The following is a 56,574-nucleotide window of genomic DNA, read 5'->3' as shown; positions in this document are numbered from 1 at the left end:
CGGCCCGCGGCGCAGGCCAAGGTCAAGGCGCTTTGTGCCGAAGTCGTGCAGTCTGGCGTGCCTTTGGCCGATCTGATGGCGCGGGATTTCCCGGGCTTGCAGGCCGATCTGGGGCTGGGCGAGGCCCCCGCCGAGGCGCGCGCCTTTGCGGATGAGGCGCACGGCTGATGGCGCCGCGCGTCATCGATCAACGCATCAAGCTGCGGCATCTGACCTGCTTTTGGGAGGTGGCGCGGCTGCGATCTGTCGGCAAGGCTGCCGATTTTCTGAACATCAGCCAGCCCGCCGTCTCCAAAACGATCAAAGAGTTAGAGGATATCCTGAGCCAGGCGCTGTTCGATCGGACAAGGCGCAGGCTGACCCTCAGCCCGTTTGGCGAGGTGTTCTATGGCTATGCCGCGACCAGTATCGCGGCGCTGCGCCAAGGGATCGCGGCGGCGCAGCACGAGGTGCAGCGCCCGATCCTGCGCATTGGCGCGCTGCCGACTGTTTCGGCGCAGATCCTGCCCGAGACGGTCAAGGCGCTGGGGGCGGCGCATCCGGGCCTTCGGATGCGAATCCTGACCGGCCCGAATGATTACCTGCTGGGGCTGCTCCGCACGGGGGATGCGGATCTGATGATCGGACGCATGGCGCGGCCCGCGCAGATGCTGGGCCTGTCATTCGAACATCTCTATTTCGAACAGGTCGTGATGGCGGTGCGCCCCGGTCATCCGCTGCTGGCAGAGCAGGGGTTCGAGATCGCGATGATCGAGCCCTATCAGCTGATGCTGCCAACGCCGGATTCGCTGATCCGGCGCTTGGTCGATCAGATGCTGATGGCGAATGGCGTGACCGAACCGCGCGACGAGATCGAGACGATTTCAAATGCCTTTGGCCGCGCCTATGTGATGCAATCGGATGCGATCTGGTTGATCTCGGAAGGGGTGGTGAAACGCGATCTGGCCGCCGGAACGCTGGCGGCGCTGCCTGCCGATATGGTCGATACGATGGGGCCGGTCGGCTTTACAACACGCACCGATGCGCTGCCCAATTTCGAGGCGCAATTGTTCATGCAGGCGGTGCGGGCGGCGGCGGCGCAGTTGCGCGGATGACGGAATTCGCGCGATAGGCGCGCGCCGATTGCCCCAAAAGCCGCGCAGCCACGCGCGAGAAATAGGCAGGGTCGTCATAGCCCAGATCGGCTGCAATTTGTTTCATACTGCGGTTGGTGAACAGCAAATTACGCTTGATTTCCAGCGCGATACGCTGCTCGATCATCTCAAGCGGTGATTGGCCAGTGCCCGCACGCGTCAGGCGCGCAAGGTGGGTTTGGCTGATCCCCAGCGCGCTGGCATAGGTTTTGATCGGACGGGGCGTGCGAAAATGCTGCTCGATCAGGACGCGAAAAGCACTCAGATGCGTGCCCGGCGCAGGCGGCGTTTGCGTCGCGCGGTTGATCGCGATGAGCAGCAGCGTCGCGCGGGCCTGCTGGGCATAGGGGTCGGCGGGTTCATGCATCAAATCATGCGCGGCGGCGATAACGGCGGCATCGCGCAGCACCGCCGCCGCGGGCAGGATATCGCGGGGCAAGGCGCTGGTCAGCAGGCTGAGGACATGGCCATCGACGTCGCGGCTGAACGTATAGCCGTGCACGGATAGCGCAGGCAGCACGGCCACAGCGGGCGCATGTAGCTGATGCGTCTCGCCATCCAGCACCATATCTGCGCGACCCGCTGTCAGGATAAGCACCTGAAATAAATGGCTATGCCGATGCGGCGCGATGGTGAACCCATGCCTGCGCGAACGGGCGGGGATCGTCTCGGCATGGAACCATTCGGGGCGCTGGGTCGCCTCGCCATACAGCGCATAGGAGGGAATCTGATCCATGGTCGGATTATCCAATATTATGCGCGCTCCGTCCATTCCCTGCACGCGCGCGGCCGCGCAAAATCGCGGCGGGAGAGAGGAGGGCATCATGCGACATCAGGTGGTGATTATTGGCGCGGGGCCGGCGGGATTGATGCTGGGGCGGCTGCTGGAGATTGCGGGCGTCGATGCGGTGATTTTGGAACAGCGCAGCCCCGAATACGTGTTGGGCCGCATTCGCGCAGGCGTGCTCGAGCAGGGGTCGGTGGACCTTTTGCGCCGTGTCGGCGCGGGCGGGCGGATGGATGCCGAGGGGCATCTGCACGCGGGCGCAAGTTTTGAATTCGACGGCGATGCGCTGCGGATTGATTTTGCCGAACTGGTCGGGCGGCAGGTCATGGTCTATGGCCAGACCGAGGTGACGCGCGATCTGATGGCGCTGCGCCAGGCCCCGACGATTTACGGCGCCGAAGATGTGGCGCTGCATGATTTTGGCGGCGCGGCCCCCTATGTAACCTATCGCAAGGACGGCGTGGAACAGCGGATCGACTGCGATTTCATTGCGGGCTGCGACGGGTTTCATGGGGTTAGCCGCGCCTCGGTTCCCGCAGGGGCGATCACGGAATTCCAGCGGGTCTATCCCTTTGGCTGGCTTGGGGTTTTGGTCGATCAGCCGCCCGCTGCGGATGAGTTGGTCTATGCCCATCATGCACGCGGCTTTGCCCTGTGTTCGCAGCGCTCGCCCAGCCGAAGCCGCTATTATGTGCAGGTCGGCGCGGATGAAAAGCTGGCGGATTGGTCTGATGATCGCTTTTGGGACGAGCTGCGCGCGCGCCTGAGCCCCAAGGTCGCAGCAGCGGTGCAGACCGGCGCGGCGATTGAAAAATCCATCGCGCCGCTGCGCAGTTTCGTGGCCGAGCCCTTGCGGTTCGGGCGATTGTTTCTGGCGGGGGATGCGGCGCATATCGTGCCGCCAACCGGGGCGAAGGGCTTGAACCTTGCCATGAGCGATGTCGAAATGCTGGGCGATGCGCTGATCGAGGCGCTGGTAGAGCGGTCGGATGCGGGGATCGACGCCTATTCTTCGCGCGTGCTGCGGCGGATATGGAAGGCCGAGCGGTTCAGTTGGTGGATGACCAATCTGCTGCATGTCTTTCCAGATGGCGGCGATTTCGGGCGGCGCATCCAACGGGCGGAATTCGATTATCTGGCCGGATCGCGGGCGGCGCAGCAAAGTCTGGCGGAAAACTACACCGGCGCGTTTTGATGCGGGGTGGGGCTAATGCCCCACACCCAGCAGGCGCTCGACCGTGGCGGGGTCGGATTGCAACGCATCCGATGTGCCCTGCCATGCGACCTGACCACGTTCCAAAATGACAATATGATCCGCAAAATCAAAGGCGGCTTTCAGGCGCTGTTCGACCAGCAGGATGGTCATCTGGCCGCTGGCGGCAAGCTGGGTGAACGCCTCCATCAGCGCGTCGCAGATGACGGGGGCCAGCCCTTCGAGCGGCTCGTCCAGCATCAGCAGCCGCGGCTGGCCAAGGATGGTGCGGGCGGTGGTCAGCATTTGCTGCTCGCCGCCAGAAAGCTGCCCGCCCATATTGCGGCGACGCTCGGCGAGGCGCGGGAACAGGGCATAGGCCTCGTCAATCGCGCTGCGGGGGCGATCTTTCAGACCGGTGGCCAGATTTTCCTCGACGGTCAGCGACCGGAAAATGGCGCGGTTCTGCGGCACAAGGCCAAGGCCCGCGCGCGCACGCGCCGCGCCATCCAGCGCGGTCAGATCCGTGTCGTCCATCATGATCTGACCTGCGTGCCGGCGCGTCTGTCCCGCGATTGTGGCGAAAAGCGTGGTCTTACCCATGCCGTTGCGCCCCAAAATCGCGATCTTTCCGCCCGCTGGCACCGACAGGTCGATCCCTTCCAGAATGCGGGTCTGGCTGTAACCGGCGGTGAGGCCGGTGATATTCAGGCTTGCGGCGCTCATTCTGCGTAGCTTCCTAGGTAGGCTTCGCGCACCTGCGGGTCGGCGGCGACCTCGGCCGGGGTGCCGTCAAAGATCAGGCGGCCAGCGGCCAAGACCACAACGCGGCGGGCAAAGCGAAAGACGAAATCCATGTCATGCTCGATCATCAGCACCGCAAGCGCGGGCGGTAACTGATCAAGCGCCTTTTCAATCAGCACGGTATCCGAGGCGGGAACGCCGGCGGCAGGCTCGTCCAGCAGCAGCACGCGGGGGCGCAGCGCCATGGCGAGGGCAATTTCCAGCAGGCGCTGTTGGCCGTAAGCGATGTCGCGCACCGCTGTGCGGGCCAGCGGCGATAGCTGCAAAAGCTGCAGGATATCAAACACCTCGTCCATCACATCGGGCATGGCGCGGTAATCGGCAAAGATGCGTTCGGCGCGGCCCATGCGTTGCAGGATCGCAAGGGCGACATGTTCCTCGGGCGTCATATCGGGAAAGAGGCGCGTGACCTGAAAGCTGCGCACGAGGCCCGCATGGACGCGGGCGGTGGGGCTGGCGCGCGTCATATCCTGCCCGTCGATCAGCACTTGGCCCGCGTTCGGTTTCAGATGCCCGGTGACCAGATTGACGAAAGTGGTCTTACCCGCCCCATTCGGCCCGATCAGCGCGACGCGATCACCGGGGTTCAGGGTCAGCGAGACATCATCTGTCACCTGCAGTCCGCCAAAGGCCTTGGACAGGTTGCGAACCTCGAGAATGCTCATTTGAAGGCCCCTTTCATCAGGCGCGCCCACAGGCTTTCGGCAAGGCCGGTCAGGCCGCGCGGCGCGAACAGGACGATGGCGACCAGTAATGCGCCGACAATCGTTAGCCAGTGATAGGGATTGATGGTCGACATCGTATGTTCGAACCACATGAACACGGCCGAGCCGATCAGCGCGCCATACAGATTGGCGGTGCCGCCCAGCACCAGCATGACGACAGCCTCGGCCGAGAGTTCAAACGACAGGCTGTCGAGGCCGACGACCTTGGTCGCAACCGCCGAAAGCGCGCCGCCAAGGCCCGCGACCGCGCCCGAGATGACATACATTTTTACTTGCGTCAGATAGACGGGGGCGCCCATGGCGCGCACCCGCACCGGGTCTTGGCGGATGGCTTGGCACAGCTTGCCAAAGGGCGAGCGGATGATCTGGCGCAGAGTAATGAACGTGACGATCAGCAGCGCGACGGCCAGCCAATAGGATGTGCGACCCCACAGATCGAACCGCCACATCCCGAACAGCGGCGCGGGGGAAATACCGGCAAGGCCGTCACTGCCGCCTGTCCAAGTGGAAAAGCGGTTCGCCGCCTCGCGCGCGAGTTGCACCACAGCGATCGACAGCACCAATTGGCTGAGGCCATGACCGCGCAAGATGACAAGGCTGGACAAGAGGCCCATCAGCGCGCCCGCCACAATACCGACCAGCAGCATCAGGACGGGATCATTGATACCGAATTTTGCAGCGGCAATCCCGGCGGCATAGGCGCCCGCGCCATAAAGCGCGGCATGGCCCAGCGTTGCGATGCCGGTAAAGCCGGTGACCAGATCAATCGCCAGCACCAGCAGCATGATGGCGATGATGCGGGTAAAGAACGACAGGTTCGAGGGCATGAAGTGAAAGCAGATCACGGCCAGCGTCACCATCACCGCGATGGTGATCAGATCGCCCTTAAAGCCGCGCCGCCACAGGGAAATTGTGTTCATTTCGCGCGCCCCATCAGACCGTTCGGCAGCATCGACACGATGGCGATGACCGCGAGGTAGAAAAAGAAATTGCCAAATTCCGGCCAGAGATAAGCCCCGGTGGTTTTCACCATGCCAAGGATCAGGCAGGCCGCCAGCGCCCCGCCAATAGACCCCGCGCCGCCCACGCAGACGACGACAAGAAAGGTGACCATATGGTGCAGGGCATATTGCGGCTCGATCGGCAGCAGTTGCGCACCGACCACACCGCCCATGGCGGCAAGGCCGATGGCAAGGGCAAAGCTGATCGCATAGACGGCCTTGGTGCGGATGCCGAGCGCCTCGGCCATTTTGGCGTCATCGACGGCGGCGCGCAGTTTCACGCCAAAAAACGTACGCTCGATCAGCAGCCACAGGCCAAGCGCGGTGATCAGCCCCACGGCGGCGGCGAAAATCTTATGCGCGGGAAAGCTGCGAAAGCCGATATCGACCGGGCCTTGCAGGCTGGGGGGCAGGGCGATTGTTTTCAGCGTCGGCCCCATCAGCCAGTTGGCGATGCCGATCATCATGAACGTCAGGCCAATGGTCATCAGCACCTGACGCAGTTCGGACGCGCCGTAAAAGCGGCGATAGAGAAAACGCTCGAGCGGCACGGCGAGGATCATGCACAGCGCGACCGCCGCCAGCAGGGCAAAGCCGAAATGCCACCCCAACGATTGCGTCGCATAAGAGGCGATATAGCCGCCCAGCATCGCAAAAGCGCCATGCGCGAGGTTCACGAATTTCATCAGCCCCATGGTGACTGATAGGCCGATAGAGATGACGAACAGCACCATACCATAGGCCAGCGCATCGGCGCCGATGGAAAAAATCGTCTGCATCAGGGCTACTTTAGCTAGAAGCGGGAGGGGCGGCGGGACGCGTGCCCGCCGCAATGGGTCGTAGGATTAGGGTGCGACCCAACCGGGATCGCCTTGGTTCTCGAACACCTGGATTTCGTGGTTGATATATTGGCCTTCAACCTCGGCCACTTCGCGCAGGTAGATGTTCTGCGTGATATGGCGGTTGTCGGGGTTGATCGAAACGGGGCCGCGCGGGCTGATCCATTCGAGGCCCTTGACCGAGTCCACCGCCGCGGCCGCATCCTGTTGGCCATTGGTTGCCGCGATCATATGGGCGATGACATGCATCCCGTCAAAGGCACCGACGGCGGGAAAGCTCAGCTCGGCGGGGTTGCCAAGCCATGCGGTTGCGGCTTCGGTAAAGGCGATGTTTTCGGGCGAGTTGTGGCTGACGGCATAGTGGAAGGTGGTCAGCATACCGGCGGCATTCGGGCCCAGCACCGGCAGGTCGCTTTCTTGGGTCAGATCGCCCGGCGCCAGCAGTTGGACGCCGTCGGCTTTCAGGCCGTTTTCAACGAAAGCGGTCATGAAACCAAAGGTTTGCGGGCCAGCGGGCAAGAAGGCAAAGACAGCCTCGGCCCCGCTGTCGCGGATGCGCTGCATGATCGGGCTGAAATCGACGGTGGACATCGGCATCCGGACGGATTCGACCACCGTGCCACCCGCTGCGCCAAAGGCGCGGACAAAGGCGGTTTCGGAATCGACGCCGGGGCCGTAATCGCTGACCACGGTGATGACGCGTTCAATGCCGCGCTCGCGCGCGACCGTCGCCATCGGCGTCGAGGTCTGGAAGGTGGTGAACGAGGTGCGCACGACCAGCGGGCTTGCATTCACGATGGCCGAGGTTGCCGCGTTGAACACGACCATCGGGACGTTTGCTTCCTCGAGGATCGGGGCGGCGGCCATGGCGTCGGGGGTGTAATAATAACCAGCCAGATATTGCACGCCTTCGCCGACGATCAGCTCTTGCGTCAGGGCGGCGGATTGGCCGGGGTCGGCGGCGGGCAGATCGCGATAGATGATTTCAATCTCGTGATCGCCGACGGTGCGGCCGTTCAGGGCGAAATAGGCCTCGATCCCGGCTTGAAAGTTGCGGCCCTGCAAGGCTGCGCCGCCCGAAAAGGGGCCGATGACGCCGACTTTGATCGTATCCGCAAAGGCACCGCCCGCGCAAAGCGCCAGGATTGCCGTTGTCTGACATAGGAATTTCATTGCTCTCTCCCTCGCTGAAGGCGGTCTCTCCCTCCGCCCATGACCTGTCGATCACGGGGGAATTATGGCAGAGGCGGGGGCATGCAGGAAATGAAATCGCCCGCGCCGTATATATCCTATAGGTTATATATGGCGCGGGGCAGGGGTTAGTTCACATCAGGCAGGGCGAAAACCAACAGGCCGTTGCCGGTCGAGGGACGGCGGATTTCCGGCAGCAGCGTGATCGGCAGGCTGGTCGACCACGACGCGCCGCCAACGCCGATGGGTACAGCGATATATTGGCGGCCATTCACCGCGTAGGCAGCCAGATAGCCTTGGGCGGCTTGCGGCAGGCGGGTTTGCCACAGCACCTCGCCCGTGGCCTGATCAAAGGCATAGAGGTTGCGATCCCAGTCGCCTGCGAACATGACACCGCCTGCGGTGGTCAGGGTTGATGTATTGGCGGGCGCGCGCATGTCATGCTGCCACAGCACATCGCCGGTATCGACATTCATCGCCACAAAGCGCCCCATGTTTTCGGGGCTGTCGGGGTGCATGGTGCGGGTGCTGCCGGCCTGCCCATTACCGCCGCCGCCTTCGACCATCTCGACCTCGCGGTAGATCATGGCGGCGTCGCAATTCATGCTGATCGGCACATAGACGGCGCGGGTTTCGGGGCTGAAGGCCATGGCGCGCCAACTGCGGAAACCGGCGGTGCTGGGGCACATGGCGATGGGCACATTCACATCGGGCACCATGCCGTCGCGATAATCGGCAAAGGCGGCACCTTGCAGATCAATCTGGTTTTGCCAGCCAAGGTCATAGGCGGCGGTTGCGGCGCCATCGGCCGGATCGCCCTGCCACAAAATGCCGAGCTTGCCCATATTCACATAGCGGTCGCTGCCCTCGATCTCGATCAGCATATGTTCGAAGGCTTCGTCCATATCATTGCTGTCGCCGGGGATATATTGGCGATACCACGCCACTTCGCCGGTCGCAGGTTCAATGGCCAGAACGGCATTGGTATAAAGCGTCGCGCCATCATGGCCGCGGCTGGCGCGCGCCCAGGGTTTCGCCTGCGAGACGCCGATCAGCACGAGGCCGTTTTCGGCATCATAGGTGCCCGATGTCCAGATATCGCCGCCGCCGCGCAACAGATGCGGCGTGCCGCCCCAGCTATCGCCCTCGGATTCCGGCTCGATCGTATCGACACGCCACATTTCTTCGCCCGAGGCGGCATCGATGCCGACGATGGCGCATTTATCCTCGCGAAAGCGGTTGCAGCCTTGGTAACCGGCGACGACCATGCCTTCGGCGACAATGGGGGCGGCGGTAAAGTAATGGCCGACCTGCGTGTCGGCGACCACGGTTTCCCATGCGATCTGGCCGGTACGCGCATCCAGCGCCACCATCACCGCATCCGGGGCAGCGTAATAGATGTGATCGCCAAAGACGGCGAGGCCGCGTGTGATGGCGCCGGGGCGGACGGTATCGCCAAATTCGCGCTTGTATTCCCACAAAAGATCGCCGGTTTCGGCATTCAGCGCCTGAATAAGCCCGCCGGGGTTCGCAAGGAACATGGTGCCGTTATAGATCAGCGGGCCGGTTTCTTGCTGGCCCGGCTCCATCGCCCAGCCCCAGACCATGCGCAGCGCGCCCACATTGTCAGGCGTGATTTGGTCAAGCGCGGAATAGCCCCAGCCGTTATCGGTATTGCGCCATTGCAGCCAGTCGCCGGGGCTGGGATTGCGTAGGGTTTGTTCATCAAGCGGGGTGTAATCAGCGATTTGCGCGCTGGCCGGCAGCGCCAAAAGCGCGGCAAGGCCAAGGGCCTGGGCCAAAAGGGATCGTTGCATGGCTAGTCTCCTGTTGGGGTAAAGGTGGGCAGCAGCCCGTCATCGGCGAGCGAGGCGATGGCACTGTCGATCATCCCCATCAGCGCGCGATCGCGGCTGCGCATAACGATGCCAAGGCTGCGGGTGGTGGTATGCAGCGGGGCGAGGGTGGTGCCGATATGCAGCCCATCGGGCGGCAGGGCGCGGGTATAGGGGCCCCAGATGATCGCCGCCGCCATGGTGCCATCGGCAAGAAAACGGTGGACTTGGTCGATATCGTCATAGGGCAGGCGATTGAGCGGCGCCGCGCCTGCGCCGATCAGGCGGGCGAGTTCGGTGTCGAGCGGTGTATAGATCGGGCTGCCGATAAAGCTGCCCTCTGGCAGGTCGGCAAGGCTGCGGATCGCGGGATCGAGGCTGACCAGCAGATAGGGCGCGCTGTAATAGGGGCGGCTGATGATCAACCAATCGGGATAGGGCGCGCCGGTGATCAGCTGCGCCCCCAGCATGCCGACGCAGACTTCGGTCAGATGCACGAACAGATCGGGCCAGATGCCGTCCTCGTCCATCGCGCCCATATTGACCTGCATCGGCACAGTTGCAGGCTGCAGCAACAGGCGGTCGGCGATCAGTCTTGCCATTTCGTCGTCAATAGCGGCCGTCACGCTATCGGGCAGCAGGCACAGCGGCAGGCTTTGGCCGAAATCGGGGCGGCGGGCGTCATAGAATTCGGGCGGGATATAGGGTTGCTGGGCTTGCGCCGCTGTGGCCAGCAGCGCAAGCATCATCCCATAGGCGATCTGGCGGGCCATCTAGCCGCCTTGACAGAAAGGTTTGCGGCCCATGGTGCTTTCAATCCCGCCCAGCAGATGGGCGCGGAAATTCGCATCGTCAAAGATGTCCTCGGTATGGCCAAGCGTGGTCAAAAAGGCGCGCCCGCCGTCGTAGTAATGGCACCAACTAAGGGGGTGCAGCCCGTCATAGAGGCCGGGGTGGCCGTTATAGCCGCCGGTTCCTGCGATGCGGGTGCTGTCGTCGACCGCCAACAGCACGTTGATATCTGCAACGGCCTGCGGATCGGGGAAGACGTTGTAGAATTCGTCAGTGACCGTAAAGCTTGCAGGCAGGCCTTCGGTTGCGGCATCGGCGGCGTTGACCACAGTCACCGTCGCGGGCTGGTTCGGGCCGTGGTCGAACAACTGGGTGCCGCCCAGCAAGCCGCGATACCATTCCCAATTATACTGCGTGCCAAAGGCGTTATGGATGCCGACAAAACCACCGCCGCTTTCGACATAGATCCGCAGCGCCATTTGGGCGGCGGAATCCAGCGTGTCGCGCTGCGTGTTAAAGAAGATGACCGTATCATAGGCGCGCAGCTGGCGTGGCCCCTGCACATCGGCAAGGTCGCTCGAGGTGGTGACTTTGATATCCGCGCCCTCGAGCAATTCGGTCAGGCGCTGGACGCCATAGGCGATATTCGCGTGGGGGTTGGTGACGGTTTCGCCCACGCGGCTATAGATCAGCACGCTATAGCCATTCGCCGCCGGATCGCGGCCGCCCCAGTCATTATAGCAAGTGGGATCAAGGCCTTGGCAGACGCCGTTCGCGATGGCGGTGATCGACTGGGCATTGGCCGGCGCCGTGATGGTGCAGGTCAATGCGATCGCCCCCGCAGCGGCGAGGCGTGGTAAGGTGCGGAATGTCATTTTTCTCTCCCTCGCGGCGATCCCCCTCCCCGAGGGCGGCCGGTGGGGTGACGTTAGGTCAGGGATGGGTTGAGAAAAAATGATATTTCGGGGCGGTGATATAACCCAAAGATTAACAAGGTGGCGGGGTTATAGCGGTGGGGTCGTGCCGCGCGGCACCAGGCTGACCGGCAGGATCTGCTGCCTCTGGGGCGGAGCGCCTGTCAATTGCGCGGTCAATGTGGCGACGGCGGCACTGGCGAGGTCGCGCATCGAATGGCGGATCGTGGTCAGGTTATAGGCGCGCCATGCGCCTTCGGCGATATCATCGCAACCGATCACGGCGAGATCACCCGGCACGCTGATATGGCCCCGCAGCGCGTCCAAAAAACCCAGCGCTGAAAAGTCATTGCCGCAATGCACCCCGTCGAACCGCGCGGCCGTGGGTAAAAACGCAAGGCCCGCCGCGCGTCCGCCGTCATAGTCATGGCGGGTGCCGGCGATCAGCTCATCAACATCCAGCCCAAGCGCGCTGGCGCGGGCGGCAAAGGCGCGTGCGCGCCATGTGATGGTGAACGAGGGCCGCGATTGGCGCACCGCAATGACCCGTTTGCAGCCCGCGCGGGCCAGCGTTTCGGCAGCCAGCGCGCCCGCCGCCTCGGCGTCATGGCGGATGGCGGCATAGGTTGCGCCAGCGCTGTCTCGGTTCAGCACCACAAGCGGCAGGTTATGGCCGGCGCATTCGGCGGCGATGCTGGCGGGCGGCGCATCCGAGGTCAGGATCGCGCCCGCGACATTGTAATCCAGCATCATATGCAGCGCATGGGCCATGCCGTCCTCGCCCTCGACAGGCAGCAGCATCGGGCGATAGCCTGCCTGCATCAACTGGCGCGCCAAGGCATCGACCAGCTGCGCGCGCAAACTGTGATGCATGTCCGACACCACCAGCCCGACGATGCTTGTGCGCTGATCTTTCAGCCCTTTGGCCAGCAGGTTCACGCGATAACCAAGGGTTTCGGCCGCCGCCAGCACGCGGGCGCGCACCTGCGGCGAGACCGAGGCCCCTTCGGTGAATGTGCGTGATACGGCCGAGCGGGAGACCCCGGCAAGCTGGGCGACATCAAGGGCGGTGATACGGGATCTATATGACATTCCGGCCTGATCGCGCGCGGAAGTGACTGTTTTGTGGCAATTGTGCGAAGAATTGTCGTGCCGCGCGCTGTGGGCTGTCGCAAAACCGCCATTGCACACGTTGTCAAAAATCTTTCGTGTTTGTTTTAAGTCGCTGTCGCAAAGCGGCGGCAAAAGGCGGCCATCAGATCAAAACCGAAAGATCATTTTGATGAACCGTCGCTCTTTCCTTCTTCGCTCGGCTGCTGTTGGTGCCGCCGCTACGCTGCCGCGCATGGCCTTTGCGCAAGACGGCACGCTTTATGTCTATTCCAGCTCGGATTCGAACGTCGTCGACTTTTGGACCAATGTGATCGTGCCGCGTTTTGCCGCGACCAATCCGGGTGTGCAGGTGCGTGTGGTTGATGCGGGCGATAATGCCGGTCTGCGCGCCATTGGCGAGCGGGCGCTGGCGGCGCTGTCTTCGGGCGCAGATCCGCAGGCCGAGGTTTTCGAAAGCTTCCGCCCCGAAGAGCTGACCGGCACCATCGAGGCAGGTCTTTGGGTCGATATGACGGATGCGGGTCTGACCAACTGGTCGCGCGTCAACCCCGCCGCGATGGAGGGCAATTACGCCGCTCCGTGGCGCGGCAGCCAAGTGCTGCTGGCCTATGATGCGACCCGCCTGAACCCCGAAGACGCGCCCAAGACCTGGGACGCGCTTGCCACCTGGATCAAGGCGAACCCCGGCCAATTCATCTATAACCGTCCCGACAAAGGCGGCGCGGGCGGCAATTTTGTCCGCCGCGCGGTGCATGAGGCCAATGGCCGTGACCCTTCGGCCTTTACCGTTGCGAATTATACCGACGCCTATGCCGCTGATGCGCTGGCCAAGGCTTGGGATGTGCTGCTGGATATCGCGCCGAGCCTGTATGACGGCGGCAGCTATTCGGCGGGGAACACCCAGTCGATCCAGATGCTGGCGCAGGGCGTTGTGACCATGACGCCGGTCTGGTCGGACCAAGTGCTGTCGGCCATCGCGCAGGGCGTTCTGCCCGAGACGACCGGTCTTGTGCAACTGCAGGATCTGGCTTTGTGCGGCGGCTTCTCGCGCGCGACGGTGCTGGCGAATGGCGCACAAAAGGAAGCGGCGCTGAAGCTGGTTGATTTCCTGCTGTCCGAGGACATCCAATCCGCCGTTCTGACCGAGCTGGGCGGCTTTCCGGGCGTGTCGTGGGATTATGTCGATCCGGCGCTGCGCGCGCAGTTCGCGGATGTGATCCCGACCTCGATCCCGACGTTCCCGGGCGGCGCGTGGGAAGTGGCGATCAACGACGGCTGGTATCGCACCGTCGCACCGAACGTGGCCCGCGACTGATGAGCAAGGCGGACACGAGCGCCGCCAAAATGCCCAAAACGGCAGGGGGAAGGGGGCTGATCGGCCTCCTTCTTGTTGCCGTTCCGGTGGGGCTTTTGGCGTGGCTGATTATTTTCCCGATCTTCAATGCGCTGTGGCGCACGATGGTCGTCGACGGCGGGGTCTCGGTCGAGACCTATGCCTTTTTCTTTACCGATGCCTATTCGCTGCGGAACCTGTGGCTGACCATCTGGGTGACGGCGGTGTGCGCCGCGCTGCTGATGGCGATCTGTCTGCCGATCGCGCTGTATTTGCGGTTCGCAAAAAGCCGTGTGGCGGCGGTGGTGCAGGGGCTGGCGCTGTTTCCGCTGTTCGTGCCGTCGGTCATTCTGGCCTATGCGCTGATCCGCACCATCGGGCCGAACGGCGCGGTGGATATTCTGCTGGTGAATATGGGGCTGCCCAAGATCGTCTCGCCCTATCTGACGCCATGGGGGCCGGTGATCGGTCTTGTGTGGGATAATATCCCGCTGACGGTGCTGCTGCTGGTCGCCGGCCTGGGCGGCGTATCCGACAATGCGGTCGAGGCGGCGCGCGATGCGGGTGCGGGTAAAATCGCCGTTTTCCGCCATGTGATCATTCCGCAGATCGGCAATTCCGTGCTGGTGGTGCTGTCCTTCACCGTGCTGGGCATCTTTTCTGCCTTTACCTTCCCCTATGTGCTGGGCGGCGCCAGCCCCGAGATGATGGGCCCGTTCATGCAGCGCACCTTTGGGCAATTGTTCGACACGCGGATGGCGATGACGCAGGCCGTCATTACCTTTGCGATCTGTGCGGTGTTCGGCGCGTTTTATGTGCGCTCGATCGCGCGCGGCCAAAAGGAGCGCCGCTGATGCAAAAAAGATTTGATTGGCTGGGTGCGCTGATTGCCACCGCGCTTGCCGTTGTGATCGTGGTGCCGCTGCTGGTGGTGGCGATCTGGGCCTTTACCGAAGTGTGGCGCTATCCCTCGCTGCTGCCGCAGCAATGGGGATTGCGGTTCTGGAACCAGACGCTGGCGCGCGCCGATGTGTGGGAGGCGATCTGGCTGTCGGTGCGGCTGTCGCTGACGGTCACCTTCCTGTCCGCCGTCATCTGTCTGCCTGCCGCCTATGCCTTTGCGCGGATGGATTTTCCGGGCAAGAACATCTTTTTCCTGTCGTTTCTGGCCAGTCACGCCTTTCCGAAATTCGGGCTGCTGGTGGCGATTGCGGGGATTTTCCTGGGGCTTGGGCTGATTTCCAACTTTTGGGGCGTGGTGCTGATCCAATTGGTCGGCACGCTGATGATGATGATCTGGATTCCGGTCGCTGCGTTCCAGAACATCGACCGCCGGATGGAAGAAGCCGCCCGCGATGCAGGGGCGGGGCCGATCCGTGTGTTCTTGCAAGTCAGCCTGCCGCAGGCCGCGCCGACAATCTCGGCCGCTGTGCTGCTGACATTTGTGGGCACATTCTATGAAACCGAAGGGGCGTGGCTGATTGGCGCGCCGCAGATCCGCACCATGCCGGTGCTGATGATCACCTTTATCAACAACCAGATTGTCGTCCAATACGGGGCCGTTTTGTCGGTGCTGCTATGGATTCCCAGCTTTGTCGCGCTGATGTTTGCGCGCAAATTGGTGGGGTCCTCCAGCTTTGCCCGTGGTTTTGGCGTATAGGGGGAAACCATGTCCAGTTTGACATTGCAGGGGCTGCGTAAGGGATTTGGCGGGCAAGATGTCGTGAAATCCGTCTCGCTCGAGGTGGCGGATGGCGAGCTTGTGTGCCTGCTAGGCCCGTCGGGGTCCGGCAAATCCACCATCTTGCGCATGATCGGCGGGTTCGAGGCGCCCGATGGCGGCGCGGTGCTGATCGACGGGGCCGATATGACCCGCGTCCCGCCGGAAAAGCGCCCGACAGGAATGGTGTTCCAAAGCCACGCCCTGTGGTCGCATATGGATGTGGCCGGAAATATCGCCTTTGGCCTGCGTCTGCGCGGTATGACCCGCGCCGATATCGCGCAAAAGGTCGATGAGGTGCTGGTGCTGGTCGGCCTTGAGGGCTACGGCAAGCGCCGCGTCTGGCAGTTGTCGGGCGGGCAGCAGCAGCGGGTGGCGCTGGCGCGCTCATTGGCGCTTGAGCCAAAGATCCTGCTGCTGGACGAGCCGTTTGCCTCGCTGGATCAGCATTTGCGCGAACGCCTGCGCGAGGAGCTGCGCGATATTCAGCAGCGTTTGGGGATCACCACTGTGTTCGTGACGCACGGTCAGGACGAGGCGCTGGCGCTGGCCGACCGGATTGTGGTGCTAAAAGACGGCGCGATCGAGCAGGCGGATACGCCCGCGCGCATCTATCGCCAGCCCGCGACGCGGTTTGTCGCCGGTTTCATCGGCACGATGAACTTTGTGCCGACGCATTTTGCGGCCAATGCCTCGACCCACCCGCTGTTCCAGCACTGCGCGGAATTGCCCGATGGCCCCGCAATGCTGGCGATCCGGCCCGAGGCGATGCAACTGCATCCGGGCGCAGGCGGGCGCGTCCATCGCGTGACGGATTTTGGCACGCACCTGCTGGCCGAGGTCGGGCTGGACGATGGCCCGCGCGTCAAGGTGATCTGCCCGCCGGATGCGCCGTGGCAGGCAGGGGATGTCGTGCGCCCCGCCGCCGCCGAGATTGCGGTGTTCCATGGCTGAGCCGCTGTTCATTGATCACGCCAAGGGTCGTACCTGGCTGAAATGGCACCGCGGCCGTCGGCAGGCGGGGGATATGGAATTCGCCCCCGCCCGTATCCTGCAAGGCATGCGCGCCGGCGCGCGGGTCGAGGTGGATCTGGTGCGCCATGCGGGCGGCGGTTTTGCCGTGCTGCATGACGAGACGCTGGATCGCGGCACTGATGGCACGGGGCGGGTCGATCAGGCCAGCGCGGATCAGATCCGTGCGCTGCGCCGCCGCGACGATGCGGGCGGCGTGACGGATGTGGGTGTAGCGCTGCTGGGGGACCTATGTGCCGCCTTGGCGGGTTCACTGCCTGATACGGCGCTGTTGCAGCTGGATATGAAGGAAAACGCGGATCAGATCGGGGATGATGATGTGGCGGCCTTTGCCGCAGCCGTCCAGCCCGTGGCGCGGCATATCATCGTTTCGGGCGGGGATGCGGCAATGGTCGCGCGGCTGCAGGCGGCTGCGCCCGCTGTGATGACCGGTTATGATCCGTGCCATTTCGGCGCGCTGACGCGCCTGCGCGAAAGCCGTGATTATGCGGGATTTGTCGCACAGGCGCTGGCAGATGCGGGGCAGGCGCAGATGATCTATCTGGATTATCACGCGGTGTTGCAGGCGGATTATGATCGGTTCGATCTGATTGCCGCATTCGGCGCGGCAGGGCGCCGCGTCGATGCCTATACGCTGCAGGCGGTGACGCCGCAGACCGTGGCGATTGCGCGTCATCTGATGGCGCTGGGGGTCGATCAGATCACGACCGACGACCCCCTTGGCCTATGGGCGGCCTGCCAAGCTTAGGCTTTAAAGCCCTCCAGCAGCCAATCATGCAGCCCCGGCCGACCCGCAAGGATCGCGCCGGGGTTTTTGATGTCGCCGCCGGCAAAGTCGGTGACGATGCCGCCCGCTTCGCGCAGGATCAGCACCGATGCGCCGTAATCATGCAGCGACAGGCCATCTTCGAAAAACCCGTCGAGCCGGCCCGCCGCAACCCAAGCAATCGACAGCGCCGAGGAGCCAAGGCGGCGCACGCCCGCAGATGTATCCATCAGGCGGCGCAGGGCGGCATGATAGCGTGCCTCGGTCACGGATTTCACCTGACCGGGGATCGGCAGGCCCGCGCCAAAGACGGCATTGATCGCGTCAAGGCTGTGGCTGAGTTGCAGGCGCTGGCCGTTGAGATAGGCCCCCGCGCCACGTTCTGCGGCAAAGGTCTCGTCCATCATCGGGTCATAGGTGACGCCCGCGACGGTCTCGCCGCCTTCGACCAGCGTGATCACGACGCCAAAATGCGGCATGCCCCACATGAAATTGGTGGTGCCGTCGATCGGGTCGATGACGATGCGGCCAGCGGAACCCGCGCGGTCATCGGCGCCCTCTTCGCCCGCGATGGCGTGATCGGGGAAATGGGGCGCCAGATGGGCGACAATGGCACGTTCGACCGCGACATCCGCCTCGGTCTGGTAATCGCGGACGGCTTTGTGGACAACCTCGGAGGCGTCGCGGCGGCGCAGTGCGGCGCGGGCGATGGCGCCGCCCGCATGAGCGGCGGCAATCAGTTGGGCAAGGCGGGCGGAGGGGATAAAAGGATCTGTCATCATCTTGGGTCTATGGTGGGAGAATCCCTGTCCATAGCCCGCGATGATGACAGTTTGATGTTACGCTTGCAGCACGAAATGACCGGGCGAAACCTCGCGCAGTTCGCCCGAAAGCGCAGCCTCGTCAGGGGTATAGCTGAGGGCGCGACGGGCGCGTTCGCGGGCCGGATCAGGGATCGGAATGGCCGAGATCAGCGCCTGCGTATAAGGGTGTTGCGCGTTTTGGAACAGGCTTTCGGTCGGCGCGATTTCCACGATCCGGCCGCGCAGCATGACGGCGACGCGGTGGCACAGGAACCGCACCATCGCCAGATCATGCGCGACGAACAAATATGCAAGGCCAAGCTGCTCTTGCAGATCGGAAAACAGGTTCACGATCTGCGCCTGAATGGACACGTCCAGCGCGGTGATCGGCTCGTCCGCGACGATCAGCTTTGGGCTGATACTGATGGCGCGGGCGATGTTGATGCGCTGACGCTGGCCGCCGGAAAATTCATGCGGGTAGCGATCCATAAAGCTGGGGTCGAGGCCGACCTGCTTGAACAGATCGGCGACGCGGTCGCGGGTCTCGGTCCGGCCCGCGGTGATCTTGTGGATCTCCATCGGCTCGGACACGAATTTGCCGACGGTCATGCGCGGGTTCAGCGCGGCATAGGGGTCCTGAAACACGACCTGCATTTCGCGGCGCACCGGGCGCAGGGCGCGCTGGGGCAATGTGTCGATGCGCTGGCCGTTAAAGGTGATCTCGCCGGTGGTTGCATCCTCGAGCCGCAGGACGAGGCGGCCGGTGGTGCTTTTGCCAGAGCCGCTTTCGCCTACCAGCCCGAGGATCTCGCGCGGGGCGAGGTCAAAGCTGACGCCGCGCACGGCCAGAACGTCTTTGCCGCCCGGGCCGCGATAGGTTTTCGACAGGTTCTTGACCGATAAAAGGGGGGTGGTCATTCGGCCTCCTTTGCCGCGATCAGCGCGGGCAGGTCATACCATGCGGCAACAAGGTGGTTCGGATCGCTGCCCACGGCGGGCAGCAGTGGCGGCATCTCGCGCGCGCAGCGGGGGGTTGCGAATTCATTGCGCGGCGCAAACGGGTCACCCGCAGGCGGTTTGGTCAGATCAGGCGGGCTGCCGGGGATCTGGTAAAGACGGGTCTTTTGGGCGCCGCCCTCGGTCGGCAGCGAGCGCAGCAGACCCCAAGTATAGGCGTTGCGCGGGCTGGCAAAGACGGCATCCACCGGCCCCCGTTCCAAAATGCGGCCGCCGTACATTACCTGAACGGTGTCGGCGAGGCCCGCGACCACGCCCATGTCATGGGTGATCCAGATCAGGGTCGTGTCATGTTCGCGGCGCAGATCCTTCATCAGATCAAGGATTTGCGCCTGTACAGTCACATCAAGCGCGGTGGTCGCCTCGTCCGCGATGACCAGTTCCGGGCCGCAGGCGATCCCCATCGCGATCATCACGCGCTGACGCATCCCGCCCGAGAATTGGTGCGGATAGGATTTGATGCGGCGTTCGGCATCGGGGATGCGCACCATCTTGAGCAGCTCGACCGCGCGGGTGCGGGCCTGTGCGCCCGTCAGGCCAAGGTGGCGGGTCAGGGTCTCGATCAACTGCCGCTCGACCGTCAGGACGGGGTTCAGCGAGGTCATAGGATCTTGGAAGATGAACCCGATCTCGCGGCCACGGATATCGCGCAGCTCGGCTTCGGAGAGTTTCAGCAGGTCGCGGCCGCGAAACAGCACCTCGCCGCTGGTGATACGGCCCGGCGGGCGGGCGATCAGGCCGATCATCGACATGGCATGGACGGATTTGCCCGAGCCGCTTTCGCCCACAACGCCAAGGGTTTCGCCCTTGTGCAGCGTATAGGAGACGTCATTCACCGCATGGACCGTACCCGCGGGCGTGTCAAAGGCCACCGATAGGTTGCGGACTTCCAAAAGGGGGGTGCGATTTGTCATTGGCGGGCCTTTGGATCGAAATAGTCGCGCAGCCAGTCACCCAGCAGATTCACGCTGAGGACGGTCAGGGCGATGGCAAGGCCGGGGAAGGTGACGACCCACCAAGCCGAGGTGATATAGACGCGGCCATCCGCCAGCATCCGGCCCCAGCTGGGGGTGGGCGGCTGCACGCCAAGGCCAAGGAACGACAGCGCCGCATCCATGACGATAATCCGCGCCAGCTCCAGCGTGCCGACGACCAGCACGGGGGTCATCACATTGGGCAGGATATGGCGGGCCATGATGCGCAAAGATCCGGCCCCGGCCGCGCGGGCCGACAGCACGAATTCACGCTCGCGCAGGGCAAGGACCTGGCCGCGCACGATGCGGGCATATTGCGTCCAACTGGTGATCCCAAGGACGATGATCAGGTTCGTCAGGCTCGGCCCCAGGGCGGCGACGACCAGCAGCGCGAACAGCACCAGCGGGAAGGCCAGTTGCATATCGACAAGGCGCATCAGGATCGCATCGACCCAGCCGCCGGTGAAACCCGCAACAATGCCCAGTGTGACGCCGATCAGCGCGCCCAGCAGCACCGCCGCCAGTGCAATCGACAGCGAGATCCGCGCGCCATAGATCACGCGCGCCAAGATATCGCGGCCGTTGGGATCGGTGCCAAAGGGATGGGCGCCGGGGGCGAACAGCCCCTCCCATGTCGGTCCGACAAGGCGGGCGCGCAGATCACCGCGGATCGGGTTCGACAGATCCAACAGCGGCGCGCCGATGGCCACCGCCACCAGAACCAACAGGATGATCGCGCCGATCAGCCCGCCTTTGCTGCGCAAAAGCGCGCGCAGGAACGACATCATGCCCGGCCCTCCTTGATGCGGGGGTCAAGCACGGCATAAAGCAGGTCGACCAGAAAATTAGCGACGACAAAGATGGTGGCGACAAGGACGACGCCAGCCTGAATGACGGGAAAGTCTTTTTGGTCAATCGCTTGGAAAATCAGGCGACCGACGCCGGGCCATGCGAAAACGGTCTCGGTCACGACAGCACCGCCCAAGAGTTCGCCGACCAGAATGCCGATCATCGTAATGACGGGGATCAGCGCGTTGCGAAGCGTGTGCCACATCAGAATCGTGCGGGGCATCAGCCCCTTGGCACGGGCGGTGCGGACGTAATCCTCGCGCAACGTGTCCAGCATCGAGGAGCGCAAAAGGCGCGCGATCGAGGCCGAGATAAAGATCGCGACGGTAAAGGCGGGCAGCAGCAGGTGTTGCCATGTGCCATAGCCGCCGGTCGGCACCCATCCCAGTTGCACGGCAAAGAACAAGATCGCCATGATACCCAGCCAGAATGTCGGTGTCGCCTGGCCGATCATGGCAAAGCCCAGCACCAGCGTCTCGGGCCAGCGGCCTTTGTTCAGCGCGGCAATGATCCCCGCCGTGCCGCCGATCAGCACGCCGATGGCCAGCGCCGCACCGGCAAGTTGCGCGGTGGCGGGCATCCGTTCCAGCACCACCTGCATCGCGGGTTGGTTAAAGACGAAAGAGGTGCCGAAATCGCCCTGCAGCACCTGACCCATATAGGTCAGATATTGCTGCCACAGCGGCAGGTCGAGGCCGAGGCCTGCGCGCAGGCGTTCCATATCCGCAACCGAGGCGCCAATCGGCACCAGCAGCGAAACCGGATCGCCGAGCAGCCGCCCGACGAAAAAGACGATTGTCAAAACACCCCAGACCGAGATGACCGCCTCGATCAGGCGGCGCAGCAGATAGCGGCTCATGGCGCCTCCTTTGTATCAGCGTCTTGCCACTCATCGCCGAGCAGCTCGGGGGTGGCATAGGTCTCAAGCAAGGTCCAATGCTGTTCGATATCGGCGGTGAACAGCGCGGATGTGATGCCGCGCACAAGGCGGTCGGCGCCTTCGGACACGGCGGGGATATCGCCCGACAGCTTGCCATGGGTCAGCGTCGAAGGGAAGTTGAAGCTGTAGATCGAATTCAGGATCGGGCAGGCGCCCGGCGTCTTTTCCCGCAGCTCGAACGCGGGGCCGAGGTCGGGCGCCGAGGCCAGCGCGTTGTCTTTCAGATCGGCGGGCAGCGTGTCCGGAAAGCCGGTGTCGGACCACAGTTTGATATGCGGTGTGACCGCGACAAGTTCGGGGCGCTGCGTATAATCGACGCCAAAGCCGGTGGCGAAGATCATGAAATCAAGGTCGAAATGGCCTTTGGGCGTGTCCAGCGACAGGCGGCCAGCGTCCTCGCGCAGGCTGGTCAGCGGCGCGCCGAGGTGGAAATAGGCGTTCGCGTGGCGCGAGACCCGCAGCGTCGAGGGGCGCGGCGGCGGCGTCTGGCTGGTGTTCAAATGGTGCTGGATGCGCCATTTCCACATATCGTCAAGGTCGAGATAGCCATGCGTCATGCCGGGGCTGCCGATGCCCATGCCCTTGTTCAGGCGGGGAATATCTGTGCGGCGGATGAACATATGCACGGCTTTCGCGCCGTGTTCCAGCGCGGTGGCGGCATTGTCCATCGCGGATGCGCCCGCGCCGACAACGCCGACGACCTTGCCACGCAGGGCGTCAAAGTCGATGATGTCGGCGGAATGGGCGCGTAAGGACGCGGGCAGATCGCGCGCGACCTGCGGCAGGAACGGCCCGCCGAGGCCATCGCGGCCGGTGGCCAGCACCAGTTTGCGCGTCAGCACCTGCGTTTGCACGCCGTCAATCACCATGTCGAGGGCGATGAGGCCATCGGGGCCAGCCGAGACTCCCGTCATTTCCGCGCCGTTCACCACCGGCACATGCATGACGCGGCGATACCAGACGAGGTAGGCCATCCAGTCCTCGAGGCTGATGCGGAACAGCGCGTCCCACGCCTCGGTGCCGTAACTTGCCTCATACCAGGCGCGGAAGGTCAGCGAGGGCAGGCCGTAAGCGGGGCCGGTCAGTTGTTTGGGGGAACGCAGCGTCTCCATCCGCGCGATGGTCAGCCATGGCCCCTCAAGTCCGGCGGGGGCCTTGTCATAGACGACATGGTTCAAGATGCCGTGCTTTTGCAGTGCGACCGAGGTTACCAGCCCGCACATGCCTGCGCCAATCACCACGACATCGCGCACGCGCGCCCCGTCGATGACGGTCGGTGGCACCCAATCCTTGCCGGTGAAATTCAACCGGTCGAGGTCTTGGGCGAGGCGCGCTTCCAGCGCGGCGAGGGAGATATCACGCATCATGGTTCCCAGAATGGACTGCCCGAAATTTGGGTCAGGCTTACAGGTCTATTCGGCCTAATCAATGTGAAAAGCGAATTCAACTGCCATACAAATCGCAAATGCGAATTTAATAAGCACAGAGTATAGGCATTCTACAGCAACATTCGAGAACGGAATGAATCCTCCCCTCTTATGTGAAAATTGGCTTTGCAAAGGATTCAAATTCACTTCACGATTGTAACAAGCAGAAGGAGTCGCGTTATGCCGCAGGTCACACTGGATGGTTGCACCTTTAATTACGAGGTTGCAGGGCCCGAAGGGGCGCCGGTCATTTTCACCCTTCACGGCGGTCGCGGTGCGGGCGAGCTGGGGAATGATTTCCGCACTTGGGGTGCGGCTTTGTCGGACAAGTTCCGCGTCATCAGCTATGACCAGCGCGGCCATGGCAAGACCACCGACACGCTGCCCTTTACCTTTAACCAGCTGGCCGATGATATCGAGACGCTGCGCAAGCATTTTTGCGGCGACGCACAATGTATCGTCATCGGCGGATCGTTTGGCGGTTTCATCGCGCTGACCTATGCCCTTCGCCACCCCGGCAGCTATTCCAAGCTGATCCTGCGCGGCACCGCGCCCAGCTATCACATGGAAGCCGAGGCGATCGAGATCATGAAGGCACGCGCCCATCTGGTGCCCAGCCTGACGCCTGCGATGATCGAAAAGCTGTTTTCAAACCGCGTCGAAAGCGATCTGGAATTCCGCCTGCTGTGGCTGGCGATGCAGCCGCTGTATGCCGATGATCCCGCGACTTTCGATGCGCAAAAGGCGTTCGAGCGCACCCGCGATATGCCGGTGCATTTGCAGGCGCATAATGACCTCTATGACGACGACCAGTGGTTGGCCTATGATGTGCGCGAACGCCTGCACGAAATTACGGCCCCGACCTTTATCTGCGTCGGCGAAGATGACTGGATCTGCCCCGTCAGCCAGTCGCGCCTGATGGCCGAAAAAATCCCCAATGCGACCTTGTTGGTCGTCGAAGGGGCAAACCATTCCGTCCACGCGCAGGCCCCCGATGTGGTGATGCCCGCCGTGCGTGAATTTCTGTCTGCATAAACTTTAACGCCAAGTTCTAACGCTAGGAGTTCCCTATGACCCGTCTTTGGGCCTCGGCCCTGTCCTCGCTGGCCCTTGCGGCCGCATTTGCCGCCCCCGCCGCCGCCCAAGACCGCACCTTGGTCATGGCGCTGTCGGGTGATGTCTCCACGCTTGACCCGCATATGACCGCATCGATCGGCTCGGATCTGAGCGTCGCCAGCCACATCTATCCCTCGCTGGTGCTGCGTGGCCCCGATATGGCGCTGCAAGCGAATGCGGCGACATCCTGGGAGGCGACCGACGACTATACTTGGGTGTTCCATCTGAACCCCGAGGCGAAATTCATCAACGGCGAGGTGCTGGACGCCGCGGCCGTCAAGGCGAATATCGAACGGGTCACCAACCCCGAGCTGAACTCGCGCATTGCAAGCTGGTTCACCAATATTTCGGAAGTGAATGTGATCGACGCGCAGACCGTCGAGATGAAGACCGCGATTCCCTATCCCGCGCTGGCCGATCAGCTGTCGATGTTCTTCCTGCTGCCGCCGCAGTGGATGAATGATGTGAACCCTGCGCTGGAAACCACCTCGGGTGGGCCCTATGTGATGACGAATCGCGTGCCGGGCAGCAGCATCACGCTGGAGGCGAATGCCGATTACTGGGGGGCTGCGCCTGCGTTTGATCGCGTTGAAATCCGCATCATCCCCGAAGATGCCGCCCGCGTCGCCGCGCTGCGCGCCGGCGAGATCGACTTTGCCGACAAGATCCCCGTATCCGAGGTCGAAGGTCTGGATGCCGATGCCAATCTGACCGCAGGTTCTGTGCCCGCAACGCGCACGACCTTCCTCAAGATCAACACCGAAAAAGAGCCGATGGAGAGCCTCGCGCTGCGCCAGGCGCTGAACTATGCGGTGGATAAAGAGGTGATCACCGAGGCTTTGTTCAACGGCATGGCGAGCGTTGCGAATTGCCAGCTGCTGACGGATCAGTATTTCGGATATAACCCTGATCTTGAACCCTATCCCTATGACCCCGAGCGCGCGATTGCGCTGCTGGAGGAATCGGGCATCGACACCTCGCAGACGATCGAGCTGGAAGTGCCGGTCGGCACCTATCTGCAGGGCGATGAGGTCGCGCAAGCGGTGCAGATGATGTTCACGGACATTGGTCTGAACATCGAGATCGTCGAAATGTCGTTCGGCGCCTATCAGGACAAACATATCAAGGCGCATGACGTCGGCCGTCTGTCGCTGCTGTCCTATGCCTGGCCGACGATTGACGCCGATGGCCTGCTGGGTCTGGCCGAGGGCGGCAACCCCTATGCCTTCTGGCACAATGACGAGTTCGACGGCTATCTGGCCGCTGGCCGCGCCAGCACCGATCCCGCTGTTCGCCAAGAGGCCTATAACCAAGCCACCGCGCTGATGTGCGAGCAGGCGCCCTTCGTGTTCCTGTACGAGCAGCCCGTGACCTATGCGACCAGCGATGAGGTCACATGGCAAGCGCGCGGCGACGACTGGAAGCGCGCCATGGACTTTGTACCGAACTAAGCAAGACGCCCCGGCCTTGCGCCGGGGCATCCGTTATTCTGGTGCCGTAAAGATATTTTTCAGGATGCTTTCCGTCTCGCGCACGTCGCGGATGCGAAAGCCGGGCATATCCATCTGGGATGCGGTGATCAGCGCTTCGACAAGCGGTTGGATGATCGGGGATTCGGGCAGACCCACCGGGGTCACGATGCCCCAGTAATAGGGGATCGACACCGACAGCGGCCGCACCACGGTATTGGCAAACCGTTGCCCGATGGGCGAGACGGGCTCTAAGATCGCAACGCCCAGCCCCGCGCTGACCATATTCAGCGCCGTGGTCGAGGAATTGGTGCGGATGACGCTTTCGGGTTCGATATCATGCAGCGCGGCGGAAATCCGGCCCAGCACGCGGTAAGGGTTCAGCAGCGTGATGATCGGGCGTCCGGCGAGGGCGGAAAGGTCGATGACATCAAGCGCCGCCAGCGGGTCATCCTCGTGCAAGACGCAGACGCATGAGGCCTCGGCGATCCATTGCACCTCGAGGGCGGGGTGGTCGAGGGGCAGGCTGGCGATGCCGATATCAGCCTGTCGGGCGGCGACGGATTGGATGACCTCTTCCGAGGTCTGGCTGCGCAGCACGATTTCTTTGGGCGCATAGCCCTGATCGCGCAGGCCCTTTAGCGCGCGCGGCACAATGGACGCCGCCATCGTGGCCGTCGCGGCCAGTGCGACCGAGCCGATTTGCCGGTGTGACAGGTCGGCGGCACGCTGGCGGGTGCGATGCGCATCGGCCAGCAGACGCTCGACCTCGCGATAGAACAGGCTGCCGTTTTGCGTGGGCGTGATGCGGCGACCGTGGCGGGCGAACAGGGGAAAGCCGACGTCGGCCTCGAGGTCCTGGATCAGGCGGGTGACGACGGGTTGCGATTTGCCGATCACTTTGGCAGCGCCGGTGACCGATCCGGTCGAAATGACGGCGGCATAGGCCTCGAGTTGCCGAAGATCGAAAAGGGAGTTGCCTGCCATCATATGTCCTGCGTGCCTGAATCTGATTGTTACTGAATCTGATTGTTACATCTGTCTGCCCATTCGTTCAGCGAAAGCGCGGCTACACAAGCGGAATGTTTCATCCTATATTGACATTCAACAGCGTAACAAATTCGATATCCGAATAAGTAAAGTAAAAGGACGTCGCAGTATCATGGCCGATCTTGCCTTTCCCGAGGTGCCCCAGCGCGCCAGTTTCCGCGACAGTACCGATGCATGCCGCGCCTCGGTCATTCAGCCGCGCGATGATCTGGGGCTGGCGCCGCAGTTGCGCGCGGGGCTGGCTGCGCGGATGTGCGTGCTGATTGGTCAGGCCGAGATGGCGGCGGCCTATCGCGCCGGTCTGGACGGGCTGGCGCTGCAAATCGCGCAGGGCGCGCTGCCCAGTGATCTGGGGGATGCTGGGGCCGCCGCGATGGCGCGCCACTGCGACCACATCACCAGCCATCCCGCCGATGCGACGCGCGGCGATATCGACGCGCTGGTCGCCGCCGGTCTTTCGGTGCCGCAGATCATCGCATTGTCGGAGCTGGTGGCCTTTATCAATTACGAGACCCGCATCCGTCAGGGTCATGCGCTGCTGGAGGGGTTCTGAAATGGCCGCTTTTACCGTTAAAGCCCTTGCGTGGCAGCCCTATCTTGAGCCGCTGGCGATGGAGGATGCGACCCCCGCGCAGCTAGAGGCGATGCAGGTCACGCCCTCGGGTGGCAAGGTCTCGCCCTATGTGCGTACGCTGGCGCATGATCCCGAAAGCTATGCGGCGCGGACTGTCCTCTATAACCAGATCATGTATGATGAGGGAGGGCTATCGAATGAATGGCGCGAGCTGGGGGCGCTGGTGGCGTCTGCCGTGAATAAATGCGTTTACTGCGCATCCGTCCACGCGCGGCGCTATGACCGTCTGTCGGGGCGCAATGATGTGGTGAAAGAGCTTTATACCCGCGGCATGGACGGTACGTTCGAGCCGAAAATCCGCGCGGTGATCGACTTTTCCCGCGCGCTGACCCAAACGCCCGCAGGCGCGACGCGCGCGCAGGTGCAGGCCCTGCTGGATCACGGATTTTCGACATCGGATGTGTCGGACCTGATCCATGCCGTTTCAATTTTTGGCTGGGCGAACCGGCTGATGCATGTTCTTGGCCACGCCGTTCCGGCTGGCACCGCAACGAAGTAAGATGATGGCAGATAAAATCCCCAGCCTGCGCGTCGGCGCCGATACCGGCGGCACATTCACCGATATTTCAATTTACGACCCCGCAACGGGCAAGCTCTCGGTGTGGAAAGTCTCCAGCACCAATGCCGACCCGTCCGAGGCGATTGCCACCGGCATCGCCGAGGGGTTGGCCGCCTATGGGCGCACGCCTGACGAGGTGGCCTATGTCGGCCATGGCACCACGGTTGCGACCAATGCGCTGATCACCGGCAAATTCGCGAAAACCGCGATGCTGACGACGCAAGGCTTTCGCGATGTGATCGAGATCCGCCGCCAGATGCGGCCGGATCTTTATGATCTGCAGCAGGTGAAAACGCCGCCGCTGGCCCCTCGCGATCTGCGGTTGGAACTCTCTGAGCGGGTGAATTTCGACGGCTCGGTCCGCATCCTGCTGGACGAGGCCGAGGTGCGCGCCCGCGCCGCCACCTTGCGCGCCGAGGGTGTGGAATCTGTCGCCATCGGATTCCTCTTCGCCTATCTTTACCCCGATCACGAAGAAACCGTTGCCCGCATTCTGGCCGAGGAATTGCCGGGCGTGTTCATCGCCTCCTCTGCCGATGTCGCGCCCGAGTATCGCGAGTTTGAACGGTTCTCGACCACCGTGGTGAACGCTGCGCTGGGGCCGGTGATGAAGCGTTACCTTGACCGGCTGCGGCCGCGTTTGCAGGCGATTGGCGTTCAGCCCGAGCCGCGCCTGACCCAAAGCAATGGCGGCGTGATTTCCGCCGCCGAGGCCGCGATGTATCCGGTACGCACCGTACTGTCTGGCCCTGCGGCGGGCGTCATGGGCGCGCTAGAGATTGCGGGCGCGGCAGGTTTCCCCGATGTCATCACGTTTGATATGGGCGGCACGTCGTCCGATGTGGCGCTGATCGACAAGGGGCGGCCGCAATTGGTGACGGATGCGGTGGTGCACGGCCATCCGATCAAAGTGCCGATGCTGGATATTCACGCGGTTGGTGCAGGCGGCGGCTCGATCGCCTGGATCGACGCGGGCGGCCACCTGAAGGTCGGGCCGCAAAGCGCAGGCGCGGTGCCCGGCCCGGTCTGTTATGGCAAGGGCAATACCGAGCCGACCGTGACCGACGCCAATGTGGTGCTGGGTGTGCTGCATCCGACGCATCTGCTGGATGGGCGTTTGCCGATTGATCGTCAGGCTGCGGTGGATGCGATCCAAGCGCTGGCAGACCGCCTTGGCATGGGTCTGATGGAGACGGCGCAGGGCATTATCGCGGTCGCGACGGCGAATATGGCCAAGGCGATCCGCGTCGTGTCGGTCGAGCGCGGCTATGATCCGCGTGATTATGCGCTGATGGCCTTTGGCGGCGCAGGCCCCTTGCACGCGGCGCGCCTTGCACGTGAGTTGGACATGCCGCGCCTGCTGGTGCCGCGCAATCCGGGCATCATGTGTTCGATGGGTCTGCTGCTGACCGATCTAAAGACGCATTTCGCACTGGGGCGGCGCATCCGGCTGGATGCCGAGGGGCTGGGCGCTGTGGCCGAAAGCTTTGCCACGCTGGAGGCCCGCGCCGAGGGCTGGTTTGCGCAGCAGGGCATTGCGGATGCCGACCGCGCCACCCAGCGCAGCCTAGACATGCGCTATCGCGGCCAAGGCTTTGAACTGCCGGTCGATTGTCCCGCAGGTCCGATCACAGATGCGACTGTCGCTGCACTGCGCGAGGGCTTTGCCGAGGCGCATCGCCAAGTCTATGGCTATGCCTTCCCCGATGAGCCAATCGATATCATCGCGCTGCGCCTTGCCGCGACCGGCCATGTGCCGCGCGCGCGCCTGTCGGCCGAGGAGCCAGCAACCGGCCCCGCCAGCGCCGCCATCACCGGCACGCGCGATGTCTGGTTGCCAGAGCGTGGCACTTTCGCGGCGCTGCCCCTCTATGATCGGGCGCAGTTGCAGCCCGGCCATGTGGTGAAAGGCCCGGCGATCCTGAACCAGATGGATAGCACCACGCTGGTGCTGGACGGCCAGACCGTCACCATCGACCCCTATCTGAACCTTGTGATTGCCGAGGATGCCGATGAAGCTTGATCCGATTACCGTCGAAGTCATCGGCAATGCGCTGTCCACTGTGGTCGAGGAGATGGGCCGCGCGCTGATGCGGGCCTCTTATTCCGCCAATATCAAAGAGCGCGGCGATTGTTCGGCGGCGGTGTTTGACACGCGCGGCCGCCTGATCGCGCAGGCGCAGCAGATCCCGCTGCATATGGGATCGCTGCTGGGTATCGCCGAGGCGGTGCTGTCGCGCACGGACCTGTCCACCGTGGTCGAGGGCGATGTGTTCATCGGCAACGACGCCTATACCGGCGGCGGCACGCATTTGAACGATATCGTCTTTTTCGAGCCGGTGTTCGCCCAGGGCGCGATTGTCGCTTGGGTTGCGAATATCGCGCACCATTCCGATTTCGTCGACCGCGGCCATGCGCATATTTTCCAAGAGGGGCCGCGTATCCCGCCGATCCGTCTGTATCGCGCGGGCGTGATCCAGCAAGATATCCTCGATTTCCTGCTGTTGAACTGTCAGGTGCCCGAGGAGCGCGTCAGCGATTTTCGTGCGCAGATGGCCTCGAACCGGCTGGGCGTGCAGCGGATGCAGGCGCTGTACACCCGCTATGGCGCGGCAACGGTCGATGCGGCCAGCGCGCAATTGCTGGATTATTCCGAGCGTATGGCCCGCGCCGGTATCAGTGCGATCCCTGATGGGCGCTATGCCTTTTCGCATGATTTCGATACCAGCCTTTGGCCGGAGCTTTTGAACCTGTCGGTCGCGATCGAGATCAAGGGCGATGAGGCTTTGTTCGACTTTACCGGTTGTCCGCCGCAAACGCGGTCTGGGATGAATATGGTGTTCACCGCGCTGCAGGCCTGCGTCTATTTCGTGGTGAAAACGCTGATCGATCCCGCAACGCCCGCGAATGCCGGTTTCCATCGCGCCTTGTCGATCACCGCGCCTGCGGGATCGGTGGTGAATGCGACCGCACCCGCCGCCGTTTACAGCCGTCACGATATCTCGCAGCGGCTGATCGACATGATGTTCGCCGCGCTCGCGCCGGTGCTGGCGGATCGGGTGCCTGCGGGATCGACGGGTGTCACCGTGCAGACGGTCAGTGGCACCAACCCGCGCAATGGCAAGTTCTATGTCTATAACGAAAGCATGGGCGGCGGCATGGGCGCGCGCCAGCGGCTGGACGGGCTGGACGGGGTGCATGTGAACAGCACCAATTCCGCCAATATCCCCGTCGAGGCGCTGGAGAGTGAATATCCGCTGTCGGTCGATGTTTACGAGCTGGTGCAGGATTCTGGCGGCGCGGGGCAATATCGCGGCGGCATGGCGATCCGGCGCCGCATCTCGCCCACCGGTCATCAGGCGACGGTGAACCTTGGCGGGCCGCTGAACCGCATCCCGGCTTGGGGTCTGGATGGCGGTGCGCCGGGCGGCCTTGCGCGGATTGAACTGGGCGAGGGCGTAAAGCCGCTATCGGCGCGTAACGGTATGCTGGAGGACGGTCAAAAGGCGGCGGCAGTCACATCGGGCGGCGGCGGCTTTGGCGATCCGCGCCAGCGCGACCGTGATCTGGTGCGTCGCGATCTGCGCGAGGGTCGGATTTCCGAGGCGGCCGCACGAGATATCTACGGCCTTGATATCTAAAGGAATGCCGCCCCCAGTGACGGGGGCGGCATTTACATTATTCGGCGATGCCAGCGACGGCCAGAATGGTGGCAAGGATCGCGGATTGCGACCGCATCACTTTATCCTCGGCCACATCGATGTTTTCTTCCAGTGAATGGGCGCGGGTGTTGTCATCGGCGCCGTGCCCCATGCAAACGGCAGGCACGCCAAGGCTGATCGGAATATTCGCATCGGTCGAGGAGGCGCGCAATTCGGCGTCGAACCCATAGGCGCGGGCGGCTTCAAGGCTGGCGGCCACGATATCCGAGGCCGGATCGCACAGGCCCGCAGGGCGGTTGCCGATATTTTGCAATTCGACCGAGATCACACCCGCATGGGTTTGCCCGCGTGCGTTTTCCGCCGCGACCGCCTGATCCAGCAGCGCGCGGAATGCGCGGTCGATGCGCGTGAGTTCCGTGGCCGAGACCGAGCGCAGGTCAAGTTCGAACCAGACGGCTTCGGGCGTCGCATTGACCGAGGTCCCGCCGCCGAACACCGAGGGTGTGGCGGTGGTTTTCGGCTCGGTCGGCAGGTGAAGCTGCGAGAGGCCGGTCAGAACCGCGGCCATGGCATAGGCGGGGTTCACGACGCCAAAGGCCCCAAAGCTATGGCCGCCGGGGCCACGGAAGGTGACGCGATAGCGCAGCGAGCCGACGGCCTGGTTGACGATGCGGGCGGTCTGATCGCCATCGACGCCAACAAAGGCCTCGATCTGGCCCTTAAAGGGGCCCTGTTCGAACAGGTGGCGGATGCCACGCAGATCGCCTTTGCCCTCTTCGCCGACATCGCCGACGAACAGGATCGAGCGCGCGGGCCGGATACCTGCCGCGATCAGCGCGCGGATCATGTTCAGATTGGTGGCAAGGCCGCGCGTGTCATCGCCGACACCGGGCGCGAACAGGCGCGTGCCCTCGCGGCGGACGGTGACATCGGTGCCTTCGGGAAAAACGGTGTCGAGGTGGGCGGCAACGGCAACATGGCCGGCGTTATGGCCGCCGCGCAAGACGCCGCAGACATTGCCGATATCGTCGATAAAGGCGTCATCAAGGCCGGCATCGATCATCATTTTCAGATAGGCGGCCGCGCGGCGCTGCTCTTTGAACGGCGGGGCGGGGATCTCCGTCAGGGTGATCAGCTCATCCACAAAGCGGGTGTAGCCCTGTTGCAGAGCAGCTTCGGCGGCTTTGAAACGGGGGTCGTTCAGAACGGTTGTAACCGTGGTCGTCATGGTGGGGTCCTCTCGTATGCGCGCACCCTAGGGCGAATGGCGGGCGGGCGGAATAGGGTAAGACCACTAGATGCCGCCCTCGGCGCTCCGTTGCGCGGCGATCAGAAAGATCAGCTCGTGCGCGGATCGCACGTTGAGGCGGCGCATGATCTGGCTGCGGTGGATTTCTACGGTTTTGGGGCTGATACCCAATCGCCGCGCGATCAGTTTGCTAGAGAGACCCTCAGGCATCAGCAGCAGAACCTGGCGCTGGCGCGGGGTCAGGCCCGACAGCAGGTCCGGCGCAAGATCGCTGCCCGGCGCCCGGCGCGTCGACAGCAGCAATTGCAGCGCCGAGGCGACGATCTTGCGCGCCAGCAGCACGCGCCGACCAGATGCGGCGCGCACGATATCGGCATCCGCCGCGCTATAGCTGACGGCATTGAGCACAATAAAGGCGCAATGCGACAGCGCGCGGCCTGCCTGTTCCAGCGCGGTGCGATCACCCATGCGGGCGGCGATTTTCTCGACTTTATAGGATGATAGCGCGGGGATCGCCTCATACGCGGCTTGATGCGGCAGCGGCTGGATGATGCCGATCTGCTCGCCCATCTCGGCCAGGGCGCTGATGGTGCTTTCCAATGCGCGCTGCGCGTTCACGGTGGGAAAGGGCGTGTCGAAATCGCCCAAAAGGCCGGTCGAGAGGATCACCACCAGCGGCCGCTGATCGACCGGCACCTGCGCCAGCGCCGCGGCCATCCGCGCGGCAAGGCGCGGCTTGGACAGGGTGATCCACTGCCCGCCCGCGTCAAAGGTCATGATCTGCGCCTCGTCCTCCGTGGGGGCAAGCGCGGCGATGGCGGCGGGCGATAGCCCATCCAGCGCGCCGATTTCATGCGCCTCGATCGGCAGGGGCAAGGCGCGCGTCACATCCGCGATCAGATCGGGGCGCGGGCTTTGGCCTGCGGTCAGGAAATAGACTGCTGTCGGGCGGTTGGACATAGGGGGCATCCCTTATTTAACCGTCTTTGCAATCAGGCTATCGCTGGTGGCAGTCAAGCCCAACCAAAGGGGGTCGCGTGCCATGACACGTCTTTTCACCGCGGACGAGATTGATCCGTTGGCCATGGGGGCCTGGATTTTGGGCACCGGCGGCGGCGGCAATCCCTATCTGGCGCAGTTGAACCTGCATCAACTCTATCGCCACGGCAAAACCGTGTCGCTGATCGACCCATCGGAATTGGCCGATGATGATATGGTTGCGGTCGTGTCCAAAATGGGCGCGCCGCTGGTGGGGCAGGAACGTCTGGTCGATCCCGAACATCTGGCCCGTGCCGTCCGCGCGATGGAGGAATATCTGGGCAAAACATTCGCCGCTGTGATGTCGGTCGAAATTGGCGGCGGTAATGCGTTGTCGCCGTTTCTGGCCGCCGCGCATCTGGGGATTCCGGTGGTGGATGCCGATGCGATGGGCCGCGCCTATCCCGAGGCGCAGATGACCAGTTTCGCCATTGGTGATCTGAAAATGTATCCGCTGTCGCTGGTGGATTGCCGCGGCTCTGAGGCGATTGTGACCAAAGTGCCGACCTGGAAATGGATGGAGCGGATCTCGCGCGCGATGGTGACGGAAGTGGGCTCGACCTCGGCCACCTGCAAGGCGCCCCGCACGGGCGCCGAGGTCAAGGAATGGGGCGTGCTGAACACCGTGACCAAGGCCATCGGGCTGGGACGCGCGGTGATGGCGGCGCAGGCCGCACATACTGATCCCGTGCAAGCGGTGCTCGATTACGAGGGCGGCATCCGCATGTTCACTGGCAAGATCGCCGATATCGACCGCACGACGACGGGCGGCTTCCTACGCGGCGCGGCCAAGATCGAAGGGCTGGACGGCGATGCGGGCGATGTGATGGAGCTGGCGTTCCAGAACGAATGGACGGTCGCCTATAGGAACGGCACGCCCGTCGCCAGCACGCCCGATCTGCTGTGCCTGCTGGATACGGTTTCCGGCGAGGCGATTGGAACTGAGACGGTGCGCTATGGCCAGCGCGTCACGGTCGTCGCGCTGCCTGCGCCTGCGGTGCTGTGCACGGAACGCGGCTTGCAGAACGTCGGCCCCCGCGCCTTTGGCTATGATATGGATTTCAAATCGGTTTTCGACACATGAAGCGTATTGGTATTGATGTAGGCGGCACGAATACCGATGCCGTATTGATCACCGGCGAGCGGGTTTTGTCCTTTATCAAACAACCCACCACCGCCGATGTGATGACGGGCGTGGTGAATGCAATCAAAGCGGTCATGGCCGCCGATCCCGAGCCGCATATCGCGATTGATGCGGTCATGATCGGCACCACGCATTTCACCAATGCGGTGGTCGAGCGCGCGCGTCTGGAGCGCGCCGCCGCCGTGCGGATCGCGATGCCGGCCTCGGCCTCGCTGCCGCCAATGGTGGATTGGCCGCAGGATCTGTTCGATGCGGTTGCGCCGCTGCGCTTTATGGTCGAGGGCGGGCATGAATATGACGGTCGCCCGCTGGTGCCGTTCAACCGCGAACAGATGTTCGATGCCGCCTATCAGATCCGCGATGCGGGGATCACGTCGGTCGGGATCACGGGGCTGTTCTCGCCCCTGACCGCCGAGGGCGAGGCGGAGGCTGCCGCGGTCATCCGCACCGTCATCCCCGATGCGCGGATCACGCTGTCGCATACGCTGGGCCGGATCGGCCTGCTCGAGCGGGAAAACGTCACCATGCTGAACGCGGCCTTGCAGGGGCTTGGCGCCAGCACGGTCGATGCGTTTCGCAAGGCGCTGGTGGAATGCGGGATTACCGCGCGGTTCTATCTGACGCAGAACGACGGCACGGTGGTGCTGGCGGATGTGGCGGCGGCGAACCCTGTCTATAGCTTTGCCTCTGGCCCGACCAATTCGATGCGCGGGGCGGCGTTTTTGACGGGTCGCCTTGACGGGATGGTGGTCGATGTCGGCGGCACGACGGCTGATATCGGCTATCTGCAGGGCGGCTTCCCGCGTCAGGCGAATAATGTGGTGAAAGTGGGCGGCGTGCGCACGCTGTTCCGGATGCCCGACCTGCTGCCGATTGCGCTGGGGGGCGGCACGATCATCAACCCCGAGACGCTGGCGATTGGCCCGCGCTCGGTCGGGTATAACCTTTTGCGCGATGCGATGGTGTTCGGGGGTAGCATCCTGACCGCGACCGATATCGCGGTCGCGGCGGGTCTGGCCGAGATCGGCGACAGGGATCGGGTGAAGGGTCTGGACAAGGCGCTGGTCGATGGCGCGCTGGCCGGTATGCGCAAGCTGCTGGAAGAAAACGTCGACCGGATGAAAACCTCGGCCGAGGGCACGCCGCTGCTGGCGGTTGGGGGCGGGGCCTTCCTGATCCCGGACGAATTACGGGGCTGCTCGGAAGTGGTGCGAGTCGAACATGCCGGTGTCGCCAACGCGATTGGCGCGGCGATGGCGCAGGTCTCGGGCGAGGTGGATCAGGTGTTCTCGGGCCTTGATCGCGACGCCGCGCTGGCCGAGGCCGAGCGTCTGGCCCGCGCGCAGGCCGTGGCCGCAGGCGCGGGCGAGGAGACGATCAGCGTGATTGATGCAGAGGATATCCCCATCGCCTATCTGCCCGGCAAAGCGCGGCGTGTGCGCCTGCGGGTGGTCGGCGATATCGACTTTGGCGGCAAATAACGCGCGGGAATCCAGCCCTTAGAGGGGCTGGATTTTTGCATTGACCGAGAGGCCGGGGACGAGGTTCTGGGTTCCTGCCTGATCGGGATCAATGGTGATGCGCACGGGGACACGCTGCGGGATTTTGGTGAAATTCCCGGTCGCATTGGTGCCCTGCATCAGGCTGAACTCGGATGCGGCGGCGGGCGAAAAGCTCTCGACCGTGCCCGCGAAATTCTGCCCGCCCATCGCATCGACCGAGAAGGTGACATGCTGGCCGAGGTGGATCGCCGAGAGGTTCCCCTCGTTGAAATTGGCGATGACCCACAGATCCTTGCCGACATGCGGCACCAGCGCGGTGCCGGCCGAGACATATTGTCCAACGCGGGCCGAGACTTGGCCAAGGTAGCCATCGGCTGGGGCGCGGATCACCGTATGTTCCAGATCGAGCTGCGCGAGGGCCACGGCAGCGACGGCGCTGGCGATATTCGCCTCGGCGGTCGAGATTTGCGCGATGGCGCCTGCCAGTTGTTCGCGCTGGACGGCGACGGTGGCTTCGGCCTGGCTATATTGCGCGACGGCGTTTTGCAGCGACAGGTCCGCCTGCTCGATCGAGGCATCGGTCGCGACGCCGCGCGTGCGCAGCTCGGACGTGCGGTCACGGGCGGATTGGGCGGTATCAACCGCGATCTGCGCCGCGACCAGCGCGGCTTCCTTGGCGTGCAAGGTCGCCTCGGCCGAGCGGACATTTTGCTGCGCGACGCTGAGTGCGGCATCAGCACCGGCGCGGGTCGCCTCGGCCTGGGCCAGACGCTCGCGATAGGTGCGGTCGTCGATGACGGCTATGGGATCGCCCGCATGGACTTCCTGAAAGTCGGTGACGGGGACTTCGCTGATATAGCCCGAGAGTTGCGGCGCAAGGCTGGTGACCTTGCCGCGCAGATAGGCGTTTTCCGTGCTGGGCAGCGCGGGGGAAAAGGGCGGCAGGTGCCATGCGAACAGAACCGCCAGCACACCGGCAAGTCCAAGGGCGCCGACAATCGCAGTCGGCAGGATAACAGAGCGTTTCATTTCATTTACGTCCGGGAGGGGGTTGGGGCATCTGCAGGCGCGGCTGCGGGTGGGGTTGGCGGGCCAGAAGGAGGGCCGGGTGGCCCCGCCGGGATCACGCTGGGGTCGATCTTGCGCCAGATCCAGTCGCGCAGAGAATGCAGGATCAGGGCCGCGAGGGCGGCGCAGGCGATCAGCCCGATGATGAAATAGGCGTCATTATAGGCCAGCACATAGGCCTGTTGGTTGGCCTGCGTGGCCAATTGTGCGACGGCATTCGACTGGTTCGCGGCCTGATCGGCGCTGGTGGCCGCGAACATCCGCGCGCCCGCTGCAATAGCGGCCTGCACCTGCGGGTCGGTCGGCACCAGCTGTTCGTTCAAGGTGGCCAGGTGGAAGGCCTGCCGGTGGTTGATCAGCGTCGTGAACAGCCCCGACCCCATCACCGCCCCCAGGCTTTGCGTCGCGATAAAGACGATAATGAAGGACAGGATATATTGCGGGCCGCGGGCCAGCGCGCTCATCAACCCCATCATCATTGCGGGGGGCATGAACAGCATACTGCCGATGGCGATCAGCGCCTGGCTGAACATGAATTGCGCCGGGCGCGTGTCGATGGTCGATTGCGAGTCCAAAAAGGCGGCGCAGGCGATCAGCACCAGCGCGGTCGCGTGCATCGCGGCCTCTTGTTTGGGTTTGATCCAGATGATCGCGATCAGGCCGCCCAGCAAGGTCGCCCAGCAGATCACGCTGAACAGGTCGACCATTTGGCCGGGACCCACGCCCAGCACCTGAAACATACGCGGCGCGCCTGCGGATTGCTCGGACAGGATCAGGCGGAACAGCAGCAGGGTGATCGTCAGGTGCAAGATCGCGGGCGAGGCGATCCAGCGAAAGTCGATCATCGGATCATCGCGCGTCAGTTCCACCATGACAGCGGCGGCCAAAAGGCCAACCGACCCGGCCAGCACCCAGCCGATCCATGCGGCCTGATCCCAGAAATAGGTCGGGCCCAGCGTCGCGCAGCTGATCAACCCGGTAAAACCGGCCGAGATCAGCGCGAAGCTGACGAAATCCAGCGTTTTCAATACCTTTTCGCGCGGCTGCGGTTGCAGTGGCAGGAACCACACCACCGCCAGACACATCAGCGCAAGGCCAAGGCTGGCCAGATGGATACCGAACAGCCCGCCGTCCCCGATCAGCGAGGGCGAGACGACGCGCGCAAAATTCGGCCCGATCATAATCATCGTCATCGCCAGCGGCATGCCCAGCTTCAGCTTGAACATCGGGCTGAACGGCTCGATCATGTACAAAAAGGCGAGGGTCGACAGTGGCGCTGCGGCACAGCCCGACAGGAACTGCACCAGCATCGCGGAATCCATGTCATCGGTGAACAGCGCAGCCACCGCGACAAGGGCAAAGGCGATGACGCTGACCTCGGTAAAGCGGCGCAGGCCGTATTGGGTGCGGATCTTGATCAGCAGCAGCGGCAGCGCGGCGCGCGGCGTCATATAGGCGACCATCAGCCAAGTGGCATCGGTGGTCGACACGCCAAGATCACCGGCAATCTGCGGAAGATTGGCGGTGATAAAGCCCTGTCCAAGGCCTTGGGCCAGCGCGATCAGCACGCCGGCAATAAGATAGGGTATGGCGGCTTTACCGCTCATGCCTGCAAAGATCGCGGGCATTGCCGTTGCTTTCTATTTGATACCGTCTTCGCTGATGCGGGCGGCGTTTTGGGCCATGATATCCAGCGCGCGCGACAGGGTGTCGCGATCCTCGGGCGGGATGCCGGTCAGGACGCCGCGCCGCATCTCGCGCACAAGGCGGGTGATGCTGCTGGAGCGGGCAAGGTCGGTCAGGAACAGCGCGCGTTTACGCGCATCGCCGTCGACACCGCGCCGTTCGATAAAGCCAAGATCTTCCAGCGCATCGACCTGACGTTTCAGGGTCGGGGCCTCGATCTCCAGCTTTTGCGCCAGTTCCGCCTGTGTCGCCCCCTCCATATGCGAGAGCGCGCTGATGACGCGCGCCCGGGCCGAGGTCAGGCCAAGTTCAGCGGCCGCAATGTCGAAATTGCGGCGCAGGCTGCGCATCAGGCGCAGCAATTGGTCGAGGATCTCGGGGTCCGAGGGCATGGGGATACCTGATGAATGATGATTGCGCTAATTACTTAGCATGCTATCCATCTAGAGTAAGGCCATCGGGATTGCAAGGGGGTGCGACAGGGCGGCGCAAATAAAAACCGCCCCGAAATGGGGCGGTTTGCTGCGACAAAGGATGTATGTCGCGGATCTTTCTAGCCTTGGGGCCAATAGGCGGCCTCTTCGTCGTGGCGGTGGCTGTCCAGTTGCGCGGGCGCGTCAAAGCGTATCGACAGCGCGTCGGCACGGTCAAAGGTGGGCCAGCCGGGATCACCGGTTTTCGCAAAACCCACCCAGCGGCTGTGCATGTCATCTGCCAGGCTTTGCGGCGCGGCATCGCCCAGCATGGCGGGGATATTGGGGTGGTTCAGGATGTCAAAGACGAAGGGCAGTTCGACCAGATGCGAGGCGCCGATCATGCCACCCAGTTGCGGCGATTTCCATGTGAACTCGTAAAGCCAGCCTTGGCCTCCCAGCGCCGCATGTTCGCCCGCCGCCCAAACGGTGCCGCCGCCGAACATCGACCATGTCTGCATCCGGTCGCGGATCTGGCCGGGCGTGGCATGCGCGCCCAGCGTCTTTTTCACAAAGGCCAGCAGGCTTTCGGGGTTTTTCGACACGCGCGCGGCAAAGGCGGTGACATCCGCCTCAGTCGCTTTGGCATGTAGCCCGTTCGGGACGGTGAACAGGGTCGCCTCGTCGGTGTTAAAGCCCCAGATGACCTGTTTGCCAACCGATGCGCCAGCACTGAACGCGCCGCGCACATCCAGCGGCAACACGTCGCCGTCGCCGTAGGGGCGGGCGATCAGCGTGCCCTCGGAGGCGATCAGCGGGTCCGAGGCATTGCGCGCAACCTCGGCCACTACATCCAGCAGCGCCTGTTGGCTGATGTCGCGGAAGGCATCGACTGTGGGCGCAATGCCAAGCGCGCTGGACACTTCGCGCGCCACCGCATCGGCAAGGGCAGCTTTGGGGGCGCTGGGGGCAAGGCCGGATTGGCTGATCGCCTTGTGGAACAGATCTTTGGCGGCGGGCGCGGTCAGCAGCAGATTGACGCTGGCGGCCCCTGCGGATTCGCCAAAAATGGTGACATTGCCCGCATCACCGCCAAAATTCGCAATATTGCGCTGCACCCATTCCAGCGCAGCGATCTGGTCGCGGATGGCGTTATTCGCATCGCCCCCCTCGAGCTTAAGGAACCCCTCAAGACCAAGGCGATAGTTGATCGTGACCAGCACGACGCCATCCTCGGCAAAGCGGGTGCCGTCATACATCGGCACCGCGCCATTGCCATGATCAAAAGCGCCGCCGTGGATATAGACCATGACGGGCGCGCGGGCATTCATGTCGCGCGTCCAGATGTTCAGGTTCAGGATCTCCGTGCCGCGCACCCAGCCGGGGCTGAACACGGCGCGATAGTTGAAACCCGGGCCGCGAAAGCTGGGCTCGTTCTGCGGCGAGGTCGGGCCGGTATTGGTCGCATCGCGAAAACCCTCCCAACCCGGATGGCGCTGGGGCGCCTTGAACCGCAGATCGCCATAGGGCGCGGCGGCATAGGGCACGCCGCGAAAGTGGATGACGTCGGGGGTCTTAAAGTAACCGACGATCTGACCGGCTTCGGTCTGGGCGATGACAGAGGTCTTGCTCATGTGATGTCCTTCAGGCTTGTGCGGCGAGGTCGAGGCGGCGGGCGCGGCGGATGCGCTGTCGGGCCGGATCGGGGACGGGCGCGGCCAGCAGCAGCCGTTTGGTATAGGGGTTCTGGGGCCGCGCACCGATCACTTCGGCATCGCCCCATTCGACGATCTCGCCGTGATACATCACCGCGACGCGGCGCGAGATTTGCCGCACCAGCGCCAGATCATGCGCGATGAACAGATAGGCGACGCCGGTTTCGCGCTGGATATCGGCCAGCAGGCTGGTCACGCGTTCCTGTGTCGTCACATCAAGGGCGCTGACAGGCTCGTCGCAGATGATCAGTTTGGGATCGACCATCAGCGATCGCGCGATGGCGATGCGCTGGCGCTGACCGCCCGAGAATTCGCGCGGCAGGCGCGAGAGCGCACTGCGGGGCATGTTCACCCGCTCGAGCAGACGGGCGGCTTTGGCGCGGGCATCCTCGGCGGTGCCGATGCGGTGGACGCGCAGCGGCTCGATCAGGATATCCTCGATACTCATGACGGGGTTCAAGGATGAATAGGGGTCTTGAAAAATCACCTGGATATCGCGGCTAAGGGCGCGGCGCTGGCCGCGGGACGCGCGCGAAATATCCTTCCCGCCATAGCTGATCGTGCCCGAATGCACATCGGCAAGGCCGAGGATCGCGCGCCCCAGCGTGGTTTTACCCGAGCCGCTCTCGCCCACCAGCCCCACGGTCTCGCCGCGCTGGATATCCAGCGAGACGCCATGTAACGCACGGGCGGGCTTGGCGAAAAAGCCGCTGCCGGGATATTCGACGACAAGGTTATCGACCTGAAGAAGTGTGTCTGACATAGCGTCCTCTCAGTCTTGTCCAAGGTCGCGTTCCAGCGCGCGGGCGTGCTGCAAAAGCGATTGGGTGTAGGGGTGCTGCGGCGCGGTAAAGATCTGATCGACGGGGGCGTGTTCCATGATCTGGCCATCGCGCATGACGACGACCTCGGTGCAGATATCGGCGACGACGCCAAGGTCGTGGGTGACCAGCACGATGGACATGTCGAATGTCGACTGGAGTTCCCGCAGCAGATCCAGAATGCCCGCCTCGACCGTCACATCAAGGGCGGTGGTCGGCTCGTCCGCGATCAGGATATCGGGCTGACCCGCCAGCGCCCAAGCGATCGAGACACGCTGCGCCATGCCGCCGGATAGCTGGTGCGGATAGCTTTCATACACCTTTTTCGGATCGCGCATCCCGACGGTTTTCAACAGCTCGAGCGCCTCGGCATCGGCCGCGCGGCGCGAGAGGCCGCGAAAGCGCATCAGCGGCCCCCGCAGGTGGGTCTTGACCTTGAAACAGGGGTCGAGGGCGTTCATCGGCTCTTGCGAGACCAGCGCGATGCGGCGACCGCGGATGCCTTTGTAACCGGCCTCATCCGCACCGGCGAGGTTTGCCTGATCCAAAATGATGCTGCCTTGGGTGATGCAAAGCGGCGTCGGCAGAAGGCCAAGGATCGACAGCGCGGTGATAGTTTTCCCCGAGCCGCTTTCGCCGACGAGGCCAAGCGTGGTGCCGCGTTTGACGTCAAAGCTGACGCCGCGCACCAGCGGGTGGGTGCCGCCCTTGCCATCGGGGAAACCGACATGCAGATCGCGCACCGACAGCGCGATGTCATCGGCCTTTGGCGTTTGATCCTGCGCGGGTCGCGGGGCCGAGGCGCTGGAGGCCAGCAGATTGCCGCGCTGCGCCTGCGGCAGTGCATCGCGCGCCGCATCCCCGATAAAGTTCAGCGCCAGTGTCGTCAGCGCAATCGCAAGACCCGCAGGCACCATCATCCACGGCTGGGTATAGACCTGCAGCGAAGCCTCGGCGACCATCTGGCCCCAGCTGGGGAAGGGTGGTCGCGCGCCAAGGCCCAGAAAGCTGAGGCCCGATTGCAGCAGCAGCGCAATCCCCAGCATCATCGAGGTCTGCACCACGATCGGCCCGATCATATTGGGCAACACATGGCGGATCAGAATGCGCAGATCACGCACGCCAAAGACGCGGGCGGCATCGACATAAAGCTCGCGCGCGACGCCCTGGGTGGTGGATGTCGCAAGGCGCATAAAGCCCGCCGACAGCATGGTCCCCAGCGCGATCATGGCAAAATACATATTATTGCCAAAGACCGCGAGGACCGCCAGCAGCACGATGATCGTGGGGATGGTCAGCAGCAGGTCGGCCAAACGGCTGGTGATCAGGTTCACCCAGCGGCCATAGTAACCGGCGAGCAAGCCCAGCGGCAGACCGATCATCACAGCGACGGTCACGGCAACCAGCGATCCGATCAACGCCTCGGCCGCGCCATGCATCAGGCGCGACAGGATATCGCGGCCCAGCTGGTCGGTGCCAAGGGGATGCGCCAGCGTCGGCAGTTGGAAGGTCGCGCGCAGGTTGTTTTCAATCGGCGAATAGGGCGAAAGCTGGGTCGCAAAAACGGCGGCAACCGCAACGATGACGATCCACGACAGGCCAATGATAGCGGTCGGACGCGTCAGCACATCGCGCAGATAGCTCTTGCGTTTGATGATGGGGCGCTCGGTGGTGTTTGTGGTTGTTATGGTCATCACGACAGCCTCATTTTCGGATTGAGCCAGCCCTGCGCCAGATCGAGGCAGAGGTTCACCAGCAGCACGATGACGGTGATATAGATGACGACGCCTTGCACGACGGGCAGGTCGCGCTGTTGCACGGCGCTGACGACCAACTGGCCGATGCCGGGCAGGGCAAAGACGGTCTCGGTAATCACCGCGCCGCCCAAAAGGGCGACGAATTGCAACCCGATCACGGTGATGACCGGTATGGCGGCATTGCGCAGCCCGTGCTTAAAGGCGATGACGCCCACCGGCAGGCCGCTGGCGCGTAGCGAGCGGATGAAATCCTTGCCCAGCACCTCTTGAAACGAGGCCCGCGTCTGGCGCGTCAGGGTGGAGATGGCAGCGATGGAAATCGCCACAATCGGCAGAATCAGCGACATTGCCCACATGCCGGGATTGCGGGTGATGGGGGTATAGCCATTGGCGGGCAGCCACATCAGCGTCACCGCAAACAGCAACACCAGCAGCAGCCCCGCCCAGAAACTGGGGATCGCCATGCCGATCGAGGTCAGCGTGCGCAAGCTGCGGTCGACCGCGCCGCCTTTCAGCGCCGCCCACATCCCCAGCGCGATACCAACGACGGCCGAAAACACCGTGGCGCCAATCGCCAGCGTCAGCGTGACGGTCGAGCGCTGGCCAATCGCATAGAGCACATCTTGGTTGTTGATCAGCGAGCGGCCGAATTCAAGCTGCGCGAGCTGCCCCAAGTAACTGACATATTGCGCAAAAAACGGACGGTCTAGACCAAGTTCGCCCCGCAGGCGAGCCACTTGATCCGGTGTCGCCTGATCGCCCAGGATGGTCTGCGCCACGTCTCCGGGCAGCATATAGACCAGCAGGAAGGTCAGTGTGGCGACGATGAGAAGCGTTGGAATCGCGGTCAAAAGCCGCTTTGCAACAAACCAAAGCATGTCGAACTCCGTGGGAAAAGGGGCGTCCGGACGGGCCGGACGCCGGGGCCGATTACTCGGCTTTGTTGCGCAGCTCGTAGAACAGCGGCACGGTGACGCCGGGCGTGAAAGTCACGTCCGACAGCGCATCCTCGCGGTAATAGGCGACGGCGTTGACGACGGTGGTGGGCAAGAACCACGCCTTTTCAACCACAGCGCGGCCCAGATCACGGAAGCCCTGTTGGCGCGCCGCATCACTGGTCTGGTTTGCGGCGGCTTCCCACAGCGCATTGAGTTCCGGATCGACCGAGCCGAAGGCGTTAAAGATCGTGCCGGGCGACAGGAACAGCGTTTTGGAATCGGTGAACGCGCCCTGACCGCCAAAGCCGTTCACGAAACCGCCGTTCTGGCGCATGATCGACGGATCGGATGTGGTGCCCGCCAGCGAATTGATCTGCATGGTCACGCCGATCTCGGCCAGATAGGCGGCAATGGCCTGTGCGTAATCGCCGTCGCGCTGCGGAAAGAACATGGCGACCGAAAAGGTGAAACCATCGGGGTAGCCAGCATCACGCAGCAGGGCGCGGGCGCGATCGGGATCATAGGGATAGAGGTCGTTCAGCGCCGCGTCATAGGCCTCGGTATTGGGGCCAAAGATCTGCGTCGTCAGCGCGCCTTCACCGCGATAGACCGAGGCGAGGATCGCCTCGCGGTCGACGGCAAAGTTCAACGCTTGGCGCACGCGCTGATCGGCAAGGGCGGGGGCAAGCGCGCCATCGCGGTCATGCAGCACGATATGGAAGACGTTGGTCGGCTGTTCGGCGACCTGCAGACCGGCACGGCGGGCAACCTCGACGTTATCAGGGCCGCCATACCCCAGCTGCGCGACGCCCGATTGCAGTGCGGTCAGCATGGCATTCTGGTCGCCGTAAACCTTCATCGTGATGGTCGCATAGGGATAGGCGTCTGGGTCGTAGTAATGCGGGTTCTTGGTGTAGACATAGGTGTCGTTGACGATTGTATTCGCGGCATCAAGGACATAGGGGCCAGCGCCTGCGGGGTTCGTCGCCAGATCCGACCCCTCGGCCAGCGCGGCGGGGTTCACGATCATGCCGCTGAGCTGGCTGATGATACGCTCGAGGTCGGGGTTTGCTTGGTTCAGGCTGATCACGACGGTGCGCGCGTCAGGCGCGGTGACGCCCGCGAGGGAATCCGACAGCTCGCGCGTTTGCGGGCCCGATACCGTCAGCAGGCGGTCGAGGTTTTGTTTCACCGCATCCGCCGTCACCGGCGTTGTGCCATCTGAAAAGACCACGCCCTCGCGCAGGGTCAGCGTATATTCACGGCGCGCCTCATCGCTATAGCCGAATTCGACAGCAAGGGCGGGGCCATAGGTGCCGTCGGTATTCTGGCGGATCAGCGGCTCGTATACCGGCAGCAGATACATCTGGTATTGGCCGCCCCACACACTGAGCAGCGGGTCATACGAGTTCGGCGGACGCTGGACGCCGACCGTGATCGTGCGGTTTTCATCCGCGCTGGCGGTGTCTTCGGTCTTGCAGGCGACCAGTGCGGTTGTGCCAAGCAGGAGCGCTGCAACCATCAGGCTGCGGCGCGAAATCAGGGAAAGTCGCATGAACAGATGTTCCTTTTGCAAACACGATTACAACGACGGGAGGTGAGGAGAGGACGAATGTCGCTCGGCGTCAGCCTGCGAGTCGATCGCTGCGCCGCAGTTGATCGACGATATCGGTGACCGGCACAGATACGTCGATTGTTACCCCGTTTTCGTCGGGGAACAGCGGCTCAAGCGTTTGGAATTGTGAAGCAAGTAGGCTGCTGGGCATATAATGATGCGCCCGCGCCGCAAGGCGCGATCCAATCAGGTCTTGGGTGCCTGATAGAAAGATAAAGCGGACATCACCGGGCTTGCCGCGCAAAATATCGCGATAGTCGCGGCGCAGCGCGGAACAGGCCACGCTGGTACGTTGGCCATTTGCGGCCTGCATATCCATCCAGTCGCGGATACGCGCAAGCCATGGCAAACGATCCTCGGTCGTCAGGGCAATGCCGGACGACATTTTCTGAACCGCTTCCGGCGTATGGAAATCATCCGCATCGGCAAAGATGCGGCCTGTTGCATCAGCCAGCTGATGCGCAACAGTGGTTTTACCGGCGCCGGCAACGCCGAACACCACAAAGTGCTGAGGTTCAGCCATCCCTCTCCTCCCAAAGAAGATGCTGATGAGGGACAAGTCGCCCTCGCATAAATCATATGTAGGATATATGATCGGTGTCAATCGGATTTGGTGCTGGGAGGATGCCTTGTCACGACAAACCATCTATGACGATCTGCTGGATCAACTGGGCCAACGGATTTGCGGTGGCGTCTATGCCGCGCATGAGGTGCTGCGCACCGATGATCTGGCGGCTGAATTTGATCTGTCGCGCACCGTCATCCGCGAGGCGTTGAAAGTCATCGAATCGATGGGGTTGATCCGGGCGCGGCGATCCTTGGGGCTGGTGGTTATGCCGCAAGCGGATTGGCATGTGTTCGACCCGCGCGTCATCCGCTGGCGCATGGCGGGGCCGGATCGGATGAACCAGCTGCGCAGCTTGACCCAGTTGCGCCAGACGATCGAGCCGGTGGCAACACGCTTTGCCGCGCTGCATGCCAGTGATGCACAGCGGCAGCAGATCGTGGAACTGGCTGATCTTATGATGGAAACCGGCGAAAAGGGCGATCTTGCGGCCTTTTTGGCGCATGATATCGACTTTCACGCCCTGCTGCTGGAAGCGAGCGGCAATGAAATGTTCCGCGCCATTTCGACCAGCGTGGCCGCCGTGCTAAAGGGGCGCACGGAACATAAGTTGATGCCGACCAAGCCCAAGCCCGAAAGCCTTGCGCTGCATAAGTTGGTCGCCGTCAGTGTCGCCAATGGCGACAGCGCCACCGCCGAGGCGGCGATGCAAACCCTGATGAACGAGGTTCGCACCACCTTGGACGGGATTTAGCCTTAGACGCCTGCGATCAGGCGGGCATCGGCGGCAAGGCGGGTGATCTCGGCCCAATTGCCCGATGCAACGGCGGATTTTGGTGCGACCCAGCTGCCGCCGACGCAGATGACATTGGGCAGGCTGAGGTATTTGACCGCATTCGAGGGGCTGACGCCGCCCGTCGGGCAGAATTTCACCTGCGGCAGCGGCGAGGACCATGCCGACAGCAGCGGCACGCCGCCCGCATATTCGGCAGGAAAGAATTTCTGCACCGTAAAGCCCTGTTCCAAAAGAAACATCACTTCGGATGCGGTGGCCGCGCCCGGCAGCAGGGGCAGCTCATATTCGGCGCAGGCATCAATCAGGGCCTGGGTCGCGCCGGGCGAGACGCCGAATTTCGCGCCTGCGGCTTTCGCGGCTTTTACATCGGCGGGGGTCAGCAGCGTGCCTGCACCTACGACGCCGCCCTCGACCTCGGCCATGGCGCGGATGACATCCAGCGCGGCGGGGGTGCGCAAAGTGACTTCCAGCGCGGGCAGGCCGCCTGCGACCAACGCGCTGGCCAAGGGCTTGGCATCTGCGGTGTTTTCAACGATCAGAACCGGAACGACGGGGGCAAGCGCGCAAATCTTTGCGGCGGCGGCGGATTGTTCGGCGGGTGTCACGTGTCAGGCTCCGATGTGATTTAGCATTAAACGACGGCTTAAACGACCACGGCTGCTCCGGTTTCGGCACCGCCAACTTGCGCGCGGAACGCGGCGAATAGCTCGCGTCCCATGCCGCTGGCGCTGGCCTCCAGATCAACCGGCGCGGGTTTGCGGCCCGCAAGGTCGGTCAGGCACTCCAGCGTGCCGTTCGTCGCATCGAGGCGCAGCATATCACCATCTTGCAAGAGTGCTAGTGTCCCACCTGCCGCCGCTTCGGGGGAAATGTGAATGGCGGCGGGCACTTTGCCCGAGGCGCCGGACATGCGGCCATCGGTGACCAGCGCCACACGCAGGCCGCGATCTTGCAGCACCGACAGCACGGGGGTCAGCGTGTGCAGTTCGGGCATGCCATTGGCGCGCGGCCCCTGAAAGCGCACCACCACAATCGTATCGCTGGTGAATTCGCCGCGCTGGAAGGCGGCTTTCACGTCGTGCTGATCGTGGAAAACGCGGGCAGGCGCCTCGATCACATGGCGATCCGGTGCGACGGCCGAGATTTTGATGACGCCGCGCCCGAGGTTCCCCGAAAGCTGGCGCAGACCGCCGGTGGCGGCGAACGGATCGGCGGCCGGGCGCAGGATTTTCTCGTTCAGCGTGGTCTTTGGTCCGTCGACCCAGTGCAGGGCGCCGTCGATCATCTTCGGCTCGGTCCGATAGGCGTCCAGACCCTCGCCCATGATGGTCTGCACATCGTTATGCAACAGGCCAGCGTCCAGCAGCTCGCCAATCAGGAATTGCAGGCCGCCTGCGGCGTGGAAATGGTTCACATCGGCCAAGCCGTTCGGGTAGACGCGCGCCATCAGCGGCACCACAGCGGCGATATCGGCAAAGTCCTGCAGATCCAGCAGCACGCCCGAGGCGCGCGCCATCGCAGGCAGGTGCAGCACGAGGTTGGTCGAGCCGCCCGTGGCCATCAGCCCGACGATCCCATTCACATAAGCGCGGGCGTCCAAGATCTCGCCGATGGGGCGGAAGTCATTCCCCAGCGCGGTGATTTCCACGGCGCGGCGCACGGCGGCTGCGGTCAGCGCATCGCGAATGGGCTGGCCGGGATTGATAAAGGTCGCGCCGGGCAGGTGCAGGCCCATGACCTCCATCAACATCTGGTTGGTATTGGCGGTGCCGTAAAAGGTGCAGGTGCCGGGGCCGTGATAGCTGGCCATCTCGGACGCCATCAGTTCTTCGCGCGTGGCTTTTCCTTCGGCAAAGGCATTGCGGACGGCAGCTTTTTCGCTGTTGGTGATGCCCGAGGCCATCGGCCCCGCTGGCACGAAGACCGCCGGAATATGGCCAAAGGTCGAGGCGGCCATGATCAGGCCGGGCACGATCTTGTCGCAAACGCCCAAATAGAGCGAGGTGTCATAGCAATTATGGCTGAGGCCAACGCCCGCGGCCATGGCGATGACATCGCGGGAAAACAGCGACAGTTCCATCCCCGGCTGGCCTTGAGTCACGCCGTCACACATGGCGGGCACGCCGCCTGCAACCTGCGCGGTGGCGCCAACGGTGCGGGCGGTCGCGCGGATCAATTCGGGATAGGTTTCGAACGGCTGATGCGCCGATAGCATGTCGTTATAGGCGGTGATGATGCCGATATTGGGCGCGCGGCCAGCGGCCAGCGACACCTTGTCCTGACCCATCGCGGCATAGGCATGGGCCTGATTGCCGCAGGCCAGATGCGCGCGGGCGGGACCTGCACTTGCGGCCTTGCCGATCTTGTCCAGATAGGCACTGCGCACGCCCTCCGAGCGTTGCAAGATGCGGTCGGTGACACGGTTTATCGTGTCGTGAATAGGACGCTGCATAGCCATCTCCACCTCGCGTAAAGCTAGATGTGTTAGCGTTAACAAGAAAAGATAGCGCTAACAATAGCGAATTTGCGCGTCACCCTGTCGCGGCAAAGCGCTAGTTCGTACAGGTCACGCCATAGCGGACAACAATGGGCGTGCCGCCCTCGGACCCTTCGCCTGCGGTGACGACAAAGGCGGTTGCGCCCTGTGTTTGATAGTTAAACGCGCAAAAGCCAAAACCCGTTCCGGCACAGCTATCCACTTCGGGGATGCCCGCCGCGGCAAGGGTCTGGGCAAAGCTGTCGACTTGATTGGTCGTGGCGACGGGCTGCCAACCATTGGCCATCAGCAATTGGCGCGCCTTGCTGATCTGCTGGTTGTAAAGCAAGGGAATCGTTGCCGTGCCGTCGCAATAGCTTTGTTCGCGCGCGGGGGGCTGGAGGGTCAGGGCACCGCCCTCGGCCAGATGCAGGTCGGCCACCGGCTGGGGCAGCAGATCGCCGTCCCAGATGCGGATCGTATTCTCGTCGAAACGCGTAATCGTGCCGATCTGCGGCAGGCTGGCATCCGTGCCATAGATCAGGCCCAGCAGCTCATCGCCATAGAAAATACCGACATTCCCCTCGAGCAATTCGCAGGTGCCGCTGAGGGCCTGCACCTGCTGGCCCACAAAGCTGACAAGGGTGAGGGGGCCCAGCTCCGCCTCGGCGGTTGGGGCCCAGCCTTGGGCTGCGACATGAGCGGCGGCGCTGGTCTCGGCCTGCAGATCGCCGCAATATTCAGCGGTTGCGGGGCTTTCGCGCGCGGGCAGGGTTTGCAGATGGGTGATCTGCAAACTTGGGACATTGGACGTATAGGCGGGCTGCGCGGCAAGCGGCGGCGCAAGCATCACCAGCGCCAGTGATGCGCCAGATAAAAGCGATTTCATATCCCGATCCTGTCCTCTTTTGTGCGATGTTAGCGGCACTGAAAAATCGCACAATACGCAGGGGCAGTCTGCGGCGGGATTTGGCCGCAATTGACGGCGGCCAACACGGGATCGCCTGCAAGAGTTTCGGGATTTCCGCCAAAGCCTGGGCGATTGGCTTGCAAGATAGTCATAAAATATAATTTAAAAACAACCGTTTAACAAAACTGTTTCACAAAAATTGCCCTTTTGCGGTTGTCACGCGTTGATGCGGGGCCTATAAATCTGAACGGCCGATCAAATGAATTGGCCATGTGCCGCCCCATCGCATGACACGGGTGGAGCACTGATCGCGTGTCGTTTCTGTCTGACGCGTAGGGCCCTGTCGCACTTCTTGTGACGCAATATGTGGGTCAATCAATCCAGCGGGTCGTCGGGGGGCAGCGCCTTGGCGGGTCTCCTTTTATGCTGCACAACGACGAAGGACAGAAATGTCATGACGAAGTTGGTTTATGCCTCTGTACTTGCTATTGCCGCATCGGCAATGGCTGCGCCTGCCTTTGCGCAGGACAACCAAGAATGCGGTCGGGTGACGATTGCAGAAATGAACTGGGCCTCGGCGGGCGTTGCCGCCTGGGTGGATAAAATCGTTCTGGAAGAGGGCTTTGGCTGTCAGGTCGAGCTGGTCACAGGCGATACGATGCCGACCTTCACCTCGATGAATGAACGCGGCCAGCCTGATGTGGCACCCGAGCTGTGGATCAATGCGGTGAAAGATCCGCTGGAAGCCGCTGTCGCCGAGGGCCGCCTGATCACGCTGTCGGAAATTCTGACCGATGGCGGTGTCGAGGGTTGGTGGGTTCCGGCCTATTTTGCCGAGGCGAACCCCGAGATCACCTCAGTCGAGCAGGCCTTGCAGCATCCCGATCTGTTCCCCGCCCCTGAAAACGCGGCGCGTGGCGGCATTTACACCTGTCCCGCCGGTTGGGCGTGCCAGATCACCACGGAAAACCTGTTTCGCGCGCTTGATGCCGAGGCGCAGGGCTTTGATCTGGTCGAAACCGGATCGGCCGCGGGCCTCGACGGCTCGATCGGGAATGCCTATGCGCGCGGCGAGCCGTGGCTGGGCTATTACTGGGCCCCGACCGCCGTGCTCGGCATGTATGACATGGTGATGCTGCCGTTCGAGGTGGATGTCGACGAGCAGCATTTCGTGGAATGTATCTCGGTCGTGGGCTGCCCCGATCCGCAGGTCACCGCCTATCCGGTGGCTGAAGTGTTCACCGTTGTGACCCAGCAAATGGCCGAGAATAATCCCGTTGCCGTGGGTTATCTTGAGACCCGGGCCTGGGGCAATGATACCGTGAATGCGATCCTTGCGTGGCAGATGGAAAACCAAGCCACCAATGAGGATGCCGCCTGGTGGTTCTTTGAGAATTTCCCCGAAGTTTGGGGCGCTTGGCTGAGTGATGACGCGCGTACAAGCGTGGAATCCGCGATCTGATCACCTGACAGATCACTGCATTCTGTCCGGCCAAAGGGCCGGGCAGTTTGTGTTTTCATAACACAGAAAAGGAGAAGTTATGGCTTCGTCCTGTTGGGGTTTGCCCGATTTCCTCTGCGGCGCTCCGGAAATGAGCGGCAGCGCCATGCGCGCGATGCGCCGCACAATCGACACCGGCTTTCGCGATATGGTGCGCGGCGCATCCAGTTATATCGACGCGGCGACAGCGCCGGTGCAAAGCTTTTTGAACACGCTTGAGGGTCTGTTCGTCAACACACCTTGGATCGTGGTGTTTTTGGTGCTGGTGGGCATCACTTGGGGCACGTCCCGGTCGTGGAAAATCACGGCAGGCGCAGGCGTTGCCTTGATCGGCATTGGCTGGTTCGGCCTGTGGAATGATTCGATGATCACCCTGTCCATGGTGACGGTTTGCACCCTGGTCGCGGTCATCATTGGCCTGCCGATTGGCATTTTGACGGCCCGATCCGATCGCGCGCAGCGCATCATCACCCCTGTGTTGGATGTGATGCAGACCATGCCCAGCTTTGTCTATCTGATCCCGGTCGTGGTGATTTTCGGCATTGGCAAGGTGCCGGGGATGATCGCGGTGGTGATCTATGCCATGCCGCCGATGATCCGTCTGACCAACCTCGGCATTCGCCTTGTCGACCGCGAGGCGATCGAGGCGGCAGATGCCTTTGGCTCGTCCGAGCGGCAAAAGCTGTGGAATGTGCAGCTGCCGCTGGCACTGCCGACGCTGATGACGGGTGTGAACCAGACGATCATGATGGCGCTGTCGATGGTGGTTGTCGCCTCGATGGTGGGTGTTGGCGGTCTGGGGCGCAATGTGCTGCAGGCGATCAACAACCAGTTCTTTACCATCGGTTTCCTGAACGGTTTCGCGCTGGTGGCGATTGCAATCACATTCGACCGCGCCAGCCAGGCCTATGGCAAACGTCTGCAACGGCATAAGGAGGTCAGCGATGAGTGACCAGTTTTTAGCGCCCGACGACGAAGAACTGACGCCGGGCATTTCGATCCGCAACCTGTATAAAATCTTTGGCCCCGATGCTGCAAAGCATGTCGAAAAGGTCAAAGATGGCATGACCAAGGCCGAGCTGAACCAAAAGCATCGCCACTCGCTGGGCCTGCGCGATATCAATACCGATCTGCCCGCGGGCAAGATCTCGGTCATTATGGGGCTGTCGGGGTCGGGTAAATCGACGCTGCTGCGCCATCTGAACGGGCTGATCATGCCGACCGCGGGCGAGGTGCTGATCGACGGGCAGGACGTGGCCAAGATGACCCCGTCCGAGCTGCGCGTCTTTCGCCGCAACAAGACGGCGATGGTGTTCCAGAACTTTGCGCTGCTGCCGCATCGCACGGTGATGGATAATGCGATCTATGGTCTGGATATTCAGGGGATAAAGCGCGCCGATAGTATCGCCCGCGCCCGCCACTGGATCGAGCGCGTCGGCCTGAAGGGCTACGAGGATCGCTATCCCTCGCAACTTTCGGGCGGGATGCAGCAGCGCGTCGGCCTTGCGCGGGCGCTGACGAATGACGCGCCGATCCTGCTGATGGACGAGGCGTTCTCTGCCCTTGATCCGCTGATCCGCGTCGATATGCAATCGGTGCTGCTGGATATCCAAAAGGAAGTGTCAAAGACCATCGTCTTTATCACCCACGATCTGGACGAAGCCCTGCGCCTTGGCGACAAAATCGTCATCTTGCGCGCGGGCGAGGTCTCGCAGCAGGGCAAGGGCGAGGAGATCGTCCTGCACCCCGCGAATGATTACGTGAACGCCTTTGTGCGCGAGGTGAACCGCGGCCGGGTGATCCGCTTGCGGTCGGTGCTAAAGCCAAAGCCCGCAGAGCGCGACTGGCCGCAATTGCAACTGCCCGGCAATACGACGCTAGAGGAGGCGGCGCTGCTGCTTTTGCCCGCGCCCGAAAGCTTTGCCACGGTGCTGGGCCGCAACGGCCAGCCGCGCGGCATCGTCAATATGGACGATATTATGCATGGTATGCTGGTGCGCAGCGCCTGAAGATGGGGCGCCCCTTGCGGGGCGCCTTTTTCATTGCCCGCCGATCTTCGTCAGCATCGCGGCCCCGGTGCGGATACCGGCGTGGAACAGATCCAGTTTCAGGTTCTCGTTCGGCGCGTGGTTCGCCTCGTCATGGTTCGCATAGGGCACGACAAAGGCCGGAACGCCGAGGATCTTGGTAAAAACGTAATCGGGCAGGCTGCCGCCCGCGCTGGGAATATGCAGCGGTTCCACGCCACGCGCCGCGCGGATACCATCGGTGATGGCGCGGGCATAGGGGCTTTCCAGCGAAGTCTTCGACGGCAACATGCCGCCATGCGCGATGAATTCGACATCGGGCGCATGGATCGCCACATGGGCACGCACGCAATCAAAGACCTGATCGGGGGTCATCGCCTCGACCAGACGGATATCGCATTTGGCAAAGGCTTCGCTGGGGATCACCGATTTCGTGCCCTCGCCGCCGTAGCCGCCATGCAGCCCGTTGATCGTCAGGGTCGGGCGGAACATCAGCCGGTCATAGAACGGCACATTGGCGGGGGCGTCCAGATGCTTGAGGCCGAGTTCCGCCATAAAGCCATCGACATCCAGCGGCAGCGCGCCCACGGCGGCGCGCTCGGCATTGGTGGCGGGGATGATCGGATCGTGCAGGCCCGCGATGGTGATCTCGCCATCTGGCGTTTTCATCGTGGCCAGCAGGTTCACCAGTGTCCAGACGGCGTTCGGCATGGTGCCGCCGTAATTGCCCGAATGGCTGTCGCGGTCGGCGGTCTTTGCCCGCAGCTCGAAACTGGCCATGCCGCGCACGCCGTAAGTGACCTGCGGCAGGCCGGTATCATGTAGTGGCCCGTCCGATGTGATCACGAGGTCGCAGGCCAGCATCTCGCGGTGCGCGGCCACGAAATCCGCGATCTGGGGCGAGCCGATTTCTTCCTCGCCCTCTAGCAGGAATTTCACATTGCACGGCAGGGTGCCGGTGACCGCGAGCAGCGCCTCGATCCCCATTAGCTGCGCGAAATGCTGGCCTTTGTTATCGCCGATCCCGCGCGCCCAGATGCGACCGTCGCGGATCGTGGGTTCAAAGGGCGGCGAGATCCATTTCTCTAGCGGGTCGGGCGGCTGCACATCGTAATGGCCGTAAAGCAGCACGGTCGGCAGGCTGGGATCGACAAGATACTCCCCGAATACAAAGGGATGGCCCGCTGTCTCGATCAATTGGGTCTGAAAGCCGAGCCCGTCCAGCATATCGACCAGCAGCCCCGCGACATGGCGGATGCCGATATTATGCGCGCTGATCGAAGGGTGACGCACGTAATCCATCACCCGCGTGACATATTCTGCCTCGCGCGCATCGATATAGTCGAAAATCTTATCCATCAGGCTTTCCTTAAAATCAGCGCACCGCTGGCGTCCACTGTGCCGCGCCAGCCGGGTTTGACATAGGTCGTCGTGTCAAGTTGCGTCAGGATGGCGGGGCCGTCAAATACCGCACCTGCGCCAAGGCGCGTGCGCGAGATCACCGGCACCTGAACCTCGGCCCCGTCGATCCAGACGGGGGAAAGTTGGTCGACCGGCACCTCGGTGCCTGCGGGCAGCAGGCTTTCGGGGGGCTGGATCGTGGTGCCAGTGCATTCGACGCGCAGGGTCACCAGCTCCACCGGCGCTTGCAGGGCAAAGCCATACATTTCGGTATG

The 56,574-nt window shown here is 63.0% G+C and carries 53 protein-coding genes (2 of these 53 only partly in view); 20 read left to right on the top strand and 33 right to left on the bottom strand.

From position 1 onward, the window contains the following. A protein-coding gene (locus KVU_RS16000) for a lyase family protein (protein WP_014538212.1) crosses the window boundary here: on the top strand, positions 1-168 show its final stretch. The gene continues 1,134 nt to the left of window position 1, outside the view; 168 of the gene's 1,302 nt are visible here — the last part of the coding sequence; the start codon falls outside the window, past its left edge; it ends in the stop codon at positions 166-168. Next, positions 168-1,094 carry a pca operon transcription factor PcaQ gene (pcaQ, locus tag KVU_RS15995; RefSeq protein ID WP_013385625.1) on the top strand — a complete coding sequence of 309 codons (927 nt, stop codon included), beginning with the start codon at positions 168-170 and terminating at the stop codon, positions 1,092-1,094. The genes KVU_RS16000 and pcaQ overlap by 1 nt, the downstream gene beginning before the upstream one ends. Here the strand turns inward: pcaQ and KVU_RS15990 are convergent. Next, positions 1,051-1,869 carry a helix-turn-helix domain-containing protein gene (locus KVU_RS15990; RefSeq protein WP_013385624.1) on the bottom strand — a complete coding sequence of 273 codons (819 nt, stop codon included), beginning with the start codon at positions 1,867-1,869 and terminating at the stop codon, positions 1,051-1,053. The genes pcaQ and KVU_RS15990 overlap by 44 nt on opposite strands. Positions 1,870-1,957: 88 nt before the next feature. Here KVU_RS15990 and pobA point away from each other — a divergent pair, with 88 nt between their 5' ends. Then, on the top strand, positions 1,958-3,115 hold the full coding sequence (gene pobA, locus KVU_RS15985; protein WP_013385623.1) for a 4-hydroxybenzoate 3-monooxygenase: 1,158 nt from the start codon (positions 1,958-1,960) through the stop codon (positions 3,113-3,115). A gap of 12 nt (positions 3,116-3,127) precedes the next feature. On the opposite strand, the gene KVU_RS15980 is transcribed toward pobA, so the two are convergent. The 9 genes from KVU_RS15980 to KVU_RS15940 form a co-directional block, all read right to left on the bottom strand. Then, positions 3,128-3,838, bottom strand: coding sequence for an ABC transporter ATP-binding protein (locus tag KVU_RS15980; protein WP_013385622.1), 711 nt, complete (start codon positions 3,836-3,838; stop codon positions 3,128-3,130). Beyond that, positions 3,835-4,581, bottom strand: a complete 747-nt coding sequence (locus KVU_RS15975) for an ABC transporter ATP-binding protein (protein ID WP_013385621.1) — start codon at positions 4,579-4,581, stop codon at positions 3,835-3,837. The genes KVU_RS15980 and KVU_RS15975 overlap by 4 nt, the downstream gene beginning before the upstream one ends. After that, positions 4,578-5,561, bottom strand: a complete 984-nt coding sequence (locus KVU_RS15970) for a branched-chain amino acid ABC transporter permease (protein ID WP_014538210.1) — start codon at positions 5,559-5,561, stop codon at positions 4,578-4,580. Before KVU_RS15970 ends, KVU_RS15975 begins: the two co-directional genes overlap by 4 nt. Continuing rightward, a complete protein-coding gene (locus tag KVU_RS15965) occupies positions 5,558-6,421 on the bottom strand; it encodes a branched-chain amino acid ABC transporter permease (RefSeq protein ID WP_013385618.1) in 864 nt (287 codons plus the stop codon). Before KVU_RS15965 ends, KVU_RS15970 begins: the two co-directional genes overlap by 4 nt. Before the next feature lie 66 nt (positions 6,422-6,487). Beyond that, positions 6,488-7,654, bottom strand: a complete 1,167-nt coding sequence (locus KVU_RS15960; RefSeq protein WP_013385617.1) for an ABC transporter substrate-binding protein — start codon at positions 7,652-7,654, stop codon at positions 6,488-6,490. 146 nt (positions 7,655-7,800) lie between these two features. Beyond that, entirely contained in the window at positions 7,801-9,489 is a 1,689-nt protein-coding gene (locus KVU_RS15955) for a pyrroloquinoline quinone-dependent dehydrogenase (RefSeq protein ID WP_014538209.1), read from the bottom strand. Between the two features lie 2 nt (positions 9,490-9,491). Continuing rightward, the gene (locus tag KVU_RS15950; protein WP_013385615.1) at positions 9,492-10,280 is read right to left on the bottom strand and encodes a type 2 periplasmic-binding domain-containing protein; all 789 of its coding nucleotides are present in this window, start codon (positions 10,278-10,280) and stop codon (positions 9,492-9,494) included. Continuing rightward, positions 10,281-11,174, bottom strand: coding sequence for a ThuA domain-containing protein (locus KVU_RS15945; protein WP_013385614.1), 894 nt, complete (start codon positions 11,172-11,174; stop codon positions 10,281-10,283). Positions 11,175-11,303: 129 nt separating this feature from the next. Next, positions 11,304-12,305 (bottom strand): LacI family DNA-binding transcriptional regulator, encoded by a 1,002-nt coding sequence (locus KVU_RS15940; RefSeq protein ID WP_013385613.1) that lies wholly within the window; start codon positions 12,303-12,305, stop codon positions 11,304-11,306. A 190-nt stretch (positions 12,306-12,495) separates the two neighbouring features. Here KVU_RS15940 and KVU_RS15935 point away from each other — a divergent pair, with 190 nt between their 5' ends. The 5 genes from KVU_RS15935 to KVU_RS15915 are packed head-to-tail and all read left to right on the top strand — an operon-like array spanning position 12,496 to position 17,159. Further along, the gene (locus KVU_RS15935; protein WP_013385612.1) at positions 12,496-13,641 is read left to right on the top strand and encodes an extracellular solute-binding protein; all 1,146 of its coding nucleotides are present in this window, start codon (positions 12,496-12,498) and stop codon (positions 13,639-13,641) included. Continuing rightward, positions 13,641-14,513 carry an ABC transporter permease gene (locus tag KVU_RS15930; RefSeq protein ID WP_049776506.1) on the top strand — a complete coding sequence of 291 codons (873 nt, stop codon included), beginning with the start codon at positions 13,641-13,643 and terminating at the stop codon, positions 14,511-14,513. Before KVU_RS15935 ends, KVU_RS15930 begins: the two co-directional genes overlap by 1 nt. Further along, positions 14,513-15,319, top strand: coding sequence for an ABC transporter permease (locus KVU_RS15925; protein ID WP_014538207.1), 807 nt, complete (start codon positions 14,513-14,515; stop codon positions 15,317-15,319). The genes KVU_RS15930 and KVU_RS15925 overlap by 1 nt, the downstream gene beginning before the upstream one ends. A gap of 9 nt (positions 15,320-15,328) precedes the next feature. Further along, the gene (locus KVU_RS15920; protein WP_013385610.1) at positions 15,329-16,333 is read left to right on the top strand and encodes an ABC transporter ATP-binding protein; all 1,005 of its coding nucleotides are present in this window, start codon (positions 15,329-15,331) and stop codon (positions 16,331-16,333) included. Further along, positions 16,326-17,159 carry a glycerophosphodiester phosphodiesterase gene (locus tag KVU_RS15915; protein WP_013385609.1) on the top strand — a complete coding sequence of 278 codons (834 nt, stop codon included), beginning with the start codon at positions 16,326-16,328 and terminating at the stop codon, positions 17,157-17,159. The genes KVU_RS15920 and KVU_RS15915 overlap by 8 nt, the downstream gene beginning before the upstream one ends. Here KVU_RS15915 and KVU_RS15910 read toward each other — a convergent pair. Genes KVU_RS15910 through KVU_RS15885 form a run of 6 tightly spaced genes read right to left on the bottom strand, consistent with a single transcriptional unit; the run spans position 17,156 to position 23,127 of the window. Then, a complete protein-coding gene (locus tag KVU_RS15910) occupies positions 17,156-17,959 on the bottom strand; it encodes an inositol monophosphatase family protein (RefSeq protein WP_013385608.1) in 804 nt (267 codons plus the stop codon). The genes KVU_RS15915 and KVU_RS15910 overlap by 4 nt on opposite strands. Positions 17,960-18,016: 57 nt before the next feature. Further along, on the bottom strand, positions 18,017-18,898 hold the full coding sequence (locus KVU_RS15905; protein ID WP_013385607.1) for an ABC transporter ATP-binding protein: 882 nt from the start codon (positions 18,896-18,898) through the stop codon (positions 18,017-18,019). Next, a complete protein-coding gene (locus KVU_RS15900; RefSeq protein ID WP_013385606.1) occupies positions 18,895-19,911 on the bottom strand; it encodes an ABC transporter ATP-binding protein in 1,017 nt (338 codons plus the stop codon). The genes KVU_RS15905 and KVU_RS15900 overlap by 4 nt, the downstream gene beginning before the upstream one ends. Further along, complete coding sequence (locus KVU_RS15895) at positions 19,908-20,759, bottom strand: ABC transporter permease (protein WP_014538206.1); 852 nt, start codon at positions 20,757-20,759, stop codon at positions 19,908-19,910. The genes KVU_RS15900 and KVU_RS15895 overlap by 4 nt, the downstream gene beginning before the upstream one ends. Further along, complete coding sequence (locus tag KVU_RS15890) at positions 20,756-21,679, bottom strand: ABC transporter permease (protein WP_013385604.1); 924 nt, start codon at positions 21,677-21,679, stop codon at positions 20,756-20,758. Before KVU_RS15890 ends, KVU_RS15895 begins: the two co-directional genes overlap by 4 nt. Beyond that, positions 21,676-23,127: an NAD(P)-binding domain-containing protein gene (locus KVU_RS15885; RefSeq protein WP_013385603.1), complete on the bottom strand. Its 1,452-nt coding sequence runs from the start codon at positions 23,125-23,127 to the stop codon at positions 21,676-21,678. Before KVU_RS15885 ends, KVU_RS15890 begins: the two co-directional genes overlap by 4 nt. Before the next feature lie 240 nt (positions 23,128-23,367). Here KVU_RS15885 and KVU_RS15880 point away from each other — a divergent pair, with 240 nt between their 5' ends. Further along, positions 23,368-24,222 (top strand): alpha/beta fold hydrolase, encoded by an 855-nt coding sequence (locus KVU_RS15880; RefSeq protein WP_013385602.1) that lies wholly within the window; start codon positions 23,368-23,370, stop codon positions 24,220-24,222. A 35-nt stretch (positions 24,223-24,257) separates the two neighbouring features. Further along, a complete protein-coding gene (locus KVU_RS15875) occupies positions 24,258-25,754 on the top strand; it encodes an ABC transporter substrate-binding protein (RefSeq protein WP_013385601.1) in 1,497 nt (498 codons plus the stop codon). Between the two features lie 33 nt (positions 25,755-25,787). Here KVU_RS15875 and KVU_RS15870 read toward each other — a convergent pair whose 3' ends face one another. Next, entirely contained in the window at positions 25,788-26,759 is a 972-nt protein-coding gene (locus KVU_RS15870) for a LysR family transcriptional regulator (RefSeq protein ID WP_013385600.1), read from the bottom strand. Positions 26,760-26,934: 175 nt separating this feature from the next. Here KVU_RS15870 and KVU_RS15865 point away from each other — a divergent pair, with 175 nt between their 5' ends. From KVU_RS15865 to KVU_RS15850, 4 genes are read left to right on the top strand one after another with little or no spacing between them, the layout of a single operon-like run. Continuing rightward, positions 26,935-27,375, top strand: coding sequence for an esterase (locus KVU_RS15865; RefSeq protein ID WP_013385599.1), 441 nt, complete (start codon positions 26,935-26,937; stop codon positions 27,373-27,375). 1 nt (position 27,376) lies between these two features. Then, positions 27,377-27,955, top strand: a complete 579-nt coding sequence (locus tag KVU_RS15860; RefSeq protein WP_013385598.1) for a peroxidase-related enzyme — start codon at positions 27,377-27,379, stop codon at positions 27,953-27,955. A gap of 1 nt (position 27,956) precedes the next feature. Next, on the top strand, positions 27,957-30,038 hold the full coding sequence (locus tag KVU_RS15855; RefSeq protein ID WP_014538204.1) for a hydantoinase/oxoprolinase family protein: 2,082 nt from the start codon (positions 27,957-27,959) through the stop codon (positions 30,036-30,038). Next, positions 30,028-31,656, top strand: a complete 1,629-nt coding sequence (locus KVU_RS15850) for a hydantoinase B/oxoprolinase family protein (RefSeq protein ID WP_013385596.1) — start codon at positions 30,028-30,030, stop codon at positions 31,654-31,656. The genes KVU_RS15855 and KVU_RS15850 overlap by 11 nt, the downstream gene beginning before the upstream one ends. Before the next feature lie 37 nt (positions 31,657-31,693). Here KVU_RS15850 and KVU_RS15845 read toward each other — a convergent pair whose 3' ends face one another. Beyond that, on the bottom strand, positions 31,694-32,905 hold the full coding sequence (locus KVU_RS15845; protein WP_014538202.1) for a M20/M25/M40 family metallo-hydrolase: 1,212 nt from the start codon (positions 32,903-32,905) through the stop codon (positions 31,694-31,696). 66 nt (positions 32,906-32,971) lie between these two features. Further along, entirely contained in the window at positions 32,972-33,886 is a 915-nt protein-coding gene (locus KVU_RS15840) for an AroM family protein (RefSeq protein WP_013385594.1), read from the bottom strand. Positions 33,887-33,968: 82 nt separating this feature from the next. Between KVU_RS15840 and KVU_RS15835 the strand changes: the two genes are divergently transcribed. Together KVU_RS15835 and KVU_RS15830 are read left to right on the top strand one after the other, a co-directional pair. Continuing rightward, entirely contained in the window at positions 33,969-35,048 is a 1,080-nt protein-coding gene (locus tag KVU_RS15835) for an S-methyl thiohydantoin desulfurase family protein (protein WP_013385593.1), read from the top strand. Further along, a complete protein-coding gene (locus KVU_RS15830) occupies positions 35,045-36,589 on the top strand; it encodes a hydantoinase/oxoprolinase N-terminal domain-containing protein (protein ID WP_014538201.1) in 1,545 nt (514 codons plus the stop codon). The genes KVU_RS15835 and KVU_RS15830 overlap by 4 nt, the downstream gene beginning before the upstream one ends. 18 nt (positions 36,590-36,607) lie before the next feature. Here KVU_RS15830 and KVU_RS15825 read toward each other — a convergent pair whose 3' ends face one another. From KVU_RS15825 to KVU_RS15785, 9 genes are all read right to left on the bottom strand, one after another. Beyond that, positions 36,608-37,639 (bottom strand): HlyD family secretion protein, encoded by a 1,032-nt coding sequence (locus KVU_RS15825; RefSeq protein ID WP_014538200.1) that lies wholly within the window; start codon positions 37,637-37,639, stop codon positions 36,608-36,610. Positions 37,640-37,644: 5 nt separating this feature from the next. Then, positions 37,645-39,306, bottom strand: coding sequence for an efflux MFS transporter permease (locus KVU_RS15820; RefSeq protein ID WP_013385809.1), 1,662 nt, complete (start codon positions 39,304-39,306; stop codon positions 37,645-37,647). Between the two features lie 12 nt (positions 39,307-39,318). Beyond that, on the bottom strand, positions 39,319-39,756 hold the full coding sequence (locus KVU_RS15815) for a MarR family winged helix-turn-helix transcriptional regulator (protein WP_013385808.1): 438 nt from the start codon (positions 39,754-39,756) through the stop codon (positions 39,319-39,321). 161 nt (positions 39,757-39,917) lie between these two features. Beyond that, the gene (locus KVU_RS15810) at positions 39,918-41,411 is read right to left on the bottom strand and encodes a carboxylesterase/lipase family protein (protein WP_013385807.1); all 1,494 of its coding nucleotides are present in this window, start codon (positions 41,409-41,411) and stop codon (positions 39,918-39,920) included. A gap of 10 nt (positions 41,412-41,421) precedes the next feature. Further along, positions 41,422-42,255 carry an ATP-binding cassette domain-containing protein gene (locus tag KVU_RS15805; protein WP_013385806.1) on the bottom strand — a complete coding sequence of 278 codons (834 nt, stop codon included), beginning with the start codon at positions 42,253-42,255 and terminating at the stop codon, positions 41,422-41,424. 9 nt (positions 42,256-42,264) lie between these two features. After that, positions 42,265-44,007, bottom strand: a complete 1,743-nt coding sequence (locus KVU_RS15800) for a dipeptide/oligopeptide/nickel ABC transporter permease/ATP-binding protein (protein ID WP_013385805.1) — start codon at positions 44,005-44,007, stop codon at positions 42,265-42,267. Next, positions 44,007-44,948 carry an ABC transporter permease gene (locus KVU_RS15795; protein ID WP_013385804.1) on the bottom strand — a complete coding sequence of 314 codons (942 nt, stop codon included), beginning with the start codon at positions 44,946-44,948 and terminating at the stop codon, positions 44,007-44,009. Before KVU_RS15795 ends, KVU_RS15800 begins: the two co-directional genes overlap by 1 nt. A 52-nt stretch (positions 44,949-45,000) precedes the next feature. Beyond that, entirely contained in the window at positions 45,001-46,563 is a 1,563-nt protein-coding gene (locus KVU_RS15790) for an ABC transporter substrate-binding protein (protein WP_013385803.1), read from the bottom strand. Between the two features lie 70 nt (positions 46,564-46,633). Beyond that, entirely contained in the window at positions 46,634-47,146 is a 513-nt protein-coding gene (locus KVU_RS15785; RefSeq protein WP_013385802.1) for a gluconokinase, read from the bottom strand. A 106-nt stretch (positions 47,147-47,252) separates the two neighbouring features. Between KVU_RS15785 and KVU_RS15780 the strand changes: the two genes are divergently transcribed. Further along, positions 47,253-47,942, top strand: a complete 690-nt coding sequence (locus KVU_RS15780; protein ID WP_044008283.1) for a FadR/GntR family transcriptional regulator — start codon at positions 47,253-47,255, stop codon at positions 47,940-47,942. Between the two features lie 2 nt (positions 47,943-47,944). On the opposite strand, the gene eda is transcribed toward KVU_RS15780, so the two are convergent. From eda to KVU_RS15765, 3 genes are all read right to left on the bottom strand, one after another. Then, positions 47,945-48,589 carry a bifunctional 4-hydroxy-2-oxoglutarate aldolase/2-dehydro-3-deoxy-phosphogluconate aldolase gene (gene eda / locus KVU_RS15775; RefSeq protein ID WP_013385800.1) on the bottom strand — a complete coding sequence of 215 codons (645 nt, stop codon included), beginning with the start codon at positions 48,587-48,589 and terminating at the stop codon, positions 47,945-47,947. Between the two features lie 38 nt (positions 48,590-48,627). After that, complete coding sequence (gene edd / locus KVU_RS15770) at positions 48,628-50,436, bottom strand: phosphogluconate dehydratase (RefSeq protein ID WP_014538199.1); 1,809 nt, start codon at positions 50,434-50,436, stop codon at positions 48,628-48,630. A 100-nt stretch (positions 50,437-50,536) separates the two neighbouring features. Continuing rightward, positions 50,537-51,349: a hypothetical protein gene (locus KVU_RS15765; RefSeq protein ID WP_013385798.1), complete on the bottom strand. Its 813-nt coding sequence runs from the start codon at positions 51,347-51,349 to the stop codon at positions 50,537-50,539. Positions 51,350-51,824: 475 nt separating this feature from the next. Between KVU_RS15765 and KVU_RS15760 the strand changes: the two genes are divergently transcribed. The 3 genes from KVU_RS15760 (at position 51,825) to KVU_RS15750 (ending at position 54,880) form a co-directional block, all read left to right on the top strand. Continuing rightward, positions 51,825-52,832, top strand: a complete 1,008-nt coding sequence (locus tag KVU_RS15760) for a glycine betaine ABC transporter substrate-binding protein (protein WP_013385797.1) — start codon at positions 51,825-51,827, stop codon at positions 52,830-52,832. Between the two features lie 79 nt (positions 52,833-52,911). Then, the gene (locus KVU_RS15755) at positions 52,912-53,823 is read left to right on the top strand and encodes an ABC transporter permease (RefSeq protein ID WP_013385796.1); all 912 of its coding nucleotides are present in this window, start codon (positions 52,912-52,914) and stop codon (positions 53,821-53,823) included. Next, the gene (locus KVU_RS15750; RefSeq protein WP_014538198.1) at positions 53,816-54,880 is read left to right on the top strand and encodes a quaternary amine ABC transporter ATP-binding protein; all 1,065 of its coding nucleotides are present in this window, start codon (positions 53,816-53,818) and stop codon (positions 54,878-54,880) included. The genes KVU_RS15755 and KVU_RS15750 overlap by 8 nt, the downstream gene beginning before the upstream one ends. A gap of 30 nt (positions 54,881-54,910) precedes the next feature. Here KVU_RS15750 and KVU_RS15745 read toward each other — a convergent pair whose 3' ends face one another. Together KVU_RS15745 and KVU_RS15740 are read right to left on the bottom strand one after the other, a co-directional pair. Then, positions 54,911-56,257, bottom strand: coding sequence for a M20/M25/M40 family metallo-hydrolase (locus tag KVU_RS15745; RefSeq protein WP_013385794.1), 1,347 nt, complete (start codon positions 56,255-56,257; stop codon positions 54,911-54,913). Continuing rightward, positions 56,257-56,574: the final stretch of a hydantoinase/oxoprolinase family protein gene (locus KVU_RS15740; protein WP_013385793.1), read on the bottom strand. It continues 1,716 nt past the right edge of the window; only the last 318 of its 2,034 coding nucleotides appear in the window; its start codon lies off the right edge, out of view — the gene reads right to left on this strand; it ends in the stop codon at positions 56,257-56,259. The genes KVU_RS15745 and KVU_RS15740 overlap by 1 nt, the downstream gene beginning before the upstream one ends.

This window comes from Ketogulonicigenium vulgare WSH-001 (assembly GCF_000223375.1).
GTDB classification, from domain to species: domain Bacteria; phylum Pseudomonadota; class Alphaproteobacteria; order Rhodobacterales; family Rhodobacteraceae; genus Ketogulonicigenium; species Ketogulonicigenium vulgare.
The sequence above is the reverse complement of the archived record's forward strand: the minus strand, read 5'-3'. Positions and strand labels throughout refer to the sequence as shown.

Bases quoted from the DNA above. Each gene is read 5' to 3' on its own strand.
- pcaQ (WP_013385625.1), top strand. From the start codon at position 168: ATGGCGCCGCGCGTCATCGATCAACGCATCAAGCTGCGGCATCTGACC.
- KVU_RS15990 (WP_013385624.1), bottom strand. From the start codon at position 1,869: ATGGATCAGATTCCCTCCTATGCGCTGTATGGCGAGGCGACCCAGCGC.
- pobA (WP_013385623.1), top strand. From the start codon at position 1,958: ATGCGACATCAGGTGGTGATTATTGGCGCGGGGCCGGCGGGATTGATG.
- KVU_RS15980 (WP_013385622.1), bottom strand. From the start codon at position 3,838: ATGAGCGCCGCAAGCCTGAATATCACCGGCCTCACCGCCGGTTACAGC.
- KVU_RS15975 (WP_013385621.1), bottom strand. From the start codon at position 4,581: ATGAGCATTCTCGAGGTTCGCAACCTGTCCAAGGCCTTTGGCGGACTG.
- KVU_RS15970 (WP_014538210.1), bottom strand. From the start codon at position 5,561: ATGAACACAATTTCCCTGTGGCGGCGCGGCTTTAAGGGCGATCTGATC.
- KVU_RS15965 (WP_013385618.1), bottom strand. From the start codon at position 6,421: ATGCAGACGATTTTTTCCATCGGCGCCGATGCGCTGGCCTATGGTATG.
- KVU_RS15960 (WP_013385617.1), bottom strand. From the start codon at position 7,654: ATGAAATTCCTATGTCAGACAACGGCAATCCTGGCGCTTTGCGCGGGC.
- KVU_RS15955 (WP_014538209.1), bottom strand. From the start codon at position 9,489: ATGCAACGATCCCTTTTGGCCCAGGCCCTTGGCCTTGCCGCGCTTTTG.
- KVU_RS15950 (WP_013385615.1), bottom strand. From the start codon at position 10,280: ATGGCCCGCCAGATCGCCTATGGGATGATGCTTGCGCTGCTGGCCACA.
- KVU_RS15945 (WP_013385614.1), bottom strand. From the start codon at position 11,174: ATGACATTCCGCACCTTACCACGCCTCGCCGCTGCGGGGGCGATCGCA.
- KVU_RS15940 (WP_013385613.1), bottom strand. From the start codon at position 12,305: ATGTCATATAGATCCCGTATCACCGCCCTTGATGTCGCCCAGCTTGCC.
- KVU_RS15935 (WP_013385612.1), top strand. From the start codon at position 12,496: ATGAACCGTCGCTCTTTCCTTCTTCGCTCGGCTGCTGTTGGTGCCGCC.
- KVU_RS15930 (WP_049776506.1), top strand. From the start codon at position 13,641: ATGAGCAAGGCGGACACGAGCGCCGCCAAAATGCCCAAAACGGCAGGG.
- KVU_RS15925 (WP_014538207.1), top strand. From the start codon at position 14,513: ATGCAAAAAAGATTTGATTGGCTGGGTGCGCTGATTGCCACCGCGCTT.
- KVU_RS15920 (WP_013385610.1), top strand. From the start codon at position 15,329: ATGTCCAGTTTGACATTGCAGGGGCTGCGTAAGGGATTTGGCGGGCAA.
- KVU_RS15915 (WP_013385609.1), top strand. From the start codon at position 16,326: ATGGCTGAGCCGCTGTTCATTGATCACGCCAAGGGTCGTACCTGGCTG.
- KVU_RS15910 (WP_013385608.1), bottom strand. From the start codon at position 17,959: ATGATGACAGATCCTTTTATCCCCTCCGCCCGCCTTGCCCAACTGATT.
- KVU_RS15905 (WP_013385607.1), bottom strand. From the start codon at position 18,898: ATGACCACCCCCCTTTTATCGGTCAAGAACCTGTCGAAAACCTATCGC.
- KVU_RS15900 (WP_013385606.1), bottom strand. From the start codon at position 19,911: ATGACAAATCGCACCCCCCTTTTGGAAGTCCGCAACCTATCGGTGGCC.
- KVU_RS15895 (WP_014538206.1), bottom strand. From the start codon at position 20,759: ATGATGTCGTTCCTGCGCGCGCTTTTGCGCAGCAAAGGCGGGCTGATC.
- KVU_RS15890 (WP_013385604.1), bottom strand. From the start codon at position 21,679: ATGAGCCGCTATCTGCTGCGCCGCCTGATCGAGGCGGTCATCTCGGTC.
- KVU_RS15885 (WP_013385603.1), bottom strand. From the start codon at position 23,127: ATGATGCGTGATATCTCCCTCGCCGCGCTGGAAGCGCGCCTCGCCCAA.
- KVU_RS15880 (WP_013385602.1), top strand. From the start codon at position 23,368: ATGCCGCAGGTCACACTGGATGGTTGCACCTTTAATTACGAGGTTGCA.
- KVU_RS15875 (WP_013385601.1), top strand. From the start codon at position 24,258: ATGACCCGTCTTTGGGCCTCGGCCCTGTCCTCGCTGGCCCTTGCGGCC.
- KVU_RS15870 (WP_013385600.1), bottom strand. From the start codon at position 26,759: ATGGCAGGCAACTCCCTTTTCGATCTTCGGCAACTCGAGGCCTATGCC.
- KVU_RS15865 (WP_013385599.1), top strand. From the start codon at position 26,935: ATGGCCGATCTTGCCTTTCCCGAGGTGCCCCAGCGCGCCAGTTTCCGC.
- KVU_RS15860 (WP_013385598.1), top strand. From the start codon at position 27,377: ATGGCCGCTTTTACCGTTAAAGCCCTTGCGTGGCAGCCCTATCTTGAG.
- KVU_RS15855 (WP_014538204.1), top strand. From the start codon at position 27,957: ATGATGGCAGATAAAATCCCCAGCCTGCGCGTCGGCGCCGATACCGGC.
- KVU_RS15850 (WP_013385596.1), top strand. From the start codon at position 30,028: ATGAAGCTTGATCCGATTACCGTCGAAGTCATCGGCAATGCGCTGTCC.
- KVU_RS15845 (WP_014538202.1), bottom strand. From the start codon at position 32,905: ATGACGACCACGGTTACAACCGTTCTGAACGACCCCCGTTTCAAAGCC.
- KVU_RS15840 (WP_013385594.1), bottom strand. From the start codon at position 33,886: ATGTCCAACCGCCCGACAGCAGTCTATTTCCTGACCGCAGGCCAAAGC.
- KVU_RS15835 (WP_013385593.1), top strand. From the start codon at position 33,969: ATGACACGTCTTTTCACCGCGGACGAGATTGATCCGTTGGCCATGGGG.
- KVU_RS15830 (WP_014538201.1), top strand. From the start codon at position 35,045: ATGAAGCGTATTGGTATTGATGTAGGCGGCACGAATACCGATGCCGTA.
- KVU_RS15825 (WP_014538200.1), bottom strand. From the start codon at position 37,639: ATGAAACGCTCTGTTATCCTGCCGACTGCGATTGTCGGCGCCCTTGGA.
- KVU_RS15820 (WP_013385809.1), bottom strand. From the start codon at position 39,306: ATGCCCGCGATCTTTGCAGGCATGAGCGGTAAAGCCGCCATACCCTAT.
- KVU_RS15815 (WP_013385808.1), bottom strand. From the start codon at position 39,756: ATGCCCTCGGACCCCGAGATCCTCGACCAATTGCTGCGCCTGATGCGC.
- KVU_RS15810 (WP_013385807.1), bottom strand. From the start codon at position 41,411: ATGAGCAAGACCTCTGTCATCGCCCAGACCGAAGCCGGTCAGATCGTC.
- KVU_RS15805 (WP_013385806.1), bottom strand. From the start codon at position 42,255: ATGTCAGACACACTTCTTCAGGTCGATAACCTTGTCGTCGAATATCCC.
- KVU_RS15800 (WP_013385805.1), bottom strand. From the start codon at position 44,007: ATGACCATAACAACCACAAACACCACCGAGCGCCCCATCATCAAACGC.
- KVU_RS15795 (WP_013385804.1), bottom strand. From the start codon at position 44,948: ATGCTTTGGTTTGTTGCAAAGCGGCTTTTGACCGCGATTCCAACGCTT.
- KVU_RS15790 (WP_013385803.1), bottom strand. From the start codon at position 46,563: ATGCGACTTTCCCTGATTTCGCGCCGCAGCCTGATGGTTGCAGCGCTC.
- KVU_RS15785 (WP_013385802.1), bottom strand. From the start codon at position 47,146: ATGGCTGAACCTCAGCACTTTGTGGTGTTCGGCGTTGCCGGCGCCGGT.
- edd (WP_014538199.1), bottom strand. From the start codon at position 50,436: ATGCAGCGTCCTATTCACGACACGATAAACCGTGTCACCGACCGCATC.
- KVU_RS15765 (WP_013385798.1), bottom strand. From the start codon at position 51,349: ATGAAATCGCTTTTATCTGGCGCATCACTGGCGCTGGTGATGCTTGCG.
- KVU_RS15760 (WP_013385797.1), top strand. From the start codon at position 51,825: ATGACGAAGTTGGTTTATGCCTCTGTACTTGCTATTGCCGCATCGGCA.
- KVU_RS15755 (WP_013385796.1), top strand. From the start codon at position 52,912: ATGGCTTCGTCCTGTTGGGGTTTGCCCGATTTCCTCTGCGGCGCTCCG.
- KVU_RS15750 (WP_014538198.1), top strand. From the start codon at position 53,816: ATGAGTGACCAGTTTTTAGCGCCCGACGACGAAGAACTGACGCCGGGC.
- KVU_RS15745 (WP_013385794.1), bottom strand. From the start codon at position 56,257: ATGGATAAGATTTTCGACTATATCGATGCGCGCGAGGCAGAATATGTC.